At 42.7% G+C, this 56,882-nt stretch carries 60 protein-coding genes (1 of these 60 running past the window's edge); 29 read left to right on the forward strand and 31 right to left on the reverse strand.

The window, feature by feature from the left end; translation table 11 throughout:
- Window positions 1-373: 373 nt before the first annotated feature.
- The 5 genes from VXP95_RS10135 to rplM form a co-directional block, all read right to left on the reverse strand.
- A complete protein-coding gene (locus VXP95_RS10135; RefSeq protein ID WP_064102544.1) occupies window positions 374-1,021 on the reverse strand; it encodes a hypothetical protein in 648 nt (215 codons plus the stop codon).
- Between the two features lie 18 nt (window positions 1,022-1,039).
- Window positions 1,040-1,468 (reverse strand): ClpXP protease specificity-enhancing factor, encoded by a 429-nt coding sequence (locus VXP95_RS10140; protein ID WP_416682039.1) that lies wholly within the window; start codon window positions 1,466-1,468, stop codon window positions 1,040-1,042.
- A 9-nt stretch (window positions 1,469-1,477) separates the two neighbouring features.
- Complete coding sequence (locus tag VXP95_RS10145) at window positions 1,478-2,131, reverse strand: glutathione S-transferase N-terminal domain-containing protein (protein ID WP_416711976.1); 654 nt, start codon at window positions 2,129-2,131, stop codon at window positions 1,478-1,480.
- A 330-nt stretch (window positions 2,132-2,461) separates the two neighbouring features.
- Window positions 2,462-2,848, reverse strand: a complete 387-nt coding sequence (rpsI, locus tag VXP95_RS10150; protein ID WP_064097058.1) for a 30S ribosomal protein S9 — start codon at window positions 2,846-2,848, stop codon at window positions 2,462-2,464.
- Between the two features lie 13 nt (window positions 2,849-2,861).
- Complete coding sequence (rplM, locus tag VXP95_RS10155; protein ID WP_004281682.1) at window positions 2,862-3,290, reverse strand: 50S ribosomal protein L13; 429 nt, start codon at window positions 3,288-3,290, stop codon at window positions 2,862-2,864.
- Between the two features lie 302 nt (window positions 3,291-3,592).
- On the opposite strand from rplM, the gene pdxA reads away from it, so the two are divergent.
- Genes pdxA through VXP95_RS10170 form a run of 3 tightly spaced genes read left to right on the forward strand, consistent with a single transcriptional unit; the run spans window position 3,593 to window position 6,262 of the window.
- Complete coding sequence (gene pdxA / locus VXP95_RS10160; RefSeq protein ID WP_416711977.1) at window positions 3,593-4,564, forward strand: 4-hydroxythreonine-4-phosphate dehydrogenase PdxA; 972 nt, start codon at window positions 3,593-3,595, stop codon at window positions 4,562-4,564.
- A 33-nt stretch (window positions 4,565-4,597) separates the two neighbouring features.
- On the forward strand, window positions 4,598-5,410 hold the full coding sequence (rsmA, locus tag VXP95_RS10165; protein ID WP_064097060.1) for a 16S rRNA (adenine(1518)-N(6)/adenine(1519)-N(6))-dimethyltransferase RsmA: 813 nt from the start codon (window positions 4,598-4,600) through the stop codon (window positions 5,408-5,410).
- A gap of 6 nt (window positions 5,411-5,416) precedes the next feature.
- A complete protein-coding gene (locus tag VXP95_RS10170) occupies window positions 5,417-6,262 on the forward strand; it encodes a symmetrical bis(5'-nucleosyl)-tetraphosphatase (RefSeq protein WP_416682044.1) in 846 nt (281 codons plus the stop codon).
- A 53-nt stretch (window positions 6,263-6,315) separates the two neighbouring features.
- Here the strand turns inward: VXP95_RS10170 and VXP95_RS10175 are convergent, their stop codons facing one another.
- The 8 genes from VXP95_RS10175 to VXP95_RS10210 form a co-directional block, all read right to left on the reverse strand.
- A complete protein-coding gene (locus tag VXP95_RS10175) occupies window positions 6,316-6,762 on the reverse strand; it encodes a DUF2147 domain-containing protein (protein WP_064102538.1) in 447 nt (148 codons plus the stop codon).
- 140 nt (window positions 6,763-6,902) lie between these two features.
- Window positions 6,903-7,352, reverse strand: a complete 450-nt coding sequence (locus tag VXP95_RS10180) for a DUF2147 domain-containing protein (protein WP_064102537.1) — start codon at window positions 7,350-7,352, stop codon at window positions 6,903-6,905.
- Between the two features lie 61 nt (window positions 7,353-7,413).
- Window positions 7,414-7,863, reverse strand: a complete 450-nt coding sequence (locus VXP95_RS10185) for a DUF2147 domain-containing protein (protein WP_064097064.1) — start codon at window positions 7,861-7,863, stop codon at window positions 7,414-7,416.
- 198 nt (window positions 7,864-8,061) lie between these two features.
- Window positions 8,062-8,508, reverse strand: a complete 447-nt coding sequence (locus VXP95_RS10190) for a DUF2147 domain-containing protein (protein ID WP_416706079.1) — start codon at window positions 8,506-8,508, stop codon at window positions 8,062-8,064.
- 86 nt (window positions 8,509-8,594) lie between these two features.
- The gene (locus VXP95_RS10195) at window positions 8,595-9,269 is read right to left on the reverse strand and encodes an LrgB family protein (RefSeq protein WP_064097066.1); all 675 of its coding nucleotides are present in this window, start codon (window positions 9,267-9,269) and stop codon (window positions 8,595-8,597) included.
- A 9-nt stretch (window positions 9,270-9,278) separates the two neighbouring features.
- The gene (locus VXP95_RS10200; RefSeq protein WP_064097123.1) at window positions 9,279-9,650 is read right to left on the reverse strand and encodes a hypothetical protein; all 372 of its coding nucleotides are present in this window, start codon (window positions 9,648-9,650) and stop codon (window positions 9,279-9,281) included.
- A gap of 34 nt (window positions 9,651-9,684) precedes the next feature.
- Window positions 9,685-11,025 carry a ribosome rescue GTPase HflX gene (gene hflX / locus VXP95_RS10205; protein ID WP_144725323.1) on the reverse strand — a complete coding sequence of 447 codons (1,341 nt, stop codon included), beginning with the start codon at window positions 11,023-11,025 and terminating at the stop codon, window positions 9,685-9,687.
- A 77-nt stretch (window positions 11,026-11,102) separates the two neighbouring features.
- Window positions 11,103-11,234, reverse strand: coding sequence for a hypothetical protein (locus VXP95_RS10210; RefSeq protein WP_263600648.1), 132 nt, complete (start codon window positions 11,232-11,234; stop codon window positions 11,103-11,105).
- Between the two features lie 190 nt (window positions 11,235-11,424).
- On the opposite strand from VXP95_RS10210, the gene VXP95_RS10215 reads away from it, so the two are divergent.
- On the forward strand, window positions 11,425-12,234 hold the full coding sequence (locus tag VXP95_RS10215) for a lysophospholipid acyltransferase family protein (protein ID WP_416711978.1): 810 nt from the start codon (window positions 11,425-11,427) through the stop codon (window positions 12,232-12,234).
- Window positions 12,235-12,270: 36 nt separating this feature from the next.
- Here the strand turns inward: VXP95_RS10215 and VXP95_RS10220 are convergent, their stop codons facing one another.
- Entirely contained in the window at window positions 12,271-13,905 is a 1,635-nt protein-coding gene (locus VXP95_RS10220) for a phospholipase D family protein (RefSeq protein WP_416682049.1), read from the reverse strand.
- A 102-nt stretch (window positions 13,906-14,007) separates the two neighbouring features.
- On the opposite strand from VXP95_RS10220, the gene VXP95_RS10225 reads away from it, so the two are divergent.
- Entirely contained in the window at window positions 14,008-15,018 is a 1,011-nt protein-coding gene (locus VXP95_RS10225) for a metallophosphoesterase (protein WP_064097069.1), read from the forward strand.
- Between the two features lie 24 nt (window positions 15,019-15,042).
- On the opposite strand, the gene VXP95_RS10230 is transcribed toward VXP95_RS10225, so the two are convergent.
- The 3 genes from VXP95_RS10230 to trhA form a co-directional block, all read right to left on the reverse strand.
- Window positions 15,043-15,444 (reverse strand): hypothetical protein, encoded by a 402-nt coding sequence (locus VXP95_RS10230; protein ID WP_064097070.1) that lies wholly within the window; start codon window positions 15,442-15,444, stop codon window positions 15,043-15,045.
- Between the two features lie 130 nt (window positions 15,445-15,574).
- Window positions 15,575-16,882: an MFS transporter gene (locus VXP95_RS10235; protein WP_191731266.1), complete on the reverse strand. Its 1,308-nt coding sequence runs from the start codon at window positions 16,880-16,882 to the stop codon at window positions 15,575-15,577.
- Between the two features lie 142 nt (window positions 16,883-17,024).
- Window positions 17,025-17,669 (reverse strand): PAQR family membrane homeostasis protein TrhA, encoded by a 645-nt coding sequence (gene trhA, locus VXP95_RS10240; RefSeq protein WP_081406389.1) that lies wholly within the window; start codon window positions 17,667-17,669, stop codon window positions 17,025-17,027.
- A gap of 103 nt (window positions 17,670-17,772) precedes the next feature.
- On the opposite strand from trhA, the gene VXP95_RS10245 reads away from it, so the two are divergent.
- Both VXP95_RS10245 and VXP95_RS10250 read left to right on the forward strand, forming a co-directional pair.
- Window positions 17,773-18,996, forward strand: a complete 1,224-nt coding sequence (locus VXP95_RS10245) for a class I SAM-dependent methyltransferase (protein WP_416711979.1) — start codon at window positions 17,773-17,775, stop codon at window positions 18,994-18,996.
- On the forward strand, window positions 18,990-19,421 hold the full coding sequence (locus VXP95_RS10250; RefSeq protein ID WP_416711980.1) for a GNAT family N-acetyltransferase: 432 nt from the start codon (window positions 18,990-18,992) through the stop codon (window positions 19,419-19,421). Before VXP95_RS10245 ends, VXP95_RS10250 begins: the two co-directional genes overlap by 7 nt.
- A gap of 69 nt (window positions 19,422-19,490) precedes the next feature.
- Here VXP95_RS10250 and VXP95_RS10255 read toward each other — a convergent pair whose 3' ends face one another.
- From VXP95_RS10255 to VXP95_RS10270, 4 genes are all read right to left on the reverse strand, one after another.
- Window positions 19,491-19,838 (reverse strand): hypothetical protein, encoded by a 348-nt coding sequence (locus VXP95_RS10255; protein WP_416711981.1) that lies wholly within the window; start codon window positions 19,836-19,838, stop codon window positions 19,491-19,493.
- Window positions 19,839-19,999: 161 nt separating this feature from the next.
- On the reverse strand, window positions 20,000-22,135 hold the full coding sequence (locus VXP95_RS10260) for a 3-hydroxyacyl-CoA dehydrogenase NAD-binding domain-containing protein (protein ID WP_416711982.1): 2,136 nt from the start codon (window positions 22,133-22,135) through the stop codon (window positions 20,000-20,002).
- A gap of 11 nt (window positions 22,136-22,146) precedes the next feature.
- A complete protein-coding gene (locus VXP95_RS10265; protein ID WP_416711983.1) occupies window positions 22,147-23,352 on the reverse strand; it encodes an acetyl-CoA C-acetyltransferase in 1,206 nt (401 codons plus the stop codon).
- Between the two features lie 195 nt (window positions 23,353-23,547).
- On the reverse strand, window positions 23,548-24,558 hold the full coding sequence (locus VXP95_RS10270) for an AraC family transcriptional regulator (RefSeq protein WP_064097078.1): 1,011 nt from the start codon (window positions 24,556-24,558) through the stop codon (window positions 23,548-23,550).
- A 213-nt stretch (window positions 24,559-24,771) separates the two neighbouring features.
- Here VXP95_RS10270 and VXP95_RS10275 point away from each other — a divergent pair, with 213 nt between their 5' ends.
- The 3 genes from VXP95_RS10275 to VXP95_RS10285 all read left to right on the forward strand — a co-directional run bounded on the left by VXP95_RS10275 (window position 24,772) and on the right by VXP95_RS10285 (window position 28,269).
- Entirely contained in the window at window positions 24,772-25,893 is a 1,122-nt protein-coding gene (locus VXP95_RS10275; protein WP_416711984.1) for a CaiB/BaiF CoA transferase family protein, read from the forward strand.
- 254 nt (window positions 25,894-26,147) lie between these two features.
- Window positions 26,148-27,791: a nitrite/sulfite reductase gene (locus VXP95_RS10280; protein ID WP_416711985.1), complete on the forward strand. Its 1,644-nt coding sequence runs from the start codon at window positions 26,148-26,150 to the stop codon at window positions 27,789-27,791.
- A complete protein-coding gene (locus VXP95_RS10285) occupies window positions 27,784-28,269 on the forward strand; it encodes a DUF934 domain-containing protein (protein ID WP_144725358.1) in 486 nt (161 codons plus the stop codon). The genes VXP95_RS10280 and VXP95_RS10285 overlap by 8 nt, the downstream gene beginning before the upstream one ends.
- Window positions 28,270-28,333: 64 nt before the next feature.
- Here VXP95_RS10285 and VXP95_RS10290 read toward each other — a convergent pair whose 3' ends face one another.
- The 3 genes from VXP95_RS10290 to VXP95_RS10300 all read right to left on the reverse strand — a co-directional run bounded on the left by VXP95_RS10290 (window position 28,334) and on the right by VXP95_RS10300 (window position 30,744).
- Complete coding sequence (locus VXP95_RS10290) at window positions 28,334-28,783, reverse strand: VOC family protein (RefSeq protein ID WP_144725355.1); 450 nt, start codon at window positions 28,781-28,783, stop codon at window positions 28,334-28,336.
- Window positions 28,784-28,934: 151 nt separating this feature from the next.
- Complete coding sequence (locus VXP95_RS10295; RefSeq protein ID WP_191731270.1) at window positions 28,935-30,110, reverse strand: thiolase family protein; 1,176 nt, start codon at window positions 30,108-30,110, stop codon at window positions 28,935-28,937.
- Between the two features lie 112 nt (window positions 30,111-30,222).
- Window positions 30,223-30,744: a GspH/FimT family pseudopilin gene (locus tag VXP95_RS10300; protein ID WP_064097082.1), complete on the reverse strand. Its 522-nt coding sequence runs from the start codon at window positions 30,742-30,744 to the stop codon at window positions 30,223-30,225.
- A 376-nt stretch (window positions 30,745-31,120) separates the two neighbouring features.
- Between VXP95_RS10300 and omp38 the strand changes: the two genes are divergently transcribed.
- Together omp38 and VXP95_RS10310 are read left to right on the forward strand one after the other, a co-directional pair.
- On the forward strand, window positions 31,121-32,248 hold the full coding sequence (omp38, locus tag VXP95_RS10305) for an outer membrane protein Omp38 (protein WP_064097083.1): 1,128 nt from the start codon (window positions 31,121-31,123) through the stop codon (window positions 32,246-32,248).
- A gap of 103 nt (window positions 32,249-32,351) precedes the next feature.
- Entirely contained in the window at window positions 32,352-32,885 is a 534-nt protein-coding gene (locus VXP95_RS10310; RefSeq protein ID WP_416706070.1) for a peptidase C39, read from the forward strand.
- A gap of 55 nt (window positions 32,886-32,940) precedes the next feature.
- On the opposite strand, the gene VXP95_RS10315 is transcribed toward VXP95_RS10310, so the two are convergent.
- The 3 genes from VXP95_RS10315 to VXP95_RS10325 form a co-directional block, all read right to left on the reverse strand.
- Complete coding sequence (locus VXP95_RS10315; protein ID WP_144725349.1) at window positions 32,941-34,404, reverse strand: amino acid permease; 1,464 nt, start codon at window positions 34,402-34,404, stop codon at window positions 32,941-32,943.
- A complete protein-coding gene (locus tag VXP95_RS10320; protein ID WP_416711986.1) occupies window positions 34,404-35,438 on the reverse strand; it encodes a methyltransferase in 1,035 nt (344 codons plus the stop codon). The genes VXP95_RS10315 and VXP95_RS10320 overlap by 1 nt, the downstream gene beginning before the upstream one ends.
- 66 nt (window positions 35,439-35,504) lie before the next feature.
- Window positions 35,505-36,875, reverse strand: a complete 1,371-nt coding sequence (locus VXP95_RS10325) for a uracil-xanthine permease family protein (RefSeq protein WP_144725345.1) — start codon at window positions 36,873-36,875, stop codon at window positions 35,505-35,507.
- A gap of 174 nt (window positions 36,876-37,049) precedes the next feature.
- Here VXP95_RS10325 and typA point away from each other — a divergent pair, with 174 nt between their 5' ends.
- Window positions 37,050-38,888 (forward strand): translational GTPase TypA, encoded by a 1,839-nt coding sequence (typA, locus tag VXP95_RS10330; RefSeq protein WP_416711987.1) that lies wholly within the window; start codon window positions 37,050-37,052, stop codon window positions 38,886-38,888.
- Between the two features lie 179 nt (window positions 38,889-39,067).
- On the forward strand, window positions 39,068-39,511 hold the full coding sequence (gene mscL, locus VXP95_RS10335; RefSeq protein WP_064097088.1) for a large conductance mechanosensitive channel protein MscL: 444 nt from the start codon (window positions 39,068-39,070) through the stop codon (window positions 39,509-39,511).
- A 178-nt stretch (window positions 39,512-39,689) separates the two neighbouring features.
- Here mscL and VXP95_RS10340 read toward each other — a convergent pair whose 3' ends face one another.
- Window positions 39,690-39,974, reverse strand: coding sequence for a peptidylprolyl isomerase (locus tag VXP95_RS10340; RefSeq protein WP_064097089.1), 285 nt, complete (start codon window positions 39,972-39,974; stop codon window positions 39,690-39,692).
- Window positions 39,971-40,831, reverse strand: a complete 861-nt coding sequence (mutM, locus tag VXP95_RS10345; RefSeq protein ID WP_416706068.1) for a bifunctional DNA-formamidopyrimidine glycosylase/DNA-(apurinic or apyrimidinic site) lyase — start codon at window positions 40,829-40,831, stop codon at window positions 39,971-39,973. Before mutM ends, VXP95_RS10340 begins: the two co-directional genes overlap by 4 nt.
- Window positions 40,832-41,228: 397 nt before the next feature.
- Here mutM and VXP95_RS10350 point away from each other — a divergent pair, with 397 nt between their 5' ends.
- The 3 genes from VXP95_RS10350 (at window position 41,229) to VXP95_RS10360 (ending at window position 44,687) form a co-directional block, all read left to right on the forward strand.
- Window positions 41,229-42,497: a carbohydrate porin gene (locus VXP95_RS10350; protein ID WP_416711988.1), complete on the forward strand. Its 1,269-nt coding sequence runs from the start codon at window positions 41,229-41,231 to the stop codon at window positions 42,495-42,497.
- Between the two features lie 93 nt (window positions 42,498-42,590).
- On the forward strand, window positions 42,591-43,700 hold the full coding sequence (locus tag VXP95_RS10355; protein ID WP_416711989.1) for an NADH:flavin oxidoreductase/NADH oxidase: 1,110 nt from the start codon (window positions 42,591-42,593) through the stop codon (window positions 43,698-43,700).
- Window positions 43,701-43,760: 60 nt separating this feature from the next.
- Window positions 43,761-44,687 (forward strand): AEC family transporter, encoded by a 927-nt coding sequence (locus VXP95_RS10360; protein ID WP_416711990.1) that lies wholly within the window; start codon window positions 43,761-43,763, stop codon window positions 44,685-44,687.
- Window positions 44,688-44,767: 80 nt separating this feature from the next.
- On the opposite strand, the gene VXP95_RS10365 is transcribed toward VXP95_RS10360, so the two are convergent.
- On the reverse strand, window positions 44,768-45,565 hold the full coding sequence (locus VXP95_RS10365) for a tetratricopeptide repeat protein (RefSeq protein ID WP_191731276.1): 798 nt from the start codon (window positions 45,563-45,565) through the stop codon (window positions 44,768-44,770).
- Between the two features lie 266 nt (window positions 45,566-45,831).
- Here VXP95_RS10365 and VXP95_RS10370 point away from each other — a divergent pair, with 266 nt between their 5' ends.
- The gene (locus VXP95_RS10370) at window positions 45,832-46,077 is read left to right on the forward strand and encodes a hypothetical protein (RefSeq protein WP_064097127.1); all 246 of its coding nucleotides are present in this window, start codon (window positions 45,832-45,834) and stop codon (window positions 46,075-46,077) included.
- 63 nt (window positions 46,078-46,140) lie between these two features.
- On the opposite strand, the gene VXP95_RS10375 is transcribed toward VXP95_RS10370, so the two are convergent.
- Window positions 46,141-46,866: a YgfZ/GcvT domain-containing protein gene (locus tag VXP95_RS10375; RefSeq protein WP_416706065.1), complete on the reverse strand. Its 726-nt coding sequence runs from the start codon at window positions 46,864-46,866 to the stop codon at window positions 46,141-46,143.
- A gap of 504 nt (window positions 46,867-47,370) precedes the next feature.
- Between VXP95_RS10375 and acnD the strand changes: the two genes are divergently transcribed.
- The 11 genes from acnD to VXP95_RS10430 form a co-directional block, all read left to right on the forward strand.
- Window positions 47,371-49,989 (forward strand): Fe/S-dependent 2-methylisocitrate dehydratase AcnD, encoded by a 2,619-nt coding sequence (gene acnD, locus VXP95_RS10380; RefSeq protein ID WP_416711991.1) that lies wholly within the window; start codon window positions 47,371-47,373, stop codon window positions 49,987-49,989.
- Between the two features lie 78 nt (window positions 49,990-50,067).
- The gene (locus VXP95_RS10385) at window positions 50,068-50,841 is read left to right on the forward strand and encodes an ABC-three component system protein (protein ID WP_416711992.1); all 774 of its coding nucleotides are present in this window, start codon (window positions 50,068-50,070) and stop codon (window positions 50,839-50,841) included.
- Entirely contained in the window at window positions 50,838-51,059 is a 222-nt protein-coding gene (locus VXP95_RS10390) for an ABC-three component system middle component 7 (protein WP_416711993.1), read from the forward strand. The genes VXP95_RS10385 and VXP95_RS10390 overlap by 4 nt, the downstream gene beginning before the upstream one ends.
- Window positions 51,053-52,663 carry a DUF2326 domain-containing protein gene (locus VXP95_RS10395; RefSeq protein WP_416711994.1) on the forward strand — a complete coding sequence of 537 codons (1,611 nt, stop codon included), beginning with the start codon at window positions 51,053-51,055 and terminating at the stop codon, window positions 52,661-52,663. The genes VXP95_RS10390 and VXP95_RS10395 overlap by 7 nt, the downstream gene beginning before the upstream one ends.
- A gap of 115 nt (window positions 52,664-52,778) precedes the next feature.
- Window positions 52,779-52,922, forward strand: coding sequence for a zinc ribbon-containing protein (locus VXP95_RS10400; RefSeq protein WP_180001537.1), 144 nt, complete (start codon window positions 52,779-52,781; stop codon window positions 52,920-52,922).
- Between the two features lie 164 nt (window positions 52,923-53,086).
- Window positions 53,087-53,308, forward strand: coding sequence for a hypothetical protein (locus VXP95_RS10405; RefSeq protein WP_004785142.1), 222 nt, complete (start codon window positions 53,087-53,089; stop codon window positions 53,306-53,308).
- A gap of 111 nt (window positions 53,309-53,419) precedes the next feature.
- Window positions 53,420-53,683: a hypothetical protein gene (locus tag VXP95_RS10410; protein WP_064097099.1), complete on the forward strand. Its 264-nt coding sequence runs from the start codon at window positions 53,420-53,422 to the stop codon at window positions 53,681-53,683.
- Between the two features lie 526 nt (window positions 53,684-54,209).
- Window positions 54,210-54,458 carry a DUF6868 family protein gene (locus VXP95_RS10415; RefSeq protein ID WP_416682083.1) on the forward strand — a complete coding sequence of 83 codons (249 nt, stop codon included), beginning with the start codon at window positions 54,210-54,212 and terminating at the stop codon, window positions 54,456-54,458.
- 121 nt (window positions 54,459-54,579) lie between these two features.
- Window positions 54,580-55,293: an SIMPL domain-containing protein gene (locus VXP95_RS10420; RefSeq protein ID WP_064102518.1), complete on the forward strand. Its 714-nt coding sequence runs from the start codon at window positions 54,580-54,582 to the stop codon at window positions 55,291-55,293.
- A gap of 82 nt (window positions 55,294-55,375) precedes the next feature.
- Entirely contained in the window at window positions 55,376-56,041 is a 666-nt protein-coding gene (locus tag VXP95_RS10425) for a pseudouridine synthase (protein ID WP_416712002.1), read from the forward strand.
- Between the two features lie 584 nt (window positions 56,042-56,625).
- Window positions 56,626-56,882, forward strand: the beginning of a protein-coding gene (locus VXP95_RS10430) for a hypothetical protein (RefSeq protein ID WP_416711995.1). 676 nt of this gene lie beyond the right edge of the window; only the first 257 of its 933 coding nucleotides appear in the window; the start codon lies at window positions 56,626-56,628; its stop codon lies beyond the right edge, outside the window.

A 56,882-nucleotide genomic window follows, 5' to 3' on the forward strand; every position in this document is an offset into this window, starting at 1 on the left:
ACCTCTTAGCGCTGATGGTAGTGTGGGATTACCCATGTGAGAGTAAGTCATCGCCAGCTCATTATTCAAAACACCCCCGGTCTAAAGGCCGGGGGTGTTTTTTTATGGGGGGAATTTAGTCGAAAGCTTAGACACTTTTTAGATGTATAAAAGGTACTGGAGCGGCTAGAGCTTCCTGAAAGGAATAATCTAAGGGAGAGAGCGTGTTTCAAAACCCGATAACATGGCTTTGGGCACATGATTACGGGGCTGGTCCTAAGTTGAAATGATCTGGCTTATAAGAGCCTACCAAGCCTGCAAAGTATAGATGCCGCTGTTGAAATGCAGGAAATAAAAAAACCAGCGATTCGCTGGTTTTTTACTGCTGGCTATTTTAGCCAAATACACGCATAACGGCTGCAATCAACACCCAGAGAATTGCAATGGCTACGATTGGTTCAACAATCTTTGCCCATGTTGGGGTTTCTACAAGAATAACATCTTCGACATCTTGATGCTGCTGATTCTGGCTTACCATTTGATTAAACTCCTTCATTGATGCTTCCAATGATAGCTCTTCTTGTACAATTGGTTTAGAGCCTTTTAGTTCTATTAGCTTATTTGTTGTCCAAATCCAGTCATCTGCTTGACCGGATAAATGTTCAATTTGTCCTTTAAGAAGTTCTTGAATACTATTCAGATTATGATTGCCGGTATCATTTAACTGTTTCAGCTCATTGAGCTGGAAATGAAAGATTTCTGAGGTGACCTGCTCAAGTTGCGGTCGTGGCAAGGCTGACTTGTTTTCAACTTGGGTCGTCAGGTGGCGGGCAATTTCCAGTATATATAATTCATCTGGATGCTTGATTTCATTATAAATTTTTTGCGGATTGTGACGCCACTCAGTAATAAGTTTACCTAAAGTTAAAGCATTGATTTCGCAGATATATTTTCGCCTTTCTTCTTTTGTATACTCTTTTAGAAGCTCAGGCTTTTGAGTTTCTATCTGTTCAACAAAATATTGTACTAAATCAAAAGCCATTCACTTACTCCATTATTTTTAATCTAATAGTCTTAAAGTTGTTTTTTTCTTTGGTGGTTCAGCTGGTTCTTCAGTGCTTGATTTTAAAGCATCTTCATCATTTTGTGTATGCTCATATTCACTTGGATCAAAGAATAAACCTTGTCCATTTTCACGTGCATAAATACCCAGTACTGCTTCTATAGGTACATAGATATCCCGAGATACACCGCCAAATCGGGCCGAGAAGCTAATCGCATCATTGCTTATATGCAGCGCATAGACGGCATGGGGTACGATATTCAGAACAATTTGTCCATCTTTAACAAACTGCTCCGGAACCATTGTATTTGGACGTGTAGCATCCACCAATAGATAAGGCGTCATATTGTTGTCGCAAACCCACTCATAGATTGCACGTGCCATATAGGGACGGGTAGGGCTAAGGTTGAATTCTTGTTCGGACATGAGGTTTCTCTACAGATGCTTGAGTTGCGCTGAATAACGGTTCTTTTCCTGCAATGTCATGGATTTTACAAAAGCAGGACGACTGAATATTCGCTGGCAATACAGATGAAATGGACGGCATTGCTGCTGTGGTAATTCGATACCCATGTGTTTCAGACGGATAAAAATTGGTGCCAGCATGCAATCTAGGATACTAAATTGTTCAGACATAAAATAGGGAAAATGCTGGAATAAGGGCATTAGTGAAATCAGAATGTCCTGTAACTGTTTCTGTGCCTTAACTTTGGCTTTCTTATCCAGGGTATCAGGATGACATAGCATGATATCAGCCAGTTTCAACCAGTCATTTTCAAAGCGCCAGATATATTGTCGTTGCTCTGCCCGGGGCATCGGAGCATCGGCATACAGTTTATTCTGACGATAACGATCATCTACATATTCTGAGATAATCGAAGTATTAAATAATTTAAGTTCATTTTCGATCAGCATCGGCAATTGATTATAAGGATTGAGACTGGCCAGATCCTCATCATCGACATCCACCAAAATCAGGTTATATTTAATCTGTTTTTCGGTAAGCACATAGCGAATCCAATGGGAACGAAAGTCATCGGCATGACTATAGAGAGTGATTCCTTGAAGAGGCGCGCTTTCGATTGACATAAATCCTGATGAGCTTCTAATGAATAGACTAGGATACTAAAATTCAACCTAAAAAGCACCAAGCATCAAAGATCAATCGGCTTGAGCCGAGGTAGATTATAAGAAAAACAACTGGAGGAAAATAAGATGCTGATCAAGCTTCCTGTCATTTTGCTGTTTATCTGTATTGGGATCGCAAATTATTATTTAATGAAGTCATTCTGGTGTCATGAAGGGGTATGGGGTAAGGATGTACATGAACAATAACGAGAAAATAGCTCTAAGTGACCAACTAACCGCCATAAAAAACCCTGGAAAATCCAGGGTTTTTTGTCCGATTCGGTAAACGAATTAACGTTTAGAGAACTGAGGACGTTTACGAGCTTTACGTAAACCAAGTTTCTTACGTTCAACTTCACGAGCATCACGAGTAACGAAACCAGCTTGACGAAGAGCAGGTTTTAAAGTTTCGTCAGAAGCGATCAATGCACGAGTAATACCGTGACGGATAGCGCCTGCTTGACCACCAATACCACCACCAGCAACAGTGATGTAAAGGTCATATTTGTTAGTCGCTTCAAGAAGCTCAAGTGGTTGGTTAACAACCATACGAGCAGTTTCACGACCGAAATACTGTTCAAGAGTGCGGTTGTTAATTACGAGTTTACCAGTACCAGCTGATAGGAAAACACGTGCAGTTGCGGTCTTACGGCGACCTGTACCATAATTAGTAGCCATGTGCTGTTATCCCTTAGATGTCCAAAACTTGTGGCTGTTGAGCAGCGTGTGGATGCTCAGTACCTGCATACACTTTCATTTTCTTGATCATTGCATAACCAAGAGGACCTTTAGGTAACATACCTTTAACAGCTTTTTCTAGAACTGCTTCTGGTTTGTGAGCGATTAACTTTTCAAAGTTAGTCTCACGGATACCACCAGGGAAACCAGTGTGGCGATAGTATTTCTTATCTTGTGACTTTTTACCAGTCACAGTGATTTCTTCAGCATTGATAACTACGATGTAGTCGCCAGTGTCAACGTGAGGAGTATAAGAAGTTTTATGCTTACCGCGTAAACGACGAGCGATTTCAGTCGCAAGGCGACCTAAAGTTTTGCCAGAAGCATCAACAACGTACCAGTCGTGTTGAACTTCAGCTGGCTTAGCGCTGAGAGTTTTCATTAAACCACTACCTATTATAGTTGGTTTGGACTATGGAATCTGTCCAAACTAAAGGAGACGCGATTCTAAACGAATACGTGAAGAATCACAAATGAAAATTAAAATTTCAAGCGCTGTATTTTATCTAATCTCCTTGGTGAAAGAAAGACCTAAGCCCTTATATGCTGCAAAAACTGCAACTATATTTGTAACCACAGTTTCAATCGTATCAAAATATTGATTTATAAGTACTCTTTGCAATGATCACTACAGCGTAGTCGTGATCGGGTTATAATATTTCTCAGCTTTGCCAAATTGAGAAGATGATGCTGCCTTTATATGTCACCAGTGGAGAACCTGCCGGAATTGGTCCTGATATTTGCCTGAGTCTTGCAGAGCGTGTTGATGAGCGCCCAATTGTGGTATTAGCAGATATGGATATGCTCAAGCAACGTGCTCAGACACTTAAATTGCCGGTTGAGCTGATTCCGTATCACGAGCAGGATGCATCTTCAGGTATCGGTGAGCTTTTTGTAGAGCATGTACCTTTGCAGCAAGAGGTGGTATTGGGTGAATTGAATCCGAACAATGCTGCTTATGTACTGGAGCAACTGCGTCGATCCGCAGACTACGCCATGTCAGGAAAAAGTGTCGGCGTTGCGACTGCGCCTGTACAAAAATCTGTAATTAATGAAGCAGGTATTTCTTTTAGTGGCCATACCGAGTATTACCAGGAATTTGCTGGTGTTCCACGTGTGGTCATGATGCTGGCCACCAAAACCTTACGTGTGGCTTTGGCTACCACACATCTTCCTTTACGTGCCGTGGCAGATGCAATTACCCCTGAACGCTTGCATCAGGTAATTGATATTCTGATTCACGATCTGAAATCCAAATTCAAGATTGAACAGCCGAAGATACTGGTTTGCGGTTTAAATCCGCATGCGGGTGAGGGTGGTTACTTGGGGATGGAAGAAATTGAAGTGATCAATCCGGTACTCGAAAGCTATCGTGCGCAGGGTATCAACATGAGTTTAAGCCTACCTGCTGATACTTTGTTTACCCCGGAAAACCTAAAAGATGCTGATGCTGTTCTGGCGATGTATCACGATCAGGGTTTACCTGTGTTAAAATCACAGGGCTTTGGTGAAGCCATTAATATTACCCTCGGCTTACCGTTTATTCGAACTTCTGTTGATCATGGCACAGCACTCTCCCTTGCGGGGACGGGACTTGCGAAAAGTTCCAGCCTGCACGTTGCTGTCGATTTAGCCCTCGATCTGGCGCGCCACTGATTATTGTTCATCACTCACGTTGGAAATGTTTTTATGTATCAAATTAATGCCTTAAACCCAAAAGATGAAGGGCATCAGGCTCGAAAAAGATTTGGTCAAAACTTTTTACATGACCAGCGTGTCATTGCCAAAATTGTACGCTCAGTCAATCCGCGTCCAGGTCAGAACATTCTGGAAATTGGCCCGGGTCTGGCCGCTTTGACTTCACCTTTAATTGGTGAATGTGATGCCTTAACTGTACTTGAGCTGGATCGTGATCTGGCTGCTGGTCTGCCGGGCCGTGTACCGCATCCCGAACGTTTAACCATTATTGAAGCCGATGCCTTGAGATATGATTATTCTCAATTGTTTCAGGAAGGTCGTCCATTACGTGTCGTTGGTAACTTGCCCTATAATATTTCAACGCCACTGTTATTCCATCTCCTGGAATTTGGTGACAAAGTGCAAGACATGCATTTCATGCTGCAAAAAGAAGTCGTGGATCGCATTACCGCATCACCGAATACCAAAGAATATGGCCGTCTGTCGGTGATGATTCAATATTTCTGTAAACCGACTTTCCTGTTCGAAGTACCACCAGGCTCTTTTAATCCGCCTCCAAAAGTAACTTCAGCGGTATTCCGTTTAGAGCCTTATAAAGTTAAACCGATTGTGGCGAAGAATGAAAAAGCGCTGGCACGTCTGGTATCTCATGTCTTTACCCAGCGTCGTAAAACCTTGCGTAACAGCTTGAAGGGTATGCTGGTAGAAGATGGTTTTGAAAAAGCGGGTGTTGACCCGATGGCGCGTCCAGAAACCCTGACCCTTGAACAGTTTGTTGCACTTTCAGATCAAATGGTGGCTTAAATTACGATGAACCGTACTGCTCGATATAATTATGTGATTGGTGATGTTCAAGGCTGTTTTGAGGCTTTGAAAGCTTTACTTAAAGAAATCAAGTTTGATGCAGATCAGGATTTTATCTGGTTTGCCGGAGATTTGGTGGCACGGGGTGAAAACTCAATTGGCGCACTGCGGTTTATCAAGAAACTGGCTGAGCAGGGTGCGGCTGCAACTGTCTTGGGAAATCATGATTTAACGTTGCTGGCCTATGCCCGCGGCATCAAGCCAGTAAAAGCAAAAGACAATGTTCAGGATGTCATTGATGCGATCGACAGCGATGAACTGATTGACTGGTTACGTAAACAGCCACTTTGTTTATTTCCCAATGAGCAGACTATTCTGACCCATGCCGGGATTCCGAGTCTCTGGAGTGCAGAAAAAACTGCACAGCTGGCACAGGAAGTAGAAGCAATTATTGCTCATGATGACTTTGATGTGCTGGATAATTTTCTAAAAGAGATGTTTGGGAAAGAGCCGGCACTTTGGTCAGATCAACTGCAAGGTCAAGAACGTATCCGCTGTATCGTAAACTATCTCACCCGAATGCGTTTAACCGATGTAGAAGGACGTCTGGAATACAGTTTTAAAGATGGGCTGGATGATCCGATGCCGGAAGGCTTTAAACCCTGGTTTGATTTTGAGTCCCAGGCTGCGAAAAGTCATCAGATCCTGTTTGGTCACTGGGCAGCTTTAAATGGTAAAACCATTTCAGACAGGATTCAGAATGTCGATGGTGGCTGTGTTTGGGGCAATCAGCTGATGGCATTTCGTCTGGAAGACCAGCAGATGTTTGCAGTTAACAATCCGGTGATGTAAGTAAAGCTATTAAAAAAGCCACGTGATTACACGTGGCTTTTTTAATTTTAAATTTAGTCTGCCCGAATCCAGGTCTGGTTTCGGCCCAATACAGAAACACCAATACTGGCACGTAAAGTTAAGCGTTTCCCCGTGTTGTTCAGACGCATTTTTGCATCATAAATTTTACCTACCAAGGGATCAATAACTTTACCTTTTTCATAGTTATTGGTGCCTTCTACATGTTTTAGGCCCCTGATAATGGTCATTCCCAGAATAGGCTGATTGGTATAGGGCGCGGGGCAATTATTGCATTTTTCACGTGGCGTATAACCCGGGCGAGGAGTGATCTTTACAATTTTGCCTGAATAGGTGTTGTTGTCCTCTTTGAAAATGACAATGATGGCTTTTGCTGCACCACTTTTATCATCAATCTGTTGCCAGATCCCGGTAATATCTTTTGCCCAAAGGTTGGTCATGCATGCTGCTAGCAGTATGACAAGCAATATTTTTCTAAACATAGAGGCTTATTCCACAGAATTTTTATCAGCGCCGCTCATGTTAGAAATCTTACTAAAATAGTCAATAATTATTTGAAAAAATCTAGAATGAATGCACTAAAAAGCTGCCAATTCGGCAGCTTTTGTATACTCAGAATTTATTAGTCCTGACGGATCCAGGTCTGGCTACGGCCTAAAGCGGAAACCCCAACATAACCACGCAAGGTTAAACGTTTGCCATTCGCACTCAAGCGTACCTTGGCATCATAAATTTTACCTGATAGTGGATCAATCACTCTACCTTTCTCGTAGTTATTGGTGCCTTCCACATTTTTTAAACCAGTCAAAACGTCCATGCCTAAAATAGGTTGATTGGTATAAGGGGCCGGACATTTATTGCAGGTTTTCTGAGGCGTATAGCCTGGACGTGGAGTCACTTTGACAATTTTTCCAGCAAAAGTTCCATTGTCATTTTGACGAATTTCAATAATCGCTTTTGGTGAGCCGGTTTTGTCATCAATTTGCTGCCAGGTGCCAGTTAAATCCTGTGCATAAATCATCCCGCTCATCATTGTCACGAAGAACATTAATACTAATTTAAATTGTTTCATTATATTTATCTCTTTTTTTATGGATGAAATAAAAGATCCCCAACACCGAAGTGCTATTTTATTAATCCTGACGGATCCAAGTTTGTGTACGCCCGATAGCAGATATCCCAATATATCCACGTAAGGTCAGTCGTTTCCCATTGGCGGAAATCCGCCCCTTTAAATCATAAATTTTGCCGGTGAGTGGATCGAGTACCTGGCCATGTGCAAAGTTATTTTTGGTGGTGGGCTTCAATCCTTTAATGACATCTAAACCCAAAATCGGTTTATCTGTATAAGGTGCCGGACATTTGATGCATTTTTCCCGTGGTGTATAACCCTGGCGGGGTGTGACTTTAGTAATCGTTCCTGTATAGGAACCATCTGCTTCAGTTTTCATTTCAATCAATGCTTTAGGTGAGCCAGTTTTATCATCAATCTGTTGCCATAGGCCAGACAGTTCCTGAGCAAATGCCATAGAGCCAGTAAATAAAGAAGCTGAAATAATAGTTAAAGCTGCAATTTTATGCATGTTATATCCTTATTTTTTTAATTAACGTTCACCCAATTCCATGTGGTGAACGTTGCTGCACATTACCCTAATACATTTTCATAATCTTTATTGCATGAAAAAGCATGTGTCTAATATTCATACAACTTAATGTATAAAAATGCAAGCTTCTATCTACTAAAGCATAAATTAATCACATTTTATGTGATTAAACCTGACTTATTCATATTTGATCCAGGTCTGACTACGGCCCAGTGCTGAAACCCCTACATAGCCACGCAATGTCAGACGTTTACCATTGGCACTCAATTTCGCTTTGGTATTGTAAATGTTGCCTGATAATGGATCGAGAAGTTTGCCCTGACTGAAACTGTTATTGCCTGTGTATTTCAGGCCTGTCAGTACATCCAGTCCTAGAATTGGCTTATTGGTATATGGAGCGGGACAGGATACACAGATTTCTTTTGCTGTATAACCAGGGCGCGGAGTGATTTTCGTAATTTTAGCTGTATAGACGCCTTCTGATGTCTCACGAATCTCCAGGAATGCTTTAGACGAGCCGGTCTTGTCATCAATGCTTCGCCATGTCCCTGAAAGGTCAGAGGCCAAAGCCAGATGGCTGAAAGAGGCTAAAAGTAAAGTTGAAAAAAATTGAACCTTTTTCATATATCTGTTCCTAGGTGAGATTAGTGTTCTTACTCTATAGTAAGAACGGTTACCACATAAAACAAACAATTAATTTGATTCACTAGTCACATTTTTTGCAGATACAGTATAAAAGTTGGCAACCAGATTGCAGTAAAGACTGCATTTACCGCCATGCCAAAAGCAGCATAACGTCCCGCAACACTGCCACGCTGCCAGGCCTGTGCTGTGCCGATGGCATGTGCTGCCAGTCCCAAGGCGAGTCCGGATGCACGTTCATCATTAATATGTCTCAGAATAAACGGAGAAAAAGCCGCACCAATCACACCAGAGAGAATCACAATCAGAATAACCATACTGATAGGTGCATCCAGCAGGGTGGCAATATTAATTGCAATTGGCGTAGTGACGGCACGAGTAGCAAAAGCCAAAATGTCGGCAGAAGCCATATGTAGCAGATAAGCCAGACCCATCGGTAAGGCAACCGCACTGATACTGGCAAAGACCAAAATGCCGATAATGGCTTTGAGCGGCAAATCATCATAGCGCATGGCAGCCAGAGGAATAGCCAATGCGACTGTCACATAGCCGAGTAAATGGTTGAAAAGTGGATTTACTTCATCCATGTAATTTTCATAGGGAATTCCGAGTGCAAATAAAAGTGCCAGCACAAAAAACATGCTAAACACGATGACGGGAATTTGCGGAATGATCCGGTTACAGGGTTTGGCAATCAGATAGGCGATGAGTGTGACCGCGAAGCCATACAAAATAGATAACATGCGGAACTCCTATAACCAGCGCTTGGCCATTTTGGCATACACCCATAAAGGAATTAGGGTGCTAAAAAACATGATGAACAGAAAAGCCGGAATTTTCTGGCCCATATGTACCAGCATCATTAGGGCACCTGCACTGACGGGAAGGAAAGCAAAGGCACTTTCCTTCATCAGTTTGTTATTGGTATCCACCAGGCGAGCGGGGAGTTTGCCGAAATAGCGCCAAGTAAAAAGTGCAATTAATAGGCTTAATAACCCGACCAGATTACCCAGTTCAGGATGATTCAGCTGGGTCATTAACCAGACCGAAGCTTCCCGAAAGATAACAATAAGTAACAGGGTGCCGATCCATGCTGGCCAGTCAATTTGTTTTATCCAGTTCATTACTCTGATCATTAATAAGTTTACTTATCAAGTTTTACTCGATCTTTGACTGGATTTCAAACGCTTCCAGTGGACGTTGAAACTGCTGCGCCTGTTTTCCCAAAATTTCGTCTAAAGGTAAATGCGCCTGTTTAATCAATTGTTCCAGTTTTTGTGGCGCAATTCGAATATGCAGATGCAGTTGGCCTTCATCATCATAATGTTCAGACTGAATCACATTCAAGCTATACAGCTGGTTGCGCAGCTTGCCGTAGGCAGGTTTGAGAATTAAATCGAAGGACTGCAGTTGCCCCATCAAGGATTCATGTACCGCTTTACGCAGCAGGTCGATACCTTCGCCAGTATGTGCCGAGACATAGACCCGTTCCGGTTCACCCGGACGTCGATAAATAATTTTGGCTTCTTCACCGCTACAGTCAATTTTATTGTAAACCTGAAGGATGGGAACATCGGCCCCAATTTCTTTCAGCACTTTTTCAACGGCTTCAATCTGTTCCAGCATCTCTGGACTACTTGAATCAATCACATGCAGTAACAGTGTGGCTTCAACGGTTTCTTCCAGCGTTGCCTTAAAGGATTCCACCAGTGAATGGGAAAGATTACGGACAAAACCGACCGTATCGGCCAATACCAGATTGCCGATACCATCCCATTCCAGACGCCGTAAGGTAGGGTCCAAAGTGGCAAACAGCTGATCGGCTGCATAAACATCGCTGTTGGCGAGTAAGTTAAACAGGGTCGACTTGCCGGCATTGGTATAACCGACTAAAGATACTGTTGGAACAGCCGCTTTTTGACGGGCTACACGACCTTGCATCCGGGTCTGGCGGACTTTATCAATACGTGCCTTGAGTTGCCCCATACGGATACGTAGCAAGCGCCGATCTGTTTCCAGCAGGGTTTCACCCGGACCACGCAAACCGATCCCGCCTTTCTGGCTGTCAAGATTGCCACGACTACGAATCAAGCGCGAAGATAAATGCTGTAATTGTGCCAGTTCAACTTGCAGCTTGCCTTCGTAGGTACGTGCACGCTGGGCAAAAATATCCAGAATCAGTTCGGTACGATCTACCACGCGGCATTTGATTACCTGTTCCAGGTTCCGGGCTTGAGCAGGGGTTAAGGCATGATCAAAAATGACCAGATTGGCATCTAGTTCTTTTACACGTTCGGCAATTTCTTCTGCCTTGCCGGAGCCGATAAAAAATTTGGCATCAGGTTTAACCCGCTGAGCATGAATATGTTCCAGAATTTCGGCATCTGCAGACTGTGCCAGCAAACGAAACTCTTCAGCATCAAGGTCATCCAGCATTTGTACGCTGACACTCACCAGAATGACGCGCTCTTTCCCTCGATGTTGTTGTAAATACTCCACTCAGGCCGATCTCCACTTAAAAACTTAAGTGTAGTAGAAAACGGACTATACAGATACTGAATTAGTGCGGCTTAGGTTTAAAGTGCGCTAATAAATAGTTGTGCAAGTGTTACCAGTACTACGGCATAGATAAGGGTACCACCCAAAATATATTTGAGCACTTGTAGAGGCTGAAGTGTTTCTTTCGCGGGCTGTATTTGATCTGGCATGGCTGCGATCCTTTTCAATCTAATATTTCGATAGTTTTATTTTGAATGATTTTTTAATCCAATTAAAATTGTAGATATAGATGTTATTGGCCGATTTTTATTATCAATGCAAGTTGCGAATGAACAGTATAGAATGAGTTTAATTCGTGGATATTCCCTGTATCTAGCTTAGGATTTTAGTGACGTTTTTATGAACCCGACTGTACAAGATCAAACATCCGACATACGTGGCTTGACAAAATTCTTCCTCTACACAAGAAAAATTGGTGCCTTGCTGGCAGCCATTAGTAACGGATTTTATCTGGTTTTTCGTCATGGCTTATATAAAAATCCGAATAATCCCTCCAATACCCGTTATGTGCAATATTTTTGCCGCCAATTGTGTCAGGTTTTTAATATTAAAGTGCAGGTGCATGGGGAGATTCCACGGGAACCCGCTTTATGGGTAAGCAATCATATCTCTTGGCTAGACATTGCAGTGCTGGGATCAGGGGCACGCGTATTTTTCCTGGCCAAGGCCGAGATTGAAAACTGGCCCGTTTTTGGAAAATTGGCCAAAGGCGGCGGCACCTTATTTATTAAACGTGGTTCTGGAGATTCTGTCAGAATTCGTGAACAAATTACTGATTTTCTCAAGCAGGATATTCCGGTGCTGTTTTTTCCTGAAGCCACGACTTCAGATGGCCGTTTTATTAAAAAGGTTCATGGCCGGATTCTAGGGGCTGCGATTGAAGCTAACCGTCCAGTGCAAATCTGTTTGATCTGTTATGTGAATCAGCAGGGTGAGCTGGATCTGGTCGCGCCGTATGTCAATGATCTCAGTTTTGCTGCCCATGTCAAAAAAGTACTGGAAATGCCACAAGTTACTGCACATTTAATGGCTTTGCCTGCAATTTCTTCCGAGGGGCATACGGTAGACAGTCTGACTCGTGAGGTACAGGAAAAAATGCAGGAAGGCTTACATGAGTTGCAATCCCGAGTATTAAAAAAGCCTCGGTAAACGTAGTTTTTTAGAAATAAAATTTATGCGTCGGCCTTACATAAAGCCTTCAATTGGCAACCACGACAACAGTTTTAATCCGGTTTTCTGATACCATTTTATTCCTGGCTCTTTGCTAAAGGTTTTTATTTCGCCATTGGCTTTCCTGATTTTCCAGTTAATGTTCTGGTTCGCATCCAAGACCAGTTTATAGGCATATTTACTCAAATTCTGATCCATGGTTTCGTGTACGGCTTTTGCCAGAGCAGGGCTGTTTAGCAACACACCAATTTCAGTATTCAGATAAGCTGAACGCGGATCAAAGTTAAATGAACCGATGAAAACCTGTTTCTGGTCCAGTGCCATCAGTTTGGCATGCAGACTGGAGCGACTCAGGCCTTTCAGGCTAACTTTCGCTTTTTTGGCAATCTCTTCTGTATTGACGTTTAAGTTGTGTGAATCCGGGGCAGCCAGAAATTCATATAGCTGTACATCATTTTCCAGCAAGTCCTTTCGATATTTGGCATAAAAGGCATGTACTACAGAAACGTCATTGGCTTTAAATGAGTTGGTTAATACCCGAACCTTGATATTCTCATTCACCAGTTTTTTCAGACGGTCTGCACCGGTTTTTTCCGGCACGAAATAGGCAGAGACAATGTCTACACTCTGTTCAGGCTTTTCCAGATGCTGTAATAACTGGAAATTGAGATGTTCTTCAGTTTTGGCTTTGGCCTTGATTTTACTGGGTGGATCTTTGACGACTTCTGCTTCAACCCAGTCTAGCTGAATCTTCTGTTCTAACCATTGATCAAAGGCCAGAGAACGATTCGCCAGATCCAGATAATTCTTTGTGGCTGGATCCTGACTATGGGCTTCAAGCTGTTGCCTCAGGCTCGGGAAACGTAACCCGTGATGGTGCGGATTGACAATTTTTTGTACCGGATAAGCATAATCATCATTCCAGTACTCATCGAAGGAATGGATGATTTCATCCGAAGCCGCACCGACCAGCATGACATCGACATCCGAGAACTGATAGTTTTCACTGACATTATAATACTGGTTGCTCATATTGCGCCCGCCAATCAGTGCAATCTGGTTGTCAGCAATAAAGCTTTTATTGTGCATGCGGCGATTGATTCGCTTTAAATCCAGCACCATGTCCATGGCGCGATATTTACGAAAGCGATAAGGGTTGTACAGTTTCACATCGATATTCTGATGCTGGTTCAAGGCCAGATAAATCCCTTCCATTTTCTTGGCATTGTTATCATCCATCAACAGGCGTACTTTTACACCACGGTCCGCTGCCTGAATAATGGCATGCAGGGCGAGGGCGCCAATGCGGTCGTTATCCCAGATGTAATATTGCAGATCCAGACTGCGTTCTGCTTTATGGATCAGCTGCATACGTGCAGCCAGTGCTTCCAGTGGATCATAAAGCACGCGATAACCGGTCAGACCGATATTCTGTTCACGTAAAGGTTCAATAATTTGAGCCAGACTGGTTTGCGAGGTATCAGTTTCAAATGCCATCTGGCTTGGCTGTTCAGTTTGCTTGGGTAAGGTGCTACATGCAGGAAGTCCCAGTACCAGACTACAGCTTAGTAAAATGCCGGCTTTATAACGATGGGTGCGGATAAAACCTGAGGATTGAAGATAGATTTGATCGCTGGAAGCATTGGCCATATAAGTCGCAGAATGAAAAATTAGAATTGAGTATAATTGCCAGCTATGAAAAGATAAATATAAAGCCAGTGATATACTGCTTGACTGAAACAAGGCGAATATATGTGGGATTCAAATTCCGTACTTTTTTATTGTTATCTCGGCATGGCCATTCTCGCCATCTGGGCTGTGTATCAGGCCTGGTCGAGTCAAACCCGCACCGAGACCATTCACCCATTTAAAGCATTCTGTCATTTACTGGCTTTTTATCTTTCCTATTTATTAATCCCATTGGTGTTCTTCAGTATTTTTGCTGGATGGACGGGTCATTATTCGCTACATGAAGCTGTTTTTGTATTTCTACTCAGTGCGGTTTTAAGTTATGCACGCTTTATTGAGCCGCATCTAATTCAAGTGAAAACGACACAGTATCAGATCAATGCGGATAAACGTTTACAGAAACCGGTCAAAATCGCCCTGATTGCAGACTTGCATATCGGTCTGTTTTCAGGACATGAGCGGCAGTTACGACAAATTGTACATAAATTAAATCATATTCAGCCTGATTTGGTGGTGGTCGCCGGCGACTGGACCTATGAGCCAGAAAATAAACTGGCTCAAGAGCTGGCAGTTTTAAAAGAGATTCACGCTCCGGTCTATTCAGTCAATGGTAACCATGACGAGCAATATCCTGGCCCCCCGATTCAGGAATTGTTGCATTATGCACTGCAAGTCAATCAGGTCATGGATATTGAAGGTCAAATTGTCGAATTTGATGAGTTCCGTCTCTTGGGCGTAGGCGACCTCTGGGCTGGAAAAGCTGATATGCGCAGTTTGCCTGATCTCCCTCAGGACAAGCCCTGGATCATTCTTTCACATAACCCGGATACGGTCGATATGGTTCCAAAACTGCCGACGCGTCCTTTAATGCTGTCCGGGCATACCCATGGCGGGCAAGTGGAGCTGCCTTGGCTGACCGATTATGTGATGAAAAGAGTGTCCATTTTGGGACATAAGAAAGGCATGTACCGTCATGAACATGCAGATGTGTTCGTGACAGTTGGAACGGGGCTGGTTGGTGTACCTTTTCGCTTCCGGGTCCCCCCTACCATTGATATTATCGAACTGATTTAAAGTCAGTTCGCCTTCTGTGCAGGATTAACTGATCAGCCAGATCAGAATCAGCAAGATGACAGCGACTGTTGCTATTATCCAGATTTTCTTTTCGATTTTTCGGGGCGGTACATTTTCACGTAATTGTTGTGCAGTGATTTCAGCTTCTGTAGGTGCACTCAAACTAGGATGGTTGGGAATTTCCAGGGGAGGCGTGACCAGGTCAATATCATCAGCATCATCACTAAAACGTGGGCCGGTACTTTCATGTTTCATGACGATGTCGTGTTCACGCACAATCTCTTCAATTACTTGCAGCGCCTGAACTTCATCTAAAGGGGTATTCCCGGTGATATAGCCAACAGCTTCTTTTTTCTTATCATCTTCCAGTAAAATAATGATATTGACCAGCTGTTCCTGTGATAAGGATTCGATGAAATCTTGCATACCCGTGCCTCATTTTTTGAATTGAGTCCATTTGATTGTTGAACAAATTTAACGAGATAAGTAGCAGAGTTTTGTTGTGAAATCATAAAAAAGCCAGCATCGAATGCTGGCTTTTCATCCATCTAAAATCTTAGATCTGGTTATTTACATCATCATTCTTGGTTTCACGAATCATCAGAAACGCGACTAGGGACAGGATCGATGCTGCGGTCAGGTAGTAACCGACTGCAGACAAACCATAAGTAGTCGCCAGTTTGGTGGCGATTAACGGAGCAAATGATGCACCGAAGATACCTGCCAGGTTAAAAGTCAATGCAGAACCGGTATAGCGGACTGAAGTCGGGAAGATTTCAGATAATACGGTACCGATAGGCCCATAGGTTAAGCCCATGATTGACAGACCAATACACAAAAACAGGAACACCACCAGGGTACTGCCAGATTCAAGCATATCTGCAAAGAAAATACCGAAGATCGCAGAAACGACACATACCGCAATCGAAGTAGTCTTACGGCCAAATTTCTCTGCCAATACTGCTGAAAGCGGGATGAATGCAGCAAAACACAGGGTTGCAACTAACTGCAATTGCAGGAATGCTTCACGAGAATAACCAAGTTGTTTGGTTCCCCATTGCAGCGCAAATACCGTAGTCAGGTAGAACACGACAAAGGTGCAGATTGCAGCAATCGTACCCAGAACCAGCATGCGGGAATGCTTTTTGAATACCTGAACAAAAGGAACATTCACTTCTTGTTGTTTATCCAGCACTTTCTGGAAAGCAGGCGTTTCATGCAGTTTTAAACGGATCCATAAACCCATAATTACCAACAAGGCACTTGAGATAAACGGAATACGCCAGCCCCACGCCATAAAGTCAGCTTCAGACATGAAAGCGCCAAGCGTCAGGAAGGAACCTGTCGCCAGAATAAAGCCGATTGGGGCACCCAGTTGCGGGAACATGCCATACCAGGCACGCTTACCTTCAGGTGCATTTTCGGTGGCAAGCAGTACTGCACCTGACCATTCACCACCCAGACCCAAGCCCTGACCTAAACGGCACAGTGCCAGCAGCAGTGGCGCAGCAATCCCGATTTGTGCATAAGTTGGCAGCAAGCCAATCGCAACGGTTGAAATCCCCATGGTCAGCAAAGCCGCGACCAATGTCGCTTTTCGTCCGATCCGGTCACCTAAATGACCAAATAATGCAGCACCAATAGGGCGGGCAATAAAGGCAATGGCAAAAGTCGCAAGAGACTGAATGGTTGCGGTCATCGGATCTGTACTTGCAGGGAAGAACAGATACGGGAAAATAATAACAGCAGCGGTGGCATAAATATAAAAATCGAAGAACTCGATTGTGGTACCTACCAAGCTCGCTGTTAAAACGCGAAATTTTGAATTTTGTGCTGGCTGAGCAGCAGAATTAGACGACGCCATGGAAAACCTTACACTTACTAAAAATAAAAAAACTTAGTTTTAAAAGCGTAATCTTTTTAAAAAAGGCGTAATTTTTTAAAAAAACAACTGCAATCTTCTCGCTTAAACTCGCTCAGGGTCACTGAAATGAAAAAGGAGATGATTAAATCACGTAAAGATAGATAGCCAGAAAATGTGATCCTGCGCCTATCAATACAAATATGTGCCAGATAGCGTGGGTATATCTTACTCTTTTTAAAGCGTAAAACAATGCACCCACGGTATAAGCCAATCCACCAATGATGAGAAAGGTTAAAGATTGCGCACTTAGATATTGCTGCATATCATCCATGACCAGCAGTGCCAGCCAGCCCATGGCCAGATAAGCAGCCAAAGAAAGTTTCTGGAAACGATGAATGAAAACGAACTTGAAAAGTGTACCAAGGATGGCAATCACCCACAGCGCAATCAATAAATAATGGGCTTTAGGGGTGGGAATGGCGATTGACAGAAACGGGGTATAGGTTCCGGCAATCAAATAATAAATCGCGGTATGATCGACTTTTTTGTAAAAATAACGACGGTCTGCTGTGGTGGCCATATGGTAAAGCATGGAAGCAGAAAACAGCAAAATCATGCTGAGCGCATAGACCCAAAGCCCAATCCATTGTCCGGTACTTAGATAAGAACCTTTAATAATTAAAAGAATACCGGCAACAACGGAGAGTCCGGCACCTATACCATGACTGACATAGTTAATCCGTTCCTCATTCTGATCATAATCTGGAACCAGTGGAGCATTCTGCATCATTGTCATTCTTTCTTCAAATATACACTTGTATAGTAATTCAATTTTGCTTTTAGGTTAAGAAGATTTAAACTTGATACGCAATTCATTTCAGGTTTTATCTATGTCAACATTGGCAACTCTCTCGGACCAGGAACAGCAATTCCTGGATACATTTCAGCAAACTGTTGAAAGGAATCAGTTTGATCGTCTGATCTTAAGCCAGTATAAGGGTGAGCTGCAGGATTTAGAGAAAATGACCTGGCGAGTCATTACATTAAATAAACAACGGGTATTGAGCTGCCTGTATCGCTACAAGACGCAGGATGTCACTAAAAACTATCCTTTAGAAGAGGCGCTATCGCAGGTGACTACATTGCTAGCATGTTGCAAGCAGGCCAATCTGATGACAGTAGATGAAGAATTACAGCTGAAAAAAAACAAGAAAAAAGCCATGTTGACACGCAGCAAACATAAAGGATCTGGTACTCAGGCGAAGCCTGCTGAACAAAGTCATGACCGGATGAAACAGCGTTTTGTGGATCAGGACAGCATTTTTCTCCAGCATCTTGGCATTACCGATCAAAAAGGGCAAATCATTCCCAGCATGGCGCGCAAATGGAAACAGATTAACAAGTTTGTGGAAATTTTCTCAGGCGCGCTGACGCAGATCAAGCCACAGGCTGAAGGCCTGCGCGTGGTAGATTTTGGTTCGGGCAAAGGCTATCTGACCTGTGCTTTATATGACTATATGCAAAAACATGGTCAAACGCCGTATGTCACGGGGGTAGAGCTTAATCCAAAAATGGTCGAGTTCTGCCAGAATGTCGCGCAGCAATCTGGTTTTGATCAACTGGACTTTTTCCAGGGGGATGTACGTACTTATGCGCCAGAAAGTCTGGATGTTATGATTGCCTTGCATGCCTGTGATGTAGCAACAGATTTCGCGATTCATAGCGGGATTCGCCTGAATGCACAGATGATCATGTGTGCGCCATGTTGTCATAAGGAATTACGTCCACAGTTACAAGCACCGAAAGTCCTGAGTCCGATGTTGCAGTTTGGCATTCATGCGGGACAGCAGGCTGAAATGCTGACTGATACCATACGTGCTTTACTGCTCAAAGCTTATGGCTATGAAACCAAAGTTTTTGAATTTGTGGCGCTGGAACATACCAGTAAAAATAAAATGATTCTGGCAACAAAACGCAAAGACTATCAACAACCTGATCAGGCGGTTCTGGCAGAAATTCAGGCCTTAAAAGAGATGTATGGAATCCAGAAACATTCACTGGAATTGTTGCTCAATGATCAGTGGGATCAGCAGGGAATTGGCTCTAAATGCTAAGTAGCCCAGAACTTAAAATAATTTCCGGGAGCTGGAAGGATTTGGCAGTGTATGCCAAAGTGATTCGTGAAGCTGTGTTTATTCAAGAACAGCATATTGCAGCTGAAGATGAGTGGGATGCTGAAGATGCGGTTGCTGTACATTTCATTGTTTTTCAGCAGGATCAGGCGATTGCTACAGCACGCTTATTGTCAAATAACAGTATCGGTCGGGTTGCAGTCCTAGCAACAACACGCGGTTTAGGTGTTGGTCAGCGCTTGATGCAGGCCGTGATTGACTATGCGCGTGCCGAGCAGCGCGAGTTGGTCAAGCTGTCTTCGCAAGTGCATGCCATTGGCTTCTATCAAGCGCTCGGGTTCGAAGCTCAGGGCGAGGAATATCTGGATTGTGGCATTCCACATATTGATATGTATTTAAAGCTTTAATTTTCAGCCATTCAAATATAAAAAAGCGAGGCATTGACCTCGCTTTTTTATGCATAGACTGAATCTGGATCAGTGGCCATGTGCTGGATTTGAGCTGTGCTCGGCATTATCCATGTGGGCATGTTCTTCAGCTGACATATGATGCTCAGTGGCTGTCGTATCTGTAGGAGCCACATTGGCAGCTTCACGTGCTTCACGATCTGCCTGAGCTTTGGCAAGCGCTTCTGGAGACATCGTTGGTGCATTTTTAAAAGCGTGTTGCTGGGTGTTCTGTTTATTTTGCTGGCTTGGCATGTAATCTGGTTCATTACTTACTGCAAGCCAAAAAATAAGCATGAATAATCCACCTAAAATACAGAAGATAATAAGTGCTTTCCAACCCCAAGGAGATTTTTCAGGTGAACTGTGATCAGTCATAGGTCTTACCCACGTGGATACCAAACTTATGTAACTTTATAACATAAATTGATCAAAAAGCAGATCAAAATCTGTCATCACATAACTCTGTCCGTGCTTGAAGCAAATCTGAAAGATAAAAAAGAGGAAACACGTTCCTCTTTTTTATTTAAGTGGCAACACTATTGAATCGGCTGGGCATGTGCTGCGCGATCTTTGAGGAGCTGTGGAGCTTTGAAGCGTTCGCCATATTTATTTTCAAGTACTTTGGCACGGGTCACAGCTTTGGCCAGTCCATACTGATTCAAGAATTGTACAGCACCGCCCGTCCAAGCAGTAAAGCCAATACCAAAAATAGAACCCACATTGGCATCGACTACAGATTCAAGGACACCTTCTTCCAGACAGCGTACGGTATCCAGTGCCTGTACAAACAGGAAGCGGTCAATCATTTCCTGTTCAGAAATATCGTTGTCTTTTTTCCAGTGGCTGAGACCAGACCAGAGCTGCTTTTTGGCATCGGCCGGATAATCATAAAAACCTGCGCCTGCAGCCTTACCTTTACGGTTAAATTCATGAATCATGCTGTGAATCACGTCATCCGCAGGTGATTTAGTGATGGTCTGACCTTGTGCTTCTAAAGCTTTGTATCTTTCATTGGCTACATGTTCAGACAGGGTCAAGGACACTTCATCCTGAATCGCCAACGGACCTACCGGCATACCGGCTTTGAGTGCAGCCATTTCAATTCGCGCCGGATGTACGCCTTCTGCCAGCAGGCGTAAACCTTCCTGCACAAAGGTACCAAACACGCGGCTGGTAAAGAAGCCACGGCTGTCATTTACCACAACCGGTAATTTGCCAATCTGCTGCACGAAATCGAAAGCTTTGGCCAGCGTTTCTGCCGAGGTATTTTTACCTTTGATAATTTCCACCAGCTGCATTTTATCGACCGGACTGAAGAAATGCAGGCCGATAAAGTTCTGATCATTTTTTGAAGCCTGGGCTAATTCTGTGATCGGCAGGGTCGAGGTATTCGAAGCCATTACGCCGTTGCTGGCAAGATATTGCTCTGCCTCTTGCGTGACTTGAGCCTTGAGCGCGGGATTTTCAAAAACTGCTTCAATGATCAGGTCGCAACCGGCTAGATCTGCATTAGATGCAGTTGTTTGAATCAGGCTTAAAACCTGATCTCGTTTCTCGGCTGATAAACGCCCTTGAGCGACTTTTTTATCCAGCAGTTTCTGGCTATAGGCTTTGCCTTTTTCAGCCGCTTTGATTGAAATATCTTTTAATACCACAGGAATGCCTGTGCTGGCAGTCGCGTAGGCGATCCCAGCCCCCATCATGCCCGCACCTAGAATACCGACTTTCGTGGCTTTCCATCTTTCAATACCTTGAGGGCGACTGGCACCGGACTTGATCGTATTCAGGCCATGCCAGAAGGTGCTAATCATATTTTTAGAAATTTGACCGATGGCAAGATAAGTAAAGTAACGTGATTCAATGGTCAGGGCTGTATCGACATCGACCTGTGCACCTTCTACCGCAGCCGACATGATCGCTTCAGGTGCAGGGTAGCAGCCTTTGGTTTTATCGCGCAGCATCGCCGGAGCAATTGCCAGCAACTGGGCAACTGCTGGTGTCGAAGGGCTACCACCCGGAATTTTATAGCCTTTTACATCGAATGGCTGCTGAGATTTTGGATTGGCTTTGATCCAGGCAATGGCCTTTTCCAGCAATTCATCGGTACTGTCTGCGACCTCATGAATCAACCCTAAAGATCTGGCTTTATCCACACCAAACTGTTTGCCTTCCATCAATAAAGGAAGGGAATTTTGCAGACCGAGCAGGCGGACGCTGCGGACGATACCACCGCCACCTGGTAATAAACCCAGTGTGACTTCAGGCAGGCCAAATTTGCTTTTAGGGTCATTCAGGGCAATACGATGATGGGCACACAGGGCAATTTCCCAGCCACCGCCAAGCGCCGTACCATTCAGAGCAGCAACCACAGGAATACCGCGAGTTTCGATATAGCGTAGTTTGGCTTTCATCTCTTCAATCATATTGAAGAATTCAGTTGCATGTTCCGGAGTGGCTTGAATCAGTTCGTCCAGATCACCACCAGCAAAGAAAGTTTTTTTCGCTGAACGGAAAATAATCCCAGCAATATCTTCATCTGTTTGTAACTGGGCAACGACTTCATCCAGTGCCGTGCGAAAGTCGGCATTCATGGTATTGGCAGACTGGTTAGGAGAATCAAACGTTAAAAAAACAATATTATCTTCATTTTTTTGATATTGAATTGCGCTCATTATTTTTCTCCTTATACCAGTTCAATAATGGTTGCGATGCCCATACCGCCACCCACACAAAGTGTAGCCAGACCCCGCTTTTTGCCCTGGCGTTCTAGCTCGTCCAGTAATGTCCCTAAAATCATCGCACCAGTCGCACCGAGTGGATGTCCCATGGCAATTGCACCGCCGTTAACATTCACCTTGGCAGGATCAACCTTCATCTCATTGATAAAGCGCATCACCACGGCAGCAAAAGCTTCATTGACTTCAAACAGGTCAATATCATCAATTGTTAAACCGGCTTTCGCCAAGGCCTTACGAGCAGCCGGGGCAGGGCCGGTCAGCATAATGGTTGGATCTGCACCGACCAGTGCCGTCGCCAGTACTTTGGCACGTGGCTTCAGACCTTGTTCTTTTACTGCTTGTTTCGATGCGATCAAAACCACAGCCGCACCATCGACAATGCCTGAAGAATTCCCGGCATGATGCACATGATTTATAGCGCCCACTTCAGGATATTTTTGCAGGGCAATCGCATCAAAGCCCATTTGCCCCATAGTGGCGAAACTTGGATTGAGTTTGCCCAGGCCTTCTGCAGTCGTTGTCGGTTTGATAAATTCGTCTTTGTCCAGAATTACTACACCAGCTTTGTCTTTTACCGGGATAACAGAGGCGTTGAAATAACCATTGGCTTGAGCGGCAGCTGCTTTCTTTTGTGATTGTTCGGCAAACTGATCTACATCTGCACGGCTATAACCGTCAATGGTAGCAATCAAATCTGCACCAATACCTTGTGGAATAAAGTCACAGGCCATATTGGTTTCAGGGTCCAGTGCCCAAGGACCGCCGTCTGAACCCATCGGCACGCGAGACATGGATTCGACTCCACCTGCAACAACCAGATCTTCCCAGCCAGAACGGACTTTTTGTGCGGCCAGATTGACAGCTTCCAGACCGGACGCACAAAAACGGTTAATTTGCACACCCGCTACATCATTGTCCCAGCCGGCAGCGATGGCAGCCGTTTTGGCAATATCGGCACCCTGATCACCAATCGGGGTGACACAACCGAGCACGATATCATCCACTTTTGCGGTATCAAACTGATGACGCGCCTGAAGTTCGTTGAGTAAGCCAGTCAGTAAGGAAATGGGTTTTACCTGATATAAAGATCCATCTTTTTTGCCTTTTCCGCGTGGGGTACGAATGGCGTCAATAATATATGCCTCGCTCATAGCTTGTCCCTTTTATTGATTTGATGAAATTTATTCTAATGACTCGAGTGTAATACTTAATTTTTGAAGTGCAATGACGAGAACGGGCCAGATCATTTGAGCGATTTAGCCAATTTTAACCATAAAAAAAGCCTAAGCTAGGGAGCTTAGGCGGAGAGAAACGATTTTAATTTTTATCGGTTCGGGAGTATTAGCTTAATGATAACCGTGTAATTGACGATACAGACCCGGAGTCACACCTGTCCATTTTTTGAAAGCACGGTGGAAGGTACTGGTTTCACTGAAACCGACCTGTTGCGCGACATCTTCAAGGGTAAGATCAGGGTTAAGTAACAGGTGAATTGCGGCATCACGGCGCAAGGCATCTTTCACACCTTGATAGCTTTTACCTTCGGCTGCCAGACGGCGACGCAAGGTTTGCGGTGATAGATATAACATCGATGCCACATCATTCAAGGTTGGCATTTCTTCACCAATCTGGCTCTTCAGCACATCACGGATTCTGGAGGTCAGTGAATTGGTATTTTTGAATTTCACCAGCAGTTGGGCCGGTGCTGCTTTCAAAAACTCTTCCAGAGTTTCTTCATTCTGGCGAACGGGCAGGTCCAGATAGTCTGCAGCAAAGGTAATTTCAGTGCGTGGCATGTCAAACTGCATCACTGGTGCAAAGAATAAAGCATCATATTCATCGGCATGGGCTGGACGCGGATAGCTAAAGTGTACGCGTTCCAGCGGTACACGACGCTCAATAAGCCAGGAAGCCAGACCGTGCCAGATCATTAGCATACTTTCGGTAATAAAATGATCCGGATCCATTGCATTTGGAATCAATGGCACCAGACGTGCTTCATGCTTGTCACGTTCCAGGGTCACCGACCAGTCATCACCGAAGAGTTTGTAGAACTGGGAAGAAAGTTCCAGTGCATCACCGAGGGTTTTGGCATGAATAATCAGCTGGCACATGATCGCAAACGTACCCAGACGGCGTTGCTGTTTGTCAAAACCGACATGCTCGTCCTGAGTCACCATCCACAACATTTTTATAAAGCGGGTATATTGTTCAGGTGAAATACGCGCTTTGGGCTGATGCAGCAGTTCTGCTTCAATCCCGACGTGAGACAATAAAGTATCGACATCCATGCCCAGACGTTTAACGCCAGATAGAGCTGCGTTGACGAAATGGATACTGATCGTATCACGACTCATGTTTAATCCTTCAGTCTCTTTAATGTTCACTAATAATTGACCTAAATGACGAAAAATAATAAAGCAATGGCAATTTACAAGAATACCTTTGCCATTTTCTTACATATTAGATTGCCGAAACTATCAAGGTAAATGGCTGAACATGACATTGTTTTTGTGCATTTATATTCTTATGATGCTAAAAAAAGCAATAGAAGTAGAGTAAATACTCCAATGTCATATGCATTAAAAGGATTGAAAATCCTAGACTTTTCTACACTTTTACCCGGCCCGTTTGCCACTCTATATCTTGCTGATTTAGGTGCAGAAGTTGTGCATATTGAATCACCAACCCGACCGGACCTGCTACGGTTAATGCCACCTTTTGCCAATGGGCAGGCCACCTCACAGAGTTATCTGAACCGTAACAAGCAATCGGTTGCTCTGGATCTGAAAGATCCTGCAAATATCGAACTGGTCAAAGCCAGGATTGCAGATTATGACATTGTGATTGAGCAATTTCGTCCCGGTGTGATGCAACGTCTAGGGCTAGACTATCAAACCTTAAGCGAAATTAATCCGAAACTGATTTACTGTTCCATTACCGGTTATGGCCAAACTGGCACATATAAAGATAAGGCAGGCCACGACATTAACTATCTGGCTTTGTCCGGAATTGCCGGACACAGTGGCCGGATTGAAAATGGTCCACCAGCTTTGGGAATTCAGGTTGCCGATGTTGCAGGTGGTTCCCTGCATGCCGTAATTGCAATTTTGGCTGCCGTAATTGAACGTCAGCAAAGTGGCAAAGGGCAATATATTGATATATCCATGACCGATTGCGTGGTGACGATGAATAATCTGGCCGCATCTGCCAGTCTGGCTGGCAATCAGCATCAACGACCGGAATCGGGCTATCTGAATGGCGGAACTTTTTACGACTATTATGAAACTCAGGATGGACGTTATCTGTCAATTGGCAGTCTGGAACCACAATTTATGCAGGGGCTGGCACAGGCCTTAGAGCTGCCAATTATTCTGGAAAAGGGCAATTCTTTTGCTGAAGAAGATCGTACTGAGGTGAAGCAGGCGATCCAAAATAAAATCAAGACCAAGCCTTTATCTGAATGGCAAACACAGTTTGCCGCGCTGGATGTCTGCGTCGAACCGGTACTCAAACTTGAAGAAGCCTTGCATTCTGATCTGGCCCAGCAGCGAGGCTGGATGGTACAGGTGCCACTTAAAGCCCGCAGTCAGCAAACTGAAGCACAACTGGCTTGTCCGATTAAATTTTCACGTTCCACGATACGTTATGAATTTGTAGGGCAGCAATTGGGAGAGAGCCAAAATTGGTAGCATTTTTCAAGTGTTAATAGATTAGATAACGAAAGTAGAGATAAATCTTTCTATATGAAAATAAGTAATAATGATTGAAGATTTTCATCATTATTACTTTAAATTTAATCCAATGCTGTAAATACAGAGATCCGTGAAATTTTGTCAGGCTTATCAATAAAACCGCTATGAAATATGTATAAAAAGCATTTTATTGATAGGTTCAATCTCGCTATCCTTGCCGGCGATATAATAGAAACTACTAGCTGTACGCCATGTATTTATATACTGATTTTGATCAGCAACTGATTAATGAACGTGTTGCACAGTTCCGAGACCAGACGGAACGTTATTTAGCCGGTAAACTCACTGAAGATGAGTATCGTCCGCTTCGTCTGCAAAATGGTTTGTACGTACAGCGTTATGCGCCAATGTTACGTATTGCCGTGCCATATGGTTTGATGAATTCAAAACAACTTCGTAAAGTGGCTGATTTGGCAAAAGAATATGACCGTGGCTACGCGCATATTTCGACTCGCCAAAATATCCAGTTTAACTGGCCTGCACTGGAAAATGTGCCGGATATGCTGGCTGAACTGGCGACGGTGCAAATGCATGCGATCCAGACCTCAGGGAACTGTATCCGTAATACCACGACGGACCAGTATGCAGGTGTGGTTGCCGGTGAAGTTGCCGATCCGCGTCCGACCTGTGAATTGATCCGTCAATGGTCTACCTTTCATCCGGAATTTGCTTTCTTGCCACGTAAATTTAAGATCGCAGTTTCTGCGCTGGAAGAGATTGACCGTGCAGCCACTGCATTCCACGATATTGGTGTATATATCGTGCGTAATGAAGCAGGCGAAATGGGCTATAAAATCAAAGTGGGTGGTGGTCTCGGCCGTACGCCAGTGATTGGTAGCTTTATCCGTGAGTTCTTGCCACGAGAAGACCTGATTGCTTATCTGGAAGCAGTACTTCGTGTATATAACCTGCACGGCCGTCGCGACAACAAATATAAAGCGCGGATCAAGATTCTGGTAAAAGCCTTAACACCAGCTGTATTTGCCGAGAAAGTTGAAGCTGAATTTGAGCATACGATTAAAACACTGAAAATCGATGCAGACACCTTGGCAAAAATGGATGAGAACTTTACGCCATTCGATTACCAAGATTATGCAGATGAAGATTTCACTGAATTGTTCGCGCAATATCCAAAATTCAAACAGTGGTTCAACATCAATACCAATGCACATAAAGTGAAAGGTTATCGCATCGTGACGATTTCACTGAAACGTGCCGGAATTGCACCGGGTGATGTCAGCACTGAAGAAATGAACCTGATTGCAGAGCTTGCAGACAAGTATACTTTTGGTGAGCTGCGTACTACACATGAGCAAAATATTGCGCTTGTGGATGTACCGCAAAAAAACCTGTTTGAGTTATGGCAGATCCTTGATCAGCATAACCTGGCACGTGCACACATTGGTTTCTTGACCGACATTATTTGCTGCCCGGGCGGTGATTTCTGTTCATTGGCCAATGCCAAATCCATTCCAATTTCGGAAGCAATTTCACGCCGTTTTGATGACCTGGATACCATTTACAATTTAGGCAAACTGGATCTGAATATTTCAGGTTGTATGAATGCCTGTGGTCATCACCACGTGGGTAACATCGGTATTTTAGGTGTAGACAAGAAAGGTGCAGAATTCTACCAGATTACGCTTGGTGGAAATGCGGATCATGATGCGTCAATTGGTGACATTCTTGGCCCATCATTTGCAGCCGAAGTAGTGCCGGATATTGTAGAAGAAATTCTGAATACCTATCTTGACCTGCGTCAGGAAGGTGAAGAGTTTATCGATACTTATCGCCGTGTCGGCATTCAACCATTCAAGGAGCGTGCATATGCTTAATACCGCACTTCAAGTGCTCTCTAAAGATGGCACGATTGCAGACAATACCTATCAATTGATGGGTGAAGATGGTGTTTTGCCACAGGGTGATGTGGTTCTGACTGTGGACCAGTTAGACCAGATTGGCAATGTATCAGGTAAAAAAGCATTGTACTTAACTGTCGATGCTTCTCCTGAAAACCATGAATTTCCACTGGACCAGCTAGACGCAATCTTTATCGAGTTTGCCGGTTTTAATGATGGCCGTGGTTATTCATTTGCAGCGCTGCTTCGTCGTCAAGGTTTCCAAGGTGAACTGCGTGCTACTGGGGATGTATTCAAAGATGTGTTGAACTACATGAAGCGTTCTGGTTTCGATACTTTCGTGATTAAAGAAGGTAAAGATATTCAGGAAGCTGCTGCAGGTTTGAATGATTTCAAAAATCCGTATCAGGCATCGACTGCGGTTGCACAGGCACATTATCAAACAGGTGCATAATTTAAATTATGCTGCTATAAAAAGCCGGATTGATTCCGGCTTTTTTATGTCTTAATAAAAATCTTTAATTTTCTTCAAGTTGACAGTTGATCATCCAGTGAATTCCAAACTGATCGCTAAAGGCAGCATAAAGTGCGCCCCAAAAGGTCTTTTCTAGTGGCATCTCAATTTGACCATTCACCGATAAAGCATCAAAGAGTCGTTGTGCTTCAGCTTGCTCGCTGGCGTCTAAGTTAATGGAAATATAGTGGTTATTACCTTGCATGAACACAGTATTGGTTTGCGTGCAAAATTGATCATTCGTATCAGATGCCATCAGTTCTGTAAAATCGTTAATGGGAAGTGAGATATGCAGGATTTTATTTTTATCCGCTTCCGACAGTGTGACACCTTCTTCAACTGGCATTTCACCATAACGACTCAGACTTGAAAATTCGCCTCCAAAAACTGATTTATAAAAGTTAAAGGCTGCTTCAGCCTGACCTTGGAAATTGAGGTAATGATTCAGTTGCATGGGAGAACTCCCTTTTATTTACTTGCTTTAATCTACGCCACTTTGCGGTATTTTGCGCGAGCAAGCCTTATCAAGATGTAAGCGAAAAAAATCCCCCAGATCAGGAGGATTTTTAACTCCCTATGGGAGAGGGATGGGATGAGGGAAGAGGTTACAGTAATTCAATCGCCACAGCAGTCGCTTCACCCCCACCAATACACAGAGCTGCAATCCCTTTCTTGCCACCGGTACGTTTTAGTGCATGAATCAAAGTCAGGATAATACGTGAACCGGTAGAACCCACAGGATGGCCGAGTGCACATGCACCACCATTGATGTTGACTTTTTCAGGGTCTAGCTTGAACTCATCCATTGGGCACATGGTCACCATGGCAAAGGCCTCATTGATTTCCCAAAGGTCGACATCAGAAGCGGCCCATCCAGTTTTATCGAGCACTTTCTGGATTGCACCGACTGGAGCAATCGTAAACTCAGATGGATGTTGAGAATTCGATGCATAGGCAACAATTTTAGCCAAAGGATTCAACCCTTTTGCTGCTGCATTGTCAGCCGAGGTAATTACTAAAGCTGATGCACCATCTGAAATCGAGCTGGCATTAGCCGCCGTAATCGTACCGTCTTTAGCGAAAGCAGGACGCAAAGTTGGAATTTTATCGATGTTAGCATTGAACGGCTGTTCGTCTTTATCAACGACCACATCACCTTTACGGGTTTTAACTGTTACAGGCACGATTTCATCAGCAAAGTAGCCTTCATTGACCGCAGTTTGCGCACGCTTTAATGAGCGAATCGCAAAATCATCCATCTGCTCGCGGGTATAACCTCTGGTATTTGCCATATCTTGGGCAAATGAACCCATCAAACGACCTGTTTCAGCATCTTCCAAGCCATCCAGGAACATATGATCCTTGATTTCACCATGGCCCATACGGAAACCACCCCGTGCTTTTGGCAATACATAAGGCGCATTGGTCATGGATTCCATACCGCCGGCAACCACGATATTTGCAGAACCAGCTTTAATCATGTCAGCCGCTTGCATGACGGCTTTCATGCCTGAACCACATAATTTATTAATGGTTACCGCACCAGTAGAATCTGGAAGACCAGCTTGACGCATCGCTTGACGTGCAGGACCCTGCTTTAAGCCTGCAGGGAGTACACAACCCATAATGACTTCTTCAATATCCGTTGGTTGCAGACCCGCACGGGCAATTGCTTCCTTAATAGTGACAGCACCCAGTTCCGGTGCAGTTACACTGGCCAGACTGCCCTGAAAGCCACCCATGGCTGTACGTGCACCATTTACAATTACGATGTCAGTCATTGTTGTATCTCCCTATCAGTTTTGATCGTTTTATCTTGAACTTAAGCAGTATATTGAAAAAAACTGACGATTGAAGCTTTAATCGTACCGAAGCATAAACTGGATAGTTCTATTAACATGAGGGAAGACTTTCCCTCCGGATATGCCCCATTTTGCTAAGTACAATACGCTGTTGGCTAGAAAACTGGGCAGAACAGTAGTAGAAACTGCCATTTGAACCAATAGGCAGACCTGTTTGTGCCTGATAAGTGACACTTGGTAAGCTCAAAGCTCCTCGCCAACTCAGGTTACCGTATTTGAGATTAACTACATCAATATGTAAAATGGTCTCACCTGTATCCACTTGCCTGTTTTTATTTTTATCAATGAAAACCAGCATAGTCTTGTTCCATTGATTGGCTTGGCAAGTGAGAGAATCCTGGCTTGGGCAGATCACTACATTCTGTCGCAAAATTGCAGCCTGGCTGCGTGCATAACGATTAATTGTAGATAACTTGATCGGTATGTTTTGAGCTTCCTGTCTGGCTCGGTACTCGTGATAGTAAGGAAGCGCGATACTGGCGAGAATTGCAATCATTGCAATACAGATAATTAACTCAACAATAGTAAACGCTCTTGTTATTTTTTTATACATAGAGTTACCTGATTTATATATTATTTTTCTTATAAGGGTGCTATTAATTATATGTTTTTTATGCTTTATTGAGCGTGTAATTCATTGCTTACTTAAGTTTAAAGAAAGCTGTTAAAAATAATTGGCAATCACAATAGGTCATTCAGAATAAAAAATTGAGTAAAAAGTTACCGAATTACAACGGAAATTGTAAGTAATTTTGTCAATAATTTACTTGATTAGATTAATCAAGCACTTGGAAAAATAATAAAGTGTTTGTATGATGCCATGTGAATAGCTTAAGAATAATACTGGGGTAATAAAAAGCCTATCTCAGGATGGCCTATTTATAAGGCTTGAGCTTGAACAACAATTGTTATCTCTGGAGGATAAATCCATGAAAATGAGTCGTATTGCTTTAGCTATGCTTGTAGTTGCACCTTTTGCTGCTGCAAACGCAGGCGTAACTGTTACTCCATTAATGCTGGGTTATACTTGGCAAGACACCAAACATAACAATGGTCAGTCCCACTTGTTATCTGCACAACTCGGTCAAGGCGAAATGCAAAACGACTTGTTCGTTGGTGCAGCACTTGGTGTAGAACTAACTCCATGGTTAGGTTTCGAGGCTGAATATAACCAGGTAAAAGGTGATGTTAACCAATCACTTCGTTACATTACTGATGGTCGTCCATCACAAGTTGAACCAGGCGCTGAGTATAAGCAAACTCAAATCAACGGTAACTTCTATGTTACTTCTGATTTAATCACTGGTAACTATGACAGCAAAGTTAAGCCTTACCTATTGGCGGGTGCGGGTCACTACAAATATAAATTTGATGGTTTAACTCGTCTTAACAGCCCAACAGCTCCAGTACGTCGTGACCGTGGTAATACTTCAGAAGGTACTTTAGCAAATACAGGTATCGGTGCTTTCTGGCAGTTAAATGACGCGTTATCACTACGTACTGAAGCTCGTGCTACGTATAACTTTGATCACGAGTTCTGGAACTATACAGCACTTGCTGGTCTTAACGTAGTTCTAGGTGGTCACCTGAAGCCAGCTGCTCCAGTAGTTGAAGTTGCTCCAGTTGAGCCAGTTGCTCCAGCTCCACAAGAGTTGACTGAAGACCTGAACATGGAACTTCGTGTATTCTTTGATACTAACAAGTCAAACATCAAAGATCAGTACAAACCAGAAATCGCGAAAGTTGCTGAGAAGCTAGTTGAATATCCAAACGCTACTGCTCGCATCGAAGGTCATACTGATAACACTGGTCCACGTGCATTGAACGAACGTTTGTCTCTAGCTCGTGCTAACTCTGTTAAGTCTTCACTTGTGAACGAATACAACGTAGATGCATCTCGTTTGTCTACTCAAGGTTTCGCTTGGGATCAACCGATTGCTGATAACACTACTAAAGAAGGTCGTGCTATGAACCGTCGTGTATTCGCGACAATTACTGGTAGCCGTACTGTTCTAGCTGAACCAGTTATGCAACAACAAGCTCCTGCTGCTCAATAATTCGTTATTGAACACAGACTGAAAAAGCGACTCTAAGGAGTCGCTTTTTTTATGGCTGTTTTTTGCATACACTTGCTGCTCTAAAATGATTTTGAGTAAAGGCATGAGCATAGAACTTCCTCAAGACTTGCTGAGTCTGGAAGCCAATAGTGGTATTTATGCAATTTGGATGATCTTTCATCATTATGGTATCGATCTACATATTCCTGATCTGGTGCAATTGACACGGCACGATGATGAGATGGGAACTTCAACTATTGCGCTCGCAGTTGCGCTCAAAACCTTGGGGCTGGATGCTGAATTTTTTACAGAAGTTGATCCGGATAAACAGCCTGTTGAAGTAGAATTTTATCAAAAGGCCCAAGAACTCAAATTACCTGTTTATGAATCTCCTCTTTCATATGCAGAAATTCAAAAAAAGGCAGGTGAAGGTCGTTTTGTGATTGTGTTCTATGACACTTTAGACAGGGTAGGGAATCACTCGTTAATTTATGCTATTGATGAGCAGGAAATCAGTTTCTTTGATAGCTTTGAGGCAATGCCGGCGCATGTGTTTGAGCAGCAACGTCGGGTAGATGGAATCTGTCAGCAAGCGATTGTGATTGATGACCGTAACTTTGTAATGCGAAATAGCTAAAATAGAGAGATTAAAAAAGCAGTCCTGAGACTGCTTTTTTTGATTATTGACTGGGTTATTCCTGATCAAGCTTCATGGGCTGTACATCCATTTCCTGATAAGACACCAGTTTGGTTTTTTTCTTCCATTTGTAGCCGAACCAGATGGCCAGGAATAGCGGAATACTGATATAGGTCGATAATACGCCCATCCAGTGACCGGCCAAAACATCCTGATAGTTCTGACCCAGAACGACAATCGTACACAGAATAAATGCAAACCAGGGAGCAAAAGGAAAAAATTTGGCACGATAAGCCAGATCTTCGAGTTTATATCCTTGTGCCAGATAACCTTTACGGAAGCGGTAATGGGAAATGGCAATACCGAGCCAGACGATAAAGCCGCACATTCCTGACATGTTCAGCAGCCAGTTAAAGACTTCCTGCTCACCAAAGAAAGTGGTCAGAAAGCACAGAGCTGCGATTACAGTCGTGGCATAGAGTGCATTCATTGGCACACCACGCGGGTCTAGACGCGCAAACATTTTAGGTGCACTACCTTTACGTGCCATATCAAACAGCATACGGGTAGATGAATACATGCCCGAGTTACCTGCAGATAGAATAGCGGTCAAGATCACCGCATTCATGATGCTGGCAGCAAAGGCAAAACCAGCTTTTTCATACAATAAGGTAAAAGGAGAAAGTGCAATATCGTCGGTTGCAGCTGCCTGTAATAAACGTGGGTCATTATAGGCAATCAATGTGCCGATAACGAAAATACACACGATATAAAACAACAGGATACGCCAGAATATCTGTTTAATGGCTACCGGAATGGTTTTCTTTGGATCTTTCGATTCACCTGCCGCGACACCGACCATTTCGGTACCCTGGAAGGAGAATCCGGCAATCATCGCCACACCAATTAATGCCTGAAAGCCACCGACAAAAGGTGCATCGCCAATGCTCCAGTTGGCAAATGCTTCTGCACCCGGAGTCAGCATGATCTTCACGATCATCCAGATCCCGATAATGATAAAGGCAATGATTGCAAGGACTTTAATCAGCGAAAAGAAAAACTCAGATTCGCCAAAGCCTTTTACTGTCAGGGCATTAATCCCAAAAATAATGACAAGAAAAATGGCGCTCCAGTACACGCCCGGTATATCGGGAAACCAGAATTTCATAATGAACTGAACGGCAACCAGTTCAAAAGCCACGGTAATGGCCCAGTTGTACCAGTAATTCCAGCCTAAAGCGAAACCAAAACCACCTTCGACATATTTGGTGCCGTAAGTGAAAAATGCACCTGAAGTCGGATTGTGCGTGGCAAGCTCCCCCAAGCTGGTCATCAGGAAATAAATCATGATCCCAATCAGTACATATGCAAGCAGTGCACCACCTGGTCCAGCATTGGCAATGGTCGCACCTGAGGCCAAAAATAAACCTGTACCAATGGATCCGCCAATGGCGATCATATTCAGATGACGAGCACCCAGCTTACGCTGCAGCTGCATCGTATTTTGCGTTTCGCTCATCATGATTCCTTAACATTTTTTTGAGTGCTGGCGAAGAGCACTTTAAAGCCTTGTTGATCCGCTTTCACTGTGCAGCGACCAAAGTTTTGTTCAATCAGGGTAGGATAGTTCAAGAAACGGTTGGCCACGATCCAAAGCTCGCCGCCTGATTTTAAATGACGACGCGAGGTTTTACATAAGGTTTCACTTGCCGTGTAATCGGTCTCGATTCCCATATGAAAAGGCGGATTACTGACAATGGCATGCAGGAACAAGGGTGCATCCTCAATGCCTGTAACCGCTTTGATTTCAATCTGTTCAGGAGTAAGCTGGTTTTCTTCAAATGTCATTTGTGTAGAAGCCAGTGCAAAGGCATCAACATCCATGGCAAAAATCCGGTTTTTCGGATTCAACTTTGCCAGATACGCGCTAATCACCCCCGCACCACACCCAAAGTCGGCAATTTTACCTGAAGTGACTTGTGACAAATAAGGTAATAGCGTGGCAGTTCCTACATCCAAACGGTTTTGACTAAAGACGCCTGGAAGTGCACAAATATTCAGGTCACCATTTGGAGTCGATACGGTATAACGCTGTGCCCAGTCTGCAAGTGCTTTTTTCTCGACCGTATAGTCTAGAACCAATTGCCAAAGCTGGCAATGACGTGCGCTGTCAAGTTTGAGAGTTTTACCAAAAGGCTGCAACTGTTTGGCTGCGCGTTCTATCCCGCCTTTCTTTTCACCGACCAAAAAAATACTGTTGCCCGGTTTAAGCTGCGCTGCCACAGTGTGCAGTAAATAATTCAACAGTTCTTTAGACTTGGGTACAAAAATAACTGCCTGATCAAATTCAGCTTCAGGCATTTCTGCACCAAAATGCACATCTGCTTGTTGTGACTGGAAATATTGAAAATCGTTAAAATTCCATGTCCAGACAGCCGGATTGATAGAGGCATCGAATTCAGCGAGCAGATTATCTGTCGGTGCATTAATCAGTAAGATGCGACCCGACAAAAAATCATATTGTCTTAATAAAACTTCGCTTTTAGGATCCATAGGTATCTCTCCAATATAAAGAACACTGCCTAAGCCTGACCTAGACAGTGTTCTTTGGACATGAAATTACTTCTTTGTTTCAGGAAGTACCACATTCAGAATAAGGGCAGCGATACCACCAGTGGCAACGCCTGAGCTAAAGATATTACGGAATAACTCAGGAAGATGCTCAAGAATTTGTGGAACTTGTGCAACACCTAAACCCAGTGCCAGTGAAATCGCAATAATCAGCAGGGCGCGACGGTCCAGATGGACACCAGACAGAATGTTAATACCAGAGGCTGCGACTGCGCCAAACATGACCATGACTGCGCCGCCCAGTACCGCTTGTGGAACGGCCTGAATAATACCAGCAACTGCAGGCAACAAACCAAGAATAACCAGCAAAGCAGCAATCCAGATGCCGACATAACGACTTGCTACGCCCGTCAACTGGATTACACCATTATTTTGTGCAAATACTGAACTTGGGAAGGTATTAAAAATACCGGCAAGGAATGAATTCGCGCCATTGACCAGTACACCGCCTTTAATGCGCTGCATCCATTTTGGACCATCAACTGGCTGGTTGGAAAGCTTTGAAGTCGCAGTGATATCACCAATCGCTTCTAAAGAGGTCACCAGGTAAATAAATGCCATCGGAATAAACAGGCTCCAGGAGAAGCTTAAACCGAAATGCATGGGAGTCGGAATCTGTACCAGAGGTGCATCTTTTAAGCCGGAAAAATCCAGATGGCCCATAAAGCCCGCCAGGATATAACCACAAACCAGAGCGATCAAAATGGCAGAACTTTTTACCCAGGTAATCCGGATACGGTTCAGAATAATAATCAGTGCCAGGACGGTACAAGACATGATCAGGTTGTCGGCATTGGCAAAAGTTTTATCGCTCATGGCCTGATAACCACCACCCATGCTGATTAAACCTTCTTTAATCAGGGTCAAGCCAATCAGAAGTACGACAATTCCGGTGACCAAAGGGGTAATCAGTTTTTTGATCCAAGGCAGAATTTGTGACACGCCCATTTCAATGAATGCACCTGCAATCACTACACCAAAGATAGACGCCATGACTGCTTCTACAGGTGTACCCGCAGCCACCATGGCTGACCCAATACCAATAATTGGACCGATGAAGTTGAAACTGGTTCCCTGAACGATCAGCAGACCGGCACCAAATGGCCCTACTTTTTTAGACTGTAAAAAAGTCGCGATACCCGAGATCACCAGAGACATGGATAAAATCATGTTGGTGTCTTCTTTGGAAACACCAAGCGCCAGACAAATCAGCAGGCCAGGGGTCACAATCGGAACAATAATCGCTAATAAATGCTGGAAAGCAGCTAGAAAAGCAATCAGGGGTTTTGGACGATCATCCAGACCGTATACCAGGTCGAGTTGATCTTTAGAAGGAGGAGATTGATTAAAATCAGACATGTGTCAATGCAAAATAAGGCTGGATGGCGCTATTCTAATCGAGTTACACGTCTTTACAAAATCAAAAAAGCCTCGACCAGACAAAAAAAGTTGAGGAGTAGGGCTACAGTGACTATAAAAGTTTTGTATTTTTCTGTATAATTTGCCCTCAAATTACACACGCATTGAATTTACATGTCAGATATTAAAACTCTCCGTAACATCGCCATTATTGCGCACGTCGATCATGGTAAAACCACTCTTGTAGACAAACTTTTGCAACAATCAGGTGCTCTCGGTGATCGCGCGGGTGAGATCGAGCGTGTCATGGATTCCGGTGCTATTGAAAGTGAACGTGGTATTACCATTCTTGCAAAAAATACTGCAATCAAATGGTTAGATGAACGTACCAATACTGAATACCGCATTAACATCGTGGACACCCCGGGACACGCCGACTTCGGTGGTGAAGTTGAACGTGTAATGTCGATGGTTGACTGCGTACTTCTTCTTGTAGATTCACAAGAAGGCCCGATGCCACAAACACGTTTCGTAACGCAAAAAGCATTCGCACGTGGTTTAAAACCAATCGTAATTATTAACAAAGTTGACAAGCCAAGCGCGCGTCCAGACTGGGTAATTGACCAAGTATTTGATTTGTTTGATAACTTGGGTGCTTCTGACGAACAGTTAGACTTCCCGGTTGTTTATGCTTCAGGCCTTCGTGGTGTTGCTGGTCCTTCTCCAGAAGAACTTGCTGAAGACATGACTCCGTTGTTCCAAACGATTGTAGATATCGTTGAACCACCAAAAGTTGACGTTGATGGTCCATTCCAAATGCAAGTGTCTTCACTTGACTATAACAGCTTCGTTGGTGTTATCGGTATTGGTCGTATTCAACGTGGTTCAGTAAAATTGAATACACAAGTCACTGTAATCGATAAAGAGGGCAAAACACGTAACGGCCGTATCTTAAAAATCATGGGTTATCATGGTCTAGATCGCGTTGACGTTGAAGAAGCTTCTGCAGGCGATATCGTTTGTGTAACGGGTATCGATGCACTCAACATTTCTGACACCATTTGTGATCCGAAAAATGTTGAAGCTTTACCTCCATTATCTGTAGATGAACCTACAGTATCGATGACCTTCCAGGTAAACAACTCACCGTTTGCTGGTAAAGAAGGTAAATTCGTGACTTCACGTAATATCCGTGAACGTCTAGACCGCGAATTGATTCACAACGTAGCACTTCGCGTTGAAGATACTGACAGTCCGGACCGTTTTAAAGTGTCTGGTCGTGGTGAACTTCACCTTTCAGTTCTGATTGAAAACATGCGCCGTGAAGGCTTCGAGATGGGTGTATCCCGTCCGCAAGTAATCATCAAAGAAATTGATGGTGAACAACAAGAGCCATACGAAAACGTAACGTTTGACGTTGAAGAACAGCATCAAGGTGCTGTAATGGAACAAATGGGTTTCCGTAAAGGTGAAATGACCAATATGGAAGTTGACGGTAAAGGCCGTATCCGTATTGAAGCAACTGTTCCTTCACGTGGCTTGATTGGTTTCCGTTCTGAATTCCTGACCATGACTTCTGGTACAGGGATCATGACGTCAAGCTTCTCGCATTACGGTCCAATGAAACAAGGTACTGTTGCGAAACGTCAAAACGGTGTATTGATTTCTATGGTTCAAGGTACTTGCCTGGGCTATGCATTGTTCACGCTTCAAGACCGCGGTCGTCTATTCGCTAAACCTCAGTTAGAAGTTTACGAAGGTATGATCATCGGTATTAACTCTCGTTCAGACGACATGACAGTTAACCCGACTAAAGCGAAACAGTTAACGAACGTACGTGCCTCTGGTACAGATGAAGCGTTGACCCTTGTTCCAGCAATTGAATATACGCTTGAACAAGCGCTTGAATTCATTGAAGATGATGAGTTAGTAGAAGTAACACCTAAGTCAATCCGTATCCGTAAGCGTTTCTTGACTGAAAACGAACGTAAACGTAACCGTTCAGGTAAATAATCTGTAGATTATTGGCCCGCTTACTAAAAACCGTAATCTTCGAAAAGATTACGGTTTTTTTATATTTACGCTATGCTCACATCGTAATTTATTAAATCGTATTAAACTAAGTCAAAATTAGAAGTTTCTAGTCAGGTATAATTTAGCCCAAAACTTGAAAATAAAATATGGGAGCAGACATGAGTATTATTCAAGAATTTAAAGAGTTTGCCATCAAAGGCAATGTGATGGATCTGGCGATTGGTGTCATCATTGGTGGTGCATTCAATAAAATCATCGACTCGATGGTCAAAGACATTGTTATGCCGGTAATCAGCTGGATTTTAGGCGGAGATGTTGACTATTCCAACTGGTTCTTGGTACTGGGGGATAATCCGAATAATGTCACCACACTCGCTCAGGCCCAAGCGGCTGGCCTAAACGTTTTTGCTTATGGTAACTTTTTGACTATTCTGATCAATTTCTTGTTATTGGCTTGGGTGGTATTCCTGTTAGTTAAAGCGATGAACAAGTTGCGCCGTAAGCAGGAAGCAGAACCTACTACGGAAGAGACACCGGAAGATGTCGCATTGTTACGTGAAATTCGTGACGAGTTAAAAAAACGTCCTGATCCTGAAGCTTAAGTTCCAGGGATTAAAAAACGGCGCCTATTGCGCCGTTTTTTTAATTTCCCTCTGCGGCCAAGAGATGAGACACATTGTTTCGCAAAGGGAGAGCTTAAATATAATCTAATTTATTTAAATATCTCGTTACCCTTGCGGATTATATTCCTCACCGCTTAAAAGAAGAAAAGAAAAATATTTAGAAATCTGCCCGAAACTTAATTTCGACTAAATGGAAACCAAACTGGCTTTTAACCGGGCCATGCAATACCCGTTCTGCTGCAGTAAAAACCAGTTTATCAATCACTGGAACCAGCTGGCCTTTTTTGATTTCACCCAGCTCACCACCACGTTTGGCAGAATTACAGGTCGAATACTGTTTGGCGATTTTATTAAAGTCTGCGCCACTTAAAATCTTCTTTTTAAGCTGTTCTGCAGTTTCTTTGTCTTTGACCAGAATATGACGCACAATGGCTGTTTTCATGACTTTTTCCCTCGTACAGTTGCCATTTTTTTGACAGGGAGCTGGCGCTTTTTCAAAGGTTGGCATTCAGGACAAAAAACGGAAGCCCGTTGCCCCAATTTAATATTTTCAAGCGTAGTTTCACAGTTCACGCACATTTCACCAGCGCGGCCATAAGCCAGCAAGGTTTGCTGGAAATAGCCATTTTCGCCCATGGCATTGGTGTAGTCTCTTAGGGTTGAGCCACCCAGATCAATTGCCTGTTTTAAAATGCGCTTAATTTCAACGACCAGTTTTTCAATCTGCTCAAAACTCAATGTAGAGGCAGGTTGTGCTGGATGAATGCCCATATTAAACAGGCTTTCAGTCGCATAAATATTGCCTACGCCCACCACCACATGGTTATCCATAATTGCAACTTTGGTGCCAACATTTTTATTCTTCAGTTTTTCAAACAAATACTCGGCATTAAAGCTCTCACTTAAGGGTTCTGGTCCCAAGGTGTCGATCAATTTGCTTTGGGATTGGGCATCTAGCCAAAGAATACAGCCAAAACGGCGAGGGTCGTGATAACGCAGTTGAATATCTTCAAACTGGATAATCAGATGGTCATGTTTGCGTAATTCTTCAGTGCTCTCGCATAGACGGAAACTCCCAGACATGCCCAAATGCCAGAGCATCGTCTCATGTTCAAACTCCGCCAGAATATATTTGGAACGGCGACTAAGCTTGAGCAATTTCTGTCCCACCAGCTTCTCTATATTTTCCGGAATGGGCCAGCGTAAACTTGACTGGCGTACTTCAACACGTTTCACGCGTTGTTCCAATAAGGGTAATAAACTGATTTTGGTGGTTTCGACTTCTGGTAATTCAGGCATAACACATCGCTGGCGAGGGAGATGCAGCTAATATTGGGTGAATCGGCCAGGATTGCAAGCATTAATCTAAAGGAAATAATTGGAAAATGGCCAGATATTTCATATTTATTTAAGCTGTATTTTGTTTAAAAAATGAACTTTATTTTTAGGCCTTTCTAGCAGAATTTTAGTTGAATAAACCTCACGATAAAATTGAGTAAATTATAAAATTTTGAAAAATATATAAATAATTTAAAGTATCAAAATAAAAATTATATTTTTATATTTAAAGCATAACTAAAAGTTTAATCAATAATAAAAAAAAAGCTGAGAATTTATATGAAAATTTATGTAACTTCATGTGCCTGAAAGCAATTTTAAAACCTTGCTTGTTTTTCTCCTTATGTTCGGGTTTTACATGAAATATTTAGGTCTAGCTCTATTGCCTTTGTTGGCTGCCATGACAACCGCACAAGCGGAAACTGCATTTGATCCACAAGGTCAGTATTTACTGGGGGACTGGAATGGTCAACGTACAAAACTGGCCCAACAGGGGATCAAATTTGAAGCCAATCTGTTAACCGATACCGCATATCTTGCTGATGGTGGCCGTAATGAGGGTGCAGATCCATTAACTTCTGCCCAATTATGGCTGGGTAGTCAACTGGACATGGAAAAACTGGCAGGATGGGAAGGTATCACTATACGTGCCGCGATGACTGCACGTCAGGGGCAAAGTACCTCTATTCGTGATCTGCAGGATACTAATGCCCCACAGTTGGCAAATGTACAAGGCACTTTTGGACGCGGTAATCAGGATAGCCGCCTGAGCGAGCTGTCCATTGAGAAGAATTTTAAAGACCAGGGGCTCAGTATTAAGGCAGGCCGTCTTGGTCTGGGCATGGATTTTAATGTCATGGCCTGCGATTTTGCCAGTACGGCATTCTGTGCAGCGCAAATGGGCAAATGGCAGGGCAATATCTGGATGAATACGCCAGTTGCACAATGGGGTGCACGGGTGAAGCAGCAAGTGGCCCCTGAACTCGCGATACAAGTTGGTGTCTACGAGTTTAATCCAGATAATGGTAATGGTGCCAAAGAAGGTCAAGGCTGGAGTCTGGATACCGACCATGCCGATGGCGTAACCATTCCTGCAGAAATCGTATGGACACCGAAATCATTGGTGAATGGCTTGCCGGGCAGCTACCGTATTGGCGGGATGTACAATACTGCCGATGAAGTTGCCAACCAGAAAGATATTGCCCATCCTGCAGATGCCAAAAACCGTACCTTTGCAGGCTGGTTAGCAGTGGAACAACAGCTCACTTCAACAGGCGCAGGTCGCAAAGGTTTACACAGTTTTGCCAACTTTACCTGGCATGACCGCGATACTAACAAAGTGGATAATTCACAACAAATTGGTGTGAAATATATCGGTTTAGTTGACACTCAGTCAAATGATATTCTGGGCTTGGCGGTTAACCGTGTGCATGTCAATCATCGCTTCGCAGATTCGCGTCCAGCTTTGAATGCAGATGCAGAATACAATATTGAACTCAACTATAGCTATAATGCAACAAAGTGGCTGATGTTACGTCCAAACCTGCAATATGTGGTGAATCCAGGGTCAAGCAATAACGTAGATAATGCGCTCGTGCTCGGTTTAAGCAGTCGCCTGATCTTCTAAAAAGTGATGCTTCACGTTATAACTAAACAGGCTTATTAAAGCCTGTTTTTTATTGCCCGATCATACTTGACATGAAGAAAGAGGGAATACCACGTGACATTATTATTTCAACCGCTACAGTTTGGTTTATTATCACTCAGCAATAAGATTATTATTGCACCGATGTGTCAATATTCAGCCACAGAGCAGGGTGAAATCACCTATTGGCATGAGCAGCAATGGGCAAGTTATGCACTCTCTGGTGCGGGTCTATGTATTGTGGAAGCGACTGCGGTACAGCCAGAAGGCCGGATCAGTTATGCCGACTTAGGCTTATGGAATGATCAGCAAGCTGCCCAAATAAAAGCATTACTGACCAAGGTCAAATCTATATCGCCAATGCCATTTTCGATTCAGCTCGCACATGCCGGACGTAAGGCTTCTACAGATAAACCCTGGTCAGGCAAAGGGCAGATCGCGCCAGATCAGCCCCATGGCTGGCAAACCGTTTCTGCAAGTAATCTGCCGTTTCAGGCAGACGAACATCCACCCAAAGCCCTAAGCCATTCAGAAATTGAGCAAGTCATTGCCGACTTTGCAAAAAGTGCCAAACGTGCAGTGGATGCCGGCTTTGACATGATTGAGTTGCATGCAGCACATGGTTATTTATTGCATCAGTTTATGTCACCACTTTCAAATAAACGCGATGATCAGTATGGTGGTTCACTAGAAAACCGGATTCGTCTGACACTGGAAGTATTGCAAGCCATGAAGGCTGCAGTTCCGGAAGGCTATCCGATCGGGGTACGTATTTCGGCCAGCGACTGGATGGATCAGCCAGACAGCTGGACCATTGATTCTTCAATTGAATTGTCTAAAGCACTGGAAGCTGCTGGGGCTGCCTATATTCATATTTCCAGTGCCGGACTGCATGTCAAACAGCACATTGATGTGAAACCGAATTATCAGGTGCCTTTTGCAGATGCGATCAAGAAAGTGGTGAGTATTCCTGTGATTGCTGTGGGATTGATCACTGAAGCAGAGCAGGCAGAAGATATTCTGCAAAAAGGCCAGGCCGATGCCATCGCCATTGCCCGTGCCATTCTGTACGATCCACATTGGCCTTGGCATGCAGCCGCAGCACTTGAGGAAAAAATCAAAATTTCACCGCAATATCTGCGCAGTGCCCCACATGGGTTGAATCATTTATTTGAGCCTTTTTAACACTGCTTTAGTGTCAGAAATTCTTATAATAGGAAATCGATGGCAAGAGGATAGTGTATTATGATTTTTGCGGTCATTGTGCCCATATTTTTATTATTGACACTGGGTTATCTGACTGTAAAGAGTCAAGTATTAAGCAAGGAGCAGGTAGGTACGGTCGGTGCTTTTGTCATTAAAGTGGCCTTACCCTTGCTGTTCTTTCAATCCCTTGCCTCCAAAGACCTGCATGAAATCTGGTATTTTGAATACTTTGCAGTGTATAGCAGCGTGACCTTAGTGCTCTATGGCAGTGGCTTCTGGATCATGCGCCAGTATTTTCAGAATACGCATTCGCAAAGTGCTGTCCTGTCTCTAGGCGCCGCAATGTCAAATACCGGTCTGATTGGTACGGCTGTGCTGAGTCTATTGATGGGACAGCAGGCGATGACCTATACCTCTCTGGTGGTGATCATTGAAAGTGTATTGCTGATTCCGCTGGTGCTGGTACTCGCGGCAATGGGAACACAACATCAGGCGAATCTGGGTTCCATTTTAAAAAGTGCATTGCTCACCTTGCTAAAAAATCCCCTGTTTATGGGGGTGATGCTCGGGATGGCCTGTGCTGTATTCCAGATTAGAATTCCGGTCTATCTCGATCAGATGTTTGCCTTGATTGGTCAGACTGCCTCACCGCTGGCCCTGTTCGCAATTGGCGGTGGTATCGTGGGAATGAGCCTGAGATATGTCAACCTGCAAAGTTTTTATCTGGTATTTTCCAGCAATATTATCATGCCACTCTTGATGTATCTGGGGCTAAGCCAGTTGACGGACTTAAATCAGGAAATGGTTCGTGCCGGTACATTGATTGCAGCTTTGCCAATGCCCACGATTTTTGGCATGTTGGGGCAGGCGTATGGGTTGAATGATCGAGCCTTAACCCCATTGTTGATGAGTACTATTGCCGGTTTTATGGTGACCAGTGGTTTAATTGCTTTATGGTGGGGATAATCTTTTAGAAGATGAATGCTCTGTCATTAAAAAAAGCCCCCGATGTGTGGGGCTTTTTTATTTAAATTTATTGATTCAACTTAACTTTTTTTCGCAGGTGCTTTTTTCTGCTCAGCCAGCATTTTATCTACTGCTGCCAAAGATTCTTTGGCCTGCGGAATATTTTGCTGCGCCAGTGCGGCAAAGATTTTTTTCGCTTCTGGCAGGTTTTGCGGCACGATACTGCCATTCGCAAACATATTACCTACTGCCATCAGCGCCGGAATATAGCCTTTTTTTGCCAGTTCCTGAATGCTGCTTAGGCCTTGCTGAATCGGTTTTTCATCTTTGTTTTTGAAACCGCTGCTGATGTCATATAAGGCTTTTGCATGAATGGCCTGCATATTGCCTTTGCTGATTAGCGGTTGCAATTTTTGCAGACCGGCTTTATTGGAGGCTGGCGTATTTTCAGAAAATAGCAGTACCGCCAGATCTACGCTGGCATCTTCAAAATTGGCTGCCGAGGCACGTTCCAGATGCTGTTTGGCTTTGGTCAAATCCTGTTTGAGACCGAGCGTGCCAGCTGCATAGTTTTTACCCAATACATAATTGGCCACCGGATAGCCTTTGCTGGCAGACTGCTCATAGAGCTGAATGGCTTTTTTCTCGTCTTTGACGGTACCTTGGCCAGTCTGGGTTAAATAGCCTAAGTTATATAAAGCCTGGGCATTGCCTTGGCTGGCTAGCTTGTTTAAAGCTTCATAGGCGCCTTTAAAATTATTGGCTTTCACCATAGCTTCAATTTTTTCAAATTGCGGATCGATTTGATCTTGTGCAGTATTTGCCAGAGCGAATGATGCAGAAGCGGCGAGAGCTACCGCGAGGATTAACTTTTTCATGGTTCCTATAACCTTATTATTGCTGGCACCCTATTCCTTGGTGCGGTTTTAATCATTTTTACTTAGATCATCATAAAAGGATTTTATGCTTTGTAAATATGTAATTTGTCACTAAATACAAATCATCAGGACATAATTCACTGGTTTAATCGATGCATGATAGGGACAGGTTTTCGCTCAATTCCAAAGATATTGCAAGGATTACTTTAATTCAGCTATTTTCTCTGATTAAATCTCGCTTTGCATCAGACTCCCAGGATTTCACCATGTTTGTCAAAACCATTAGACGTCACTATGACAGAATTAACGCAGATGACTCGATTGCCGATGAGGACAAGATTGATGCGTTATTGATGAAACTTGGGGCAGAGTTTTTGATTAGCCAGGAAGACCGGGTATATATCTTTCAAAAAGGCGAACTCACGGCAAAGTTTGATGCCAAGCATGCGCGAGCCTATCATTTCAAAGACTATGTCGTGAAAGACATGAACAAACTGTTCCACGGTTTCTAAAATTCCAAAATAAAAAAGCCAAGAATTTCATCTTGGCTTTTTTTTTCATGGGCGGAACCTGAATTATTGCGGACGCGCGACATCACCACTCAATGCTTCCGGAAGTTCCAGCACTTCTAGGCCCAATTCGGTTAATGCCTCAGGCTTTGCGACCACCAGCGCTTTGTAACCGGCATCCGTCGTGATGCTATTGACGACTTCTACATCATTATTCAGTTTTGTCGCCACAGCAGGGGTGACACCTGTACCTTGAACCAGATGTAACCAGTGTTTTGGCTTGGCTTTAAACCATAAGCGCGCAATCACTTCCTGCCCCAGATAGCAGCCTTTGTCATAGTGAATGCCGTCGCGTTGATGTAAACGCAATTCCTGAGGTTGAAACAGATTGGCGGTAGCTGCCTGAATCCAGGCCTGACCTGATTCAATGGCTTGCTGCTCCCACAGGGCGACATTGGTTTCAGTCGCAACAAAGTCAGTATAAATACCATTGATGACCGGATATACCGGACCGACCAGTTCCAGTTTCATTTTTGAAAAAGCACCAAATTTCTTAATATGATTCGCCAGTTCTGTTGCCTGATCTTCAGTGCTTACGATTTCAAAGCTTTCCGGACTGATCTTTTTAAGCCATAAGCCAAATTGAATCCGTCCTTTCAGGCTACAGATCGCCGTATAGCGGGTCTGGTTTTCTGCCAAAGTTTCAGTATTCAAAGTCACCTGACCTTGAAGGAATTTTTGTGCATCGACACCATTTAGACTAAACAATGTGAAAGCAGGAGACGTTGCCATAATAAGCCCCAGTTTGAATACTATAAATCAATGCAGTTATTGTGCAGCATGCATCAGACAGAGGCAAACAAAAAAGCCAACAATCTAAATCAAGAGATTTTTGGGGTAATTGGGAGGCAGAGATGACATGTTTCTGATGCAGATCAATGACAAGGAGCTTACCTTCAAAAAAGTTTACTGTTTTTCTCAAGCGCCGATTTTTGGGGGCGGGGATAGAACAAAGATTCTGTCTGAATTTGATGATTTTTTATACTTTCATTAATTTCTCATACTAAAGAATGAGAAAAATTCAGGTCAATTTTTAAGAAAAATCACAATTTAGAGTCAAAATTCTAAAGTGTGGAGCGTAAATTACAGTAAAAAGGCTATATTTCATATTTAAATATTTGAAAATTATAAGATTTGGGAAATGGACTTTCGACAGCGTACAATGCCTTGATTAAAAAACAAGTCATCAAGAAAATTTGATGAATAAAAAGAGTAATGAATGAGGGCAGGTAAGCTATGAATAACAACTACCGTAAACCACTACAAGGCACCCAGTTAGAATACTATGACGTGCGTCAGGCCGTTGAAGATATCCAGCCAGGCGCATATGCCAAACTCCCCTATACCTCCAAAGTGCTGGCTGAACAGCTGGTCCGTCGTTGTGATCCTGCCATTTTAGAACAGTCTTTACGTCAGCTCATCGAACGTAAACAGGACCATGATTTTCCCTGGTATCCGGCACGTGTAGTCTGTCATGACATCCTGGGTCAAACTGCACTGGTTGACCTTGCAGGCCTGCGTGATGCCATTGCCGACCAGGGTGGTGATCCTTCTAAAGTCAATCCGGTGGTGCCGACCCAGCTCATTGTCGATCACTCTTTGGCTGTAGAGTATGGCGGTTTTGATCCGGATGCTTTTGAGAAAAACCGTGCCATTGAAGACCGCCGTAATGAAGACCGTTTCCATTTTATTGAATGGACCAAAACGGCATTTGAAAATGTCGATGTGATTCCGGCAGGTAACGGCATCATGCACCAGATCAATCTGGAAAAAATGTCACCGGTGATTCAGAATCGTGATGGTGTGGCATTTCCTGATACCTGTATCGGTACAGATTCGCATACACCACATACCGATGCCTTGGGCGTAATCTCGATTGGTGTCGGTGGTTTGGAAGCTGAAAATGTGATGCTGGGCCGTGCCTCGTGGATGCGTCTGCCAGATATCATTGGGGTAGAGCTGGTCGGGCAACGTCAGCCGGGCATTACTGCAACGGATATCGTTCTCGCTTTAACCGAATTCCTGCGTAAGGAACGTGTGGTTGGCGCATATTTAGAATTCTTCGGTGAAGGTGCAGACAGCATGTCAGTCGGTGATCGTGCCACGATTTCTAATATGACCCCGGAATATGGTGCAACGGCAGCCATGTTCTATATCGATCAGAATACCATTGACTATCTGACTTTGACCGGCCGTGAGCCTGAGCAGGTGAAACTGGTTGAAACTTATGCCAAAGAGATCGGGCTTTGGGCATCGGAGATGACTCAGGCTGAATATCCGCGTGTGCTGCGTTTCGATTTATCCACCGTAACACGCAACATTGCCGGCCCATCGAATCCGCATGCACGTGTATCTACGGCAGATCTGAAAGAAAAAGGCATTGCCGGTAATCTGGAAGCTGCACGTGCACAAGAAGCAGAAGGTTTAATGCCGGATGGTGCGGTGATTATCGCTGCGATTACCTCATGTACCAATACCTCCAACCCGCGTAATACCGTAGCAGCCGGTTTGCTGGCACGTAAAGCCAATGAACTCGGCCTGACCCGTAAGCCTTGGGTGAAATCATCTTTCGCACCGGGTTCTAAAGCGGCTGCCCTGTACCTGGAAGAAGCCGGGGTTTTAAAAGATTTAGAAAAGCTGGGCTTTGGTATTGTGGCCTATGCATGCACCACCTGTAACGGTATGTCGGGCGCATTAGATCCAAACATCCAGCAAGAAATTATTGACCGTGATCTATACACGACTGCAGTATTGTCAGGTAACCGGAACTTCGATGGCCGTATCCATCCCTATGCGAAACAGGCTTTTCTGGCATCTCCACCGCTAGTAGTTGCTTATGCGATTGCCGGAACCATCCGTTTTGACATCGAAAAAGATGCTCTGGGCACAGACAAAGACGGTAATCCGATTTACTTAAAAGATATCTGGCCTTCGGATGAAGAAATTGATGCCTTGGTCAAAGAGTCGGTCAAGCCGGAACAGTTCAAGAAAGTGTATATTCCGATGTTTGATCTGGGTGAACGTAAAAAGGCAATAAGTCCGCTGTATGACTGGCGTCTGCAAAGTACCTATATCCGCCGTCCGCCGTATTGGGAAGGTGCACTGGCTGCACCGCGTACCCTCACCAACATGCGTCCATTGGCTATTCTTGGCGATAACATCACTACTGATCATTTGTCCCCATCGAATGCGATTGTGCGTGACTCGGCAGCAGGTGAATATCTGGCGAAAATGGGGGTACCTGAGGAAGACTTTAACTCTTATGCGACGCATCGTGGTGATCACCTGACTGCACAGCGTGCAACCCTGGCGAATCCGAAGCTGTATAACGAAATGGTGGTGCGTTCTGACGGTACCATCAAGCAGGGTTCAAAAGCGCGTGTAGAGCCTGAAGGCGAAGTGATGCGCATGTGGGAGGCGATTGAAACCTACATGAACCGCAAGCAGCCGTTGATCATTATTGCCGGTAAGGATTATGGTCAGGGTTCAAGCCGTGACTGGGCGGCGAAAGGTGTGCGTCTGGCAGGTGTAGAAGCCATTGTGGCAGAAGGTTTTGAGCGTATTCATCGTACCAATCTGGTGGGTATGGGCGTGTTGCCACTTGAGTTTAAGCCGGGTACGGATCGTAAGACTTTAGGTCTTGATGGTACGGAGCTGTATAGCGTGATTGGTAATATCGCGCCACGTTCGACTTTGACTTTGGTGATTGAGCGCTCAACCGATGATGGTAAGAACCAGATTATTGAAGTGCCTGTGACTTGCCGTCTGGATACTGAAGAAGAAGTGCATGTGTATGAAGCGGGTGGGGTGTTGCAGCGCTTTGCACAGGATTTCTTGGAAGGGAATGTGGCGTAAAATCAAACTGAAATAATTGATTTTATTGTAAAAAAACCTTACATTTATGTGGGGTTTTTTATTAAGAATAGGTTTTATATGACGTTGTCTTCAGGAAGTAGCTCAAGAATAAAGCCCACAGAAAATTTAAAAATTGTATTATTTGATGAAGTTAATGGTCTTTGTCCTAAATGTAATAAACCATTAATGAAGAATAAAAAAAGTCAATTAACTAAGCTATATGAAATTGCACATATATACCCTCATAGTCCTCATCCTCATGAAATTGAATTATTAAAAAATGAAATAAAATTAAATGAAGATTTAGATCATGAAGATAACTTGATCGCGTTATGTAGAGATTGTCATAAAATTTTTGATATACCACGTACGATCGATGGCTATAGAGAAATGATTGAAATTAAAAAAGAACTTCAACGAATTTCTAGACAAAAGAAACTTTGGCATGAGAATAAGCTTGATGATGAAATTAATGAGGTGATTGCTTCCTTAGTATTATTTAAAGGAGATGCTTCAGCTGAATTATCATTGACTGCAATGAAAATTGATGAGAAAGCTGATGAAAATCTAACTTTCATGATCAGATTGAAAATAAAGAATTATGTTCAATATTTCTATACTCATATAAAAAGTAGATTTGCTGAACTTGATAAAGTAAAGCCATATACCTCTGAGACAATTTTTAGTCAGGTCAAAACTTATTATCTTAAATTAAAAAAAGACGGTGCAGATCAGAATCAAATATTCAAGGCTCTAACGGAGTGGATTTATTCAGTAACCAATAATAAAGACAAAGAAGTTGCAGAAATTTTTGTCTCTTTTTTTATTCAAAATTGTGAGGTGTACTCATGATCACGCCAAATAAAAGTATTCCTCTTAAAGATTCTATTCTTTATAAATGTATTTATATATTAGAAAAAGATTTTGAAAGTATTTATTTAGTTGATTTATATAAAGCTGTAATTAGTAAATTTGATGGTATTGACGAGTTTTTATACTCTATTGATGTTTTATTTTTATTAAATTTAGTAGATGTTGATTTTGAATTAGGAAAAATATCAAGATGTTAATTTCATTAGAGTGTACTCAGCTTATTCAAAGTAAATTGATTTTTAATGATAGTTTAAATGTCTTGTTAGGTTCTAATGATGGTACTAACTCCATAGGTAAATCATCTGTTTTGATGCTGATAGATTTTGCTTTTGGTGGTGAAGATTTTTGTAAGCTTTGTTTTGATGTAATTGAAAATGTTGGTGAAATTGAGATAAGGGCAGAGTTTGTATTCAATGAAATTAGCTATAAATTTTTAAGAAATACTACCGAACCTGATAAAGTTATTTATTGTCATATAGATGGTGATGAGTCAATAAAAACGCTTGATGAATTTAAACGTTTTTTATCAATGGGGTATAGTTTACCTTTAAATTATCCTAGTTTTCGAAGTACTGTTAATCCTTATTTTAGGATTTGGGGTAAAGATAACTATAATCCTAATAGACCACTTCATTCTTTTCCTAACGAACCTTATTTAAAAATAAGAACACATTTACTAAAAATTTTCGAATATTATACTTTAGTTGATGATCTTGAAAAGAATAAAACTAAAATTGAAAATAAAAAGAAAACTATTCAAGGGATGTTTAACGAGGGATTTTTGCCAAATCTTAAAAAGAAAGAATTAACTTTAACAAAGAAGGAGCTGAGCTCACTGAGCACAAAACTAGATGAAATAAAACATGAAATTGAAATTTATGCTTTAAGTGTAAATGAAATTGTAAATAACAATAACCTGAAATTAAAGAAAGAAAAGACAGAATTGGAAAATCAACTGTTCCATAAAAAATCTCAATTATTAAGAATCGAGAATAATTTAAAATTTGGAAGTTATGCTAATGCTAAAAATTTTGAAAAATTATCATTATATTTCCCTAATATTAATGAAAACAGATTGTTGGAGATTGAGAAATTTCATATAGGAATTACAAAAATTTTAAAAGATGAAATACTCTCTGAAAAGAATAAATTAGATGAAAGTATTGCTCATTTAGAAGATAGCATTAAAAAAATAGATGAAGAGTTGAAAAAAACGCTTAAGGATTCAGATAAGCCAATTACACTTGTAGATACATTATTGGAACTTTCTATTCAAGAAAAAAAACTTAAAGATATTGTTTCATATACAGAATTAAAAGCTAATGTTGATTCAACAGTTATCATATTAAAAAGTGAAATTGATAAAAAAGTAATTGAGTGTCTTGAGAATATTCAAAATTTATTGAACAATGCAATGGCATTATATATTGATAGTTTTTATAAGGATCATCCTGCGCATCCAACTATTAAATTATCAGAAAAGAATTATGAATTTAGCCATAATGCAGATTCGGGAACAGGGAAGTCTTATGCAAATTTAATTGCATTAGATTTTAGCATTTTTGAACAGACTAAATTACCAGTATTAATTCATGATCTTATTCTATTTAAAAATATTGAAACTCATGCATTTGAGAAAATTTTAAAAACCTATGTTAAGTTTAATAAGCAGTCGTTTATAGCTGTTGATGAGTTGAAAAAGTATGATAATGAAATTATTGAATTGGTAAAAAATAAAACATTTTTAGAATTAAGTGCTAATAGATTAGCATTCAAAAAATCATGGAAGAAATTAAAATGAAACTTTTGTTTATTTATTGCAAAAATGACACCATAATTTTTAAAAATGACCAATAGACAATCATCATAAAAGGCATATACTAGTTCTACCATTTCTAAAACCATGGAGAACAAAGATGGTTACTGCTGGCGAAAAACCCGGAACAGGCTTCTATTTTTGTATTCAATGCGGACACCGCACCTACTTAGAAATTGGTACTGATCGTTTACCACCGTGTACCAAATGCCAAGGCAATCAATTTAACAATAAGAATGCCTAAGCAAAACAACTCAAACAGTTATCCTCTGTTTTGAATGAAAGCCCTATTACTCGATAGGGCTTTTTGCTATCTAAACATCCCTGTTTATAGTTTGAGATTGATTGAAATTTGATCAATAAAACCCCATATAAAAGTCTGGATTCACAGTTTTTAGGGTAGCTCAATTGCAACATTATCTTGATCTGAATCACGACTCAGGTGTTGCCAACTATGAGATTGGTAATGAGTTTATTCGGGTGCAATTCAAGAAAACCTCTAAAGTCTATACGTATAGCTATAGCAGTGCCGGTTATCAGCATGTCGAAAACATGAAACAGCTTGCCCAATATGGCGATGGGCTAAATGCCTATATTAATCATCATACTCGTCACCTGTTTGTACGCTAAAACTGGTCTGCTTCTTGCTTGGTTAATAGTGTGATCAAGGTAAATATTTTTAAAGAATAAATAGCTGCCTTGAAATAGTACCCGTGCATATAAAAGAGAGGACAGTCACCTATGGACATTAACGGGCATGCACCAGAATCAGGAAAATTAGATCAAAAAGCCCATTTTTATTCCGCATGGCCGCTTATCTTGATTCTTTTCGGAGGGGTGATTGGCTCACTATATGGTGTGATCGCCTATCTGCTTAATCTGAAAATCTATAGTTCTGAACTGACCAGACTCAACAAGGTTTTGGCTAATCTCCTTTGTGGGATGTCAGCCATCAGTGCCTGGTGGTTTAGTGCACAATGGATTCAGAGCAATTTCTTTCAATAAAATAGAAATTCTCTACTGAATATAAATTGCAATAAAGATCATTTTTACCGAATAAAAAAGCGTAAAAAAATGGAAATAGAATTTATTTCTCTTTATTTGGGTCAATATTGAAATAAATTTTCAGATTTAATCGAAATTAAAAAAACATAGGAAATTAATTCCGTCTATCTTTGCCTAATATAACTCTCAAGGGTGTGATGGGATCGGAAAGAGTAGCATGCTGTGAGCGGCGCAAAACGCGAGTGCAGTACGAACCCAAAAGGTCTCGATTCGGCTTAGGACGCTATAGACCAAAAGTTTATAGGCTATAAGATCAGGTCTTACAAAGAATGATAGTTGAAGTAAACCATTGCAAGTTTTCCCAACACCCTAAAAAATTCTCTGCTCAATTTAAATCATAAAAATTAAAATATATAAATCATTGTCTTATAGTTCATCTTCATTCCAATAAGATACAAATCAATTCTTCATTTTTCAAGATGATCTGCTATTTTAAAATCATGAGTTGTCCCGCAGGGGAATCAGCATGAATCTCGATATCTGGTTTCAGTTTTTAGTGTTTTGCACACTGATCAATTATGTCATTCTGATGATCTGGTGCATGCTGTTTGTATTTGCCCGAAACTGGATAAGACAAGTGCACGGCAAATGGTTTCGGCTGTCAGATGCCAGTTTCGATGTGATTCATTATTCAGGTATGGCACTCTATAAAATTGGAATTCTGCTATTTAATTTGACGCCCTTAGTCGCAATTTATCTGATGAATCAAGGCTAGGTACTCAACTGCGATTGAATCTTCGAGCGATAAGAATAAGACTGGCTCAGCATGAGTTTATCGTGAATGTATTGCGTGGCAGAATCAATAAAAACTAATAATATTTCAAAGGAGTTGAAGCATGAATCAATTCAAATCAGCACTGATTTTAGGTGCCTTGATCGGCTTGGGGATGATTATAGCAGGATGGATTCTGGGTCATAGTGCACTGAAAATTAAAGAGTATGAGCGCATAGTTTCAGTTAAAGGCTTGGCAGAACGCGAAGTCAAAGCCAATGTGGCGGTATGGCCAATCCGTTTTAATGCCGGTAGTCAGGATCTGGCCGAACTGTACGATATCATGCAAACCAATACCCAGGAAATTCAGACCTTTTTAAAAAATGAAGGGTTTAGCGCGGAAGAAATTACTAGTGCGTCCCCGAGTATCACCGACAAATACGCGCAGCAATATGGTGGTGATGCCAATGTGGCGCTACGTTATACTGCCAGCCAGACCATCACCGTCTATACCCACAAAATAGATAAAGTGCGTGTAGCACAAACTCGACTGGTGGCTTTGGGCAGAAAAGGTATTGCCTTTGCGGGAGATGATTCTGGACAAAGAACAGAATATCTATTTACCAAGCTGAATGACATTAAACCGGCGATGATTGAACAAGCCACACAAAATGCCCGCAGTGTGGCAGAAAAATTCGCTGCAGATTCAAAAAGTCGTCTGGGTAAAATCAAGTCCGCCAACCAGGGGCTGTTTAGTATTGAAGATCGCGACAGCAATACCCCATATTTGAAGAAAGTACGCGTAGTCTCAACGGTCGATTATTATCTGGCAGATTAAGCTGAGCTGGTCAGTGACTGTAATTGACAGCCTGAAAGCAGCTTGTTATTTTGCGCGCATTATTCCCGACGCTGTACCTAAAATGCCCATTAACCATGACTTTGTCTATTGTCCACCGCAAGAACCGCTGCGTATTATTTATGAAGATGATGATCTGGTGGTGATTGAAAAGCCGGCCGGATTATTGTCGGTTCCCGGGCGTTTACCTGAACATCATGACAGTGCCTATTTACGTGTGCTGGATAAATATCCGCAAGCCAAAATCACCCATCGTCTGGATATGGCCACTTCCGGTATTTTGATGTTCGCCAAACACCGCGATGCAGAAGTGGCAGTGAGTAAAATGTTTCAGGCACGTACGGTACATAAAAATTATGTCGCGCTGGTACAAGGCAAACTTGAAGGTGAGGGCAGCGTCGACGTGCCTTTAATTACCGACTGGGAAAACCGGCCGCGTCAGATAGTGCATTATGAACTGGGCAAGGCCGCCAAAACCTTGTATCAGGTCTTAGAATATTTACCCCAGCAAGACATTAGCCGGGTACTACTGACTCCAATTACTGGCCGTTCCCATCAGTTGCGAGTGCATATGCTGCATATCGGTCATCCCATTACTGGTGATAAAATTTATCATCCTGAACCTCAACGCAGCCCTTTAAATCGTATGGCTCTGCATGCCAGTTATCTGTCCTTTACCCAGCCTTTGAGTGGTATTCTGGTTGAGATCAAGGCTGATATTCCATTCTGATTTATTTTATTGAATAGTTATCTCGTCATATATCCGGGTTTTAAACTCATAAACATGATGATGATCATGCCATTAACATGAGTTGGCCGAAGAGAAAAATGTGAGAATTTGTTTCCGCCACAGCTACAAAAAAGTATCTAGGCAAGCCTGTTTCAGTGAAATTCGTGTATTGATCAGTTGCCTTTTGGGCTGATGATGAATCATATAAATTTTTAATGCTCGGTATATATTTTGAGGAAATACTTAAAGATTTCTATTTTAAAAGTTTTTCCCTATACCCTTGATGCCTTTATTTCCCTAGGTGTTAATTTTTCCATCATTATTTTTAAACTTTAAGAATATATCCTTTGATATAAAAAATATCGTAAGTTGTTTTAGAAGGAAGGTGGTTTGGACTAATTATTAGCCCATCAGGAATGACATATCCTTAATAATAATTATAGAAAAATAAAATGAATGAATGACTTAGTGATGACCAATGGCTTTGATTACCTGCCAAAAATGATGCAAAATCAACCAATACTTTATAATAATTTTTTTAAATTAATAATTTAGGGCAATGCCCGGGGTTAAAGGAAAGAACGATGCTCAATATAGCTCTCTTCGTTCTCGCGAGTGTTCTGCTATTTGCTTTGTTATGGAGTTTGAAGGGACAGACTTCACTACGTAACAATATCCAGTTTTTACAGGAGAATCTGGATCATTCACGTAGCAAGCTGACAGATTATGAAACTCAAGTCGATGAATTGAATTATGAAATCACCCAATTACGGGTACAGAATGGCAGTTTAAACATTGCGCTGAATAAATACAGAAAATATCAGGATATCTGGAATATCGA

The sequence above is a fragment of the Acinetobacter sp. 226 genome (assembly GCF_048147925.1).
Taxonomy (GTDB): Bacteria; Pseudomonadota; Gammaproteobacteria; order Pseudomonadales; family Moraxellaceae; genus Acinetobacter; species Acinetobacter pecorum.

Excerpts from the sequence above, each read along its gene's own strand:
- VXP95_RS10135 (WP_064102544.1), bottom strand. The coding sequence starts at position 1,021 with ATGGCTTTTGATTTAGTACAATATTTTGTTGAACAGATAGAAACTCAA.
- VXP95_RS10140 (WP_416682039.1), bottom strand. The coding sequence starts at position 1,468 with ATGTCCGAACAAGAATTCAACCTTAGCCCTACCCGTCCCTATATGGCA.
- VXP95_RS10145 (WP_416711976.1), bottom strand. The coding sequence starts at position 2,131 with ATGTCAATCGAAAGCGCGCCTCTTCAAGGAATCACTCTCTATAGTCAT.
- rpsI (WP_064097058.1), bottom strand. The coding sequence starts at position 2,848 with ATGGCTACTAATTATGGTACAGGTCGCCGTAAGACCGCAACTGCACGT.
- rplM (WP_004281682.1), bottom strand. The coding sequence starts at position 3,290 with ATGAAAACTCTCAGCGCTAAGCCAGCTGAAGTTCAACACGACTGGTAC.
- pdxA (WP_416711977.1), top strand. The coding sequence starts at position 3,593 with ATGATGCTGCCTTTATATGTCACCAGTGGAGAACCTGCCGGAATTGGT.
- rsmA (WP_064097060.1), top strand. The coding sequence starts at position 4,598 with ATGTATCAAATTAATGCCTTAAACCCAAAAGATGAAGGGCATCAGGCT.
- VXP95_RS10170 (WP_416682044.1), top strand. The coding sequence starts at position 5,417 with ATGAACCGTACTGCTCGATATAATTATGTGATTGGTGATGTTCAAGGC.
- VXP95_RS10175 (WP_064102538.1), bottom strand. The coding sequence starts at position 6,762 with ATGTTTAGAAAAATATTGCTTGTCATACTGCTAGCAGCATGCATGACC.
- VXP95_RS10180 (WP_064102537.1), bottom strand. The coding sequence starts at position 7,352 with ATGAAACAATTTAAATTAGTATTAATGTTCTTCGTGACAATGATGAGC.
- VXP95_RS10185 (WP_064097064.1), bottom strand. The coding sequence starts at position 7,863 with ATGCATAAAATTGCAGCTTTAACTATTATTTCAGCTTCTTTATTTACT.
- VXP95_RS10190 (WP_416706079.1), bottom strand. The coding sequence starts at position 8,508 with ATGAAAAAGGTTCAATTTTTTTCAACTTTACTTTTAGCCTCTTTCAGC.
- VXP95_RS10195 (WP_064097066.1), bottom strand. The coding sequence starts at position 9,269 with ATGTTATCTATTTTGTATGGCTTCGCGGTCACACTCATCGCCTATCTG.
- VXP95_RS10200 (WP_064097123.1), bottom strand. The coding sequence starts at position 9,650 with ATGAACTGGATAAAACAAATTGACTGGCCAGCATGGATCGGCACCCTG.
- VXP95_RS10210 (WP_263600648.1), bottom strand. The coding sequence starts at position 11,234 with ATGCCAGATCAAATACAGCCCGCGAAAGAAACACTTCAGCCTCTACAA.
- VXP95_RS10215 (WP_416711978.1), top strand. The coding sequence starts at position 11,425 with ATGAACCCGACTGTACAAGATCAAACATCCGACATACGTGGCTTGACA.
- VXP95_RS10220 (WP_416682049.1), bottom strand. The coding sequence starts at position 13,905 with ATGGCCAATGCTTCCAGCGATCAAATCTATCTTCAATCCTCAGGTTTT.
- VXP95_RS10225 (WP_064097069.1), top strand. The coding sequence starts at position 14,008 with ATGTGGGATTCAAATTCCGTACTTTTTTATTGTTATCTCGGCATGGCC.
- VXP95_RS10230 (WP_064097070.1), bottom strand. The coding sequence starts at position 15,444 with ATGCAAGATTTCATCGAATCCTTATCACAGGAACAGCTGGTCAATATC.
- VXP95_RS10235 (WP_191731266.1), bottom strand. The coding sequence starts at position 16,882 with ATGGCGTCGTCTAATTCTGCTGCTCAGCCAGCACAAAATTCAAAATTT.
- trhA (WP_081406389.1), bottom strand. The coding sequence starts at position 17,669 with ATGCAGAATGCTCCACTGGTTCCAGATTATGATCAGAATGAGGAACGG.
- VXP95_RS10245 (WP_416711979.1), top strand. The coding sequence starts at position 17,773 with ATGTCAACATTGGCAACTCTCTCGGACCAGGAACAGCAATTCCTGGAT.
- VXP95_RS10250 (WP_416711980.1), top strand. The coding sequence starts at position 18,990 with ATGCTAAGTAGCCCAGAACTTAAAATAATTTCCGGGAGCTGGAAGGAT.
- VXP95_RS10255 (WP_416711981.1), bottom strand. The coding sequence starts at position 19,838 with ATGACTGATCACAGTTCACCTGAAAAATCTCCTTGGGGTTGGAAAGCA.
- VXP95_RS10260 (WP_416711982.1), bottom strand. The coding sequence starts at position 22,135 with ATGAGCGCAATTCAATATCAAAAAAATGAAGATAATATTGTTTTTTTA.
- VXP95_RS10265 (WP_416711983.1), bottom strand. The coding sequence starts at position 23,352 with ATGAGCGAGGCATATATTATTGACGCCATTCGTACCCCACGCGGAAAA.
- VXP95_RS10270 (WP_064097078.1), bottom strand. The coding sequence starts at position 24,558 with ATGAGTCGTGATACGATCAGTATCCATTTCGTCAACGCAGCTCTATCT.
- VXP95_RS10275 (WP_416711984.1), top strand. The coding sequence starts at position 24,772 with ATGTCATATGCATTAAAAGGATTGAAAATCCTAGACTTTTCTACACTT.
- VXP95_RS10280 (WP_416711985.1), top strand. The coding sequence starts at position 26,148 with ATGTATTTATATACTGATTTTGATCAGCAACTGATTAATGAACGTGTT.
- VXP95_RS10285 (WP_144725358.1), top strand. The coding sequence starts at position 27,784 with ATGCTTAATACCGCACTTCAAGTGCTCTCTAAAGATGGCACGATTGCA.
- VXP95_RS10290 (WP_144725355.1), bottom strand. The coding sequence starts at position 28,783 with ATGCAACTGAATCATTACCTCAATTTCCAAGGTCAGGCTGAAGCAGCC.
- VXP95_RS10295 (WP_191731270.1), bottom strand. The coding sequence starts at position 30,110 with ATGACTGACATCGTAATTGTAAATGGTGCACGTACAGCCATGGGTGGC.
- VXP95_RS10300 (WP_064097082.1), bottom strand. The coding sequence starts at position 30,744 with ATGTATAAAAAAATAACAAGAGCGTTTACTATTGTTGAGTTAATTATC.
- omp38 (WP_064097083.1), top strand. The coding sequence starts at position 31,121 with ATGAAAATGAGTCGTATTGCTTTAGCTATGCTTGTAGTTGCACCTTTT.
- VXP95_RS10310 (WP_416706070.1), top strand. The coding sequence starts at position 32,352 with ATGAGCATAGAACTTCCTCAAGACTTGCTGAGTCTGGAAGCCAATAGT.
- VXP95_RS10315 (WP_144725349.1), bottom strand. The coding sequence starts at position 34,404 with ATGAGCGAAACGCAAAATACGATGCAGCTGCAGCGTAAGCTGGGTGCT.
- VXP95_RS10320 (WP_416711986.1), bottom strand. The coding sequence starts at position 35,438 with ATGGATCCTAAAAGCGAAGTTTTATTAAGACAATATGATTTTTTGTCG.
- VXP95_RS10325 (WP_144725345.1), bottom strand. The coding sequence starts at position 36,875 with ATGTCTGATTTTAATCAATCTCCTCCTTCTAAAGATCAACTCGACCTG.
- typA (WP_416711987.1), top strand. The coding sequence starts at position 37,050 with ATGTCAGATATTAAAACTCTCCGTAACATCGCCATTATTGCGCACGTC.
- mscL (WP_064097088.1), top strand. The coding sequence starts at position 39,068 with ATGAGTATTATTCAAGAATTTAAAGAGTTTGCCATCAAAGGCAATGTG.
- VXP95_RS10340 (WP_064097089.1), bottom strand. The coding sequence starts at position 39,974 with ATGAAAACAGCCATTGTGCGTCATATTCTGGTCAAAGACAAAGAAACT.
- mutM (WP_416706068.1), bottom strand. The coding sequence starts at position 40,831 with ATGCCTGAATTACCAGAAGTCGAAACCACCAAAATCAGTTTATTACCC.
- VXP95_RS10350 (WP_416711988.1), top strand. The coding sequence starts at position 41,229 with ATGAAATATTTAGGTCTAGCTCTATTGCCTTTGTTGGCTGCCATGACA.
- VXP95_RS10360 (WP_416711990.1), top strand. The coding sequence starts at position 43,761 with ATGATTTTTGCGGTCATTGTGCCCATATTTTTATTATTGACACTGGGT.
- VXP95_RS10365 (WP_191731276.1), bottom strand. The coding sequence starts at position 45,565 with ATGAAAAAGTTAATCCTCGCGGTAGCTCTCGCCGCTTCTGCATCATTC.
- VXP95_RS10370 (WP_064097127.1), top strand. The coding sequence starts at position 45,832 with ATGTTTGTCAAAACCATTAGACGTCACTATGACAGAATTAACGCAGAT.
- VXP95_RS10375 (WP_416706065.1), bottom strand. The coding sequence starts at position 46,866 with ATGGCAACGTCTCCTGCTTTCACATTGTTTAGTCTAAATGGTGTCGAT.
- acnD (WP_416711991.1), top strand. The coding sequence starts at position 47,371 with ATGAATAACAACTACCGTAAACCACTACAAGGCACCCAGTTAGAATAC.
- VXP95_RS10385 (WP_416711992.1), top strand. The coding sequence starts at position 50,068 with ATGACGTTGTCTTCAGGAAGTAGCTCAAGAATAAAGCCCACAGAAAAT.
- VXP95_RS10390 (WP_416711993.1), top strand. The coding sequence starts at position 50,838 with ATGATCACGCCAAATAAAAGTATTCCTCTTAAAGATTCTATTCTTTAT.
- VXP95_RS10395 (WP_416711994.1), top strand. The coding sequence starts at position 51,053 with ATGTTAATTTCATTAGAGTGTACTCAGCTTATTCAAAGTAAATTGATT.
- VXP95_RS10400 (WP_180001537.1), top strand. The coding sequence starts at position 52,779 with ATGGTTACTGCTGGCGAAAAACCCGGAACAGGCTTCTATTTTTGTATT.
- VXP95_RS10410 (WP_064097099.1), top strand. The coding sequence starts at position 53,420 with ATGGACATTAACGGGCATGCACCAGAATCAGGAAAATTAGATCAAAAA.
- VXP95_RS10415 (WP_416682083.1), top strand. The coding sequence starts at position 54,210 with ATGAATCTCGATATCTGGTTTCAGTTTTTAGTGTTTTGCACACTGATC.
- VXP95_RS10420 (WP_064102518.1), top strand. The coding sequence starts at position 54,580 with ATGAATCAATTCAAATCAGCACTGATTTTAGGTGCCTTGATCGGCTTG.
- VXP95_RS10425 (WP_416712002.1), top strand. The coding sequence starts at position 55,376 with ATGCCCATTAACCATGACTTTGTCTATTGTCCACCGCAAGAACCGCTG.